Source organism: Oligoflexus tunisiensis (genome assembly GCF_001748245.1).
Classification (GTDB): domain Bacteria; phylum Bdellovibrionota_B; class Oligoflexia; order Oligoflexales; family Oligoflexaceae; genus Oligoflexus; species Oligoflexus tunisiensis.
Genome location: NZ_BDFO01000001.1, coordinates 3,280,509 through 3,338,179, shown reverse-complemented (window position 1 = coordinate 3,338,179; position 57,671 = coordinate 3,280,509). Strand labels below are relative to the sequence as shown.

Genomic DNA, 57,671 nt, shown 5'->3' with positions numbered 1-57,671 from the left:
ATTTCTGGCCATACATGCCGTGGAGTTGATCGCCCGCGACTGTCCGAAGCACTTTCACGTCTGGCATCTCTTTATCAAGCCCGAGGAATTATCAACCATGGCTGCTCTCGCGGGACTTCAGGTCAAAGCCTTTCAAGGCCTGCGCCCCCGTTTTCTGCAATGGCCGTTCTGGGCTTCGCTTTTGAGGCGGCGGGTGCATCCGGACTTTGCGTTTCAGTTTACGGAAAGTCTGCGCCTCGGCTATATGGGTTATGCCGTCAAGGGCATTCGGGGTGTCACGCACTGAGACGGCAGGCGCAGGATAAAGCGGAACGCAACGGAATCAGGCTTCGTGACGTCCTCAAGAACGATGCGAATGCCACCACCAGCCTGTTCCAGCATCGCGCGCACGGCATCCAGGCCCACGCCGCGGCCTGAAATCTCTGTCACGGCGTCCCGGGTGGAAAAGCCTGGATGGAAAATGAACTCTGCGATCTTTTGGGGGGGCATCACTTCATGCGCCGCGATCAGGCCGTTGACGCGTGCCTTCTGTTCGATGGCGGTCAGGTTCAAGCCGCGACCATCATCCTGCACATGGATTTCGAGTCCCTCATGCGCGTCCTTTAAAATGCACCAGATATGGCCTTCCAATGGCTTCTGCGCCTTCTGCCGGTCCGCCGGGTTTTCAATGCCGTGATCGAGGGCATTGCGTAAAAGATGAAGGAAAGCATGGTGGATCAGTTCAGCACCCTCCGGCTGCAGCTGAAAGCCAGGATCTTCAATATGCACCACCGGCGCTTTCCTGCCGAGTTCTGCTGCCAATGGCGGAAGACTTTCCAATTGGGGGGCCAGAACATTCTGGAACGTCTGCGTGCGGGAACTCTGCACAAGATCATAGAGCGCCTGCAGACCCTGACGCTGATGAGATGGCAAGTGATCCAGGGCCGCCACGGCAGCCTTCCACTGATCGCGCGGCAGGGATACATAATGATGGCTCTGACTTTGATGATCCAGCTTGTGCTCGGCGATCGTGCGATAGTCCTGCACCAATCGCTTCAACGGTTCCAGGGGTTCCGGTCCTGACGCCTGGCCCTGCATAATCTGGCTTTCGCAATCATGGGCTGCCTGGGCCAGGGTTAAAAGCCCAAACGTGCGCGCATTGCCTTTCAAGGTATGCAAAAGCCGCAGAAGGAGGATCGGGGACGCCTCACGCACTGTGATCATTTGCTCCATAAGATTCGCCGACGAATCCAGGGCGTTGCCGCGCCGCTCCCGCGGAATATTCACCAGCTCAGCCAGCAGCGTGAATTCCTGCTGGCCGCGGGCGGCATCGCGCCGCAACTTATTCAGTTCCGTGACATCCCGAATGCAGACCAGGATGTGACTGACCCGGCCGCGGCTGTCGATGATGGGATTCCAGTCCAGCTCAAGCTGCCGGGTGGCCTGTCCCCGTCCTTCAATCAGGGTCCTTGGAAAAAGATGATAGTTGATCGCAAAGGAGACTTCATCTTCATGGATGATGCAGCAAACGACCGATAGCACCTGCTCCACCTGATCCTGAGTGAGCTGCGTGCGTTCCAGGATTTGGCGGAGATTCCGGAGTTCATCCGGGTTCCTGCCATCCATCAGGCGATAGAGGAAAGTCGAACATTCGTCGCCGATCCGGCCGTCGGCATCTTCAATGATCAGAACCCCCTGCTGAATGTTTTCCAGGATGGATTGGATCTTCCGATTTTTATGCATGACTTCGGCGCGACTCTCCCGCAAGGATTTCATCACCCGCAGACGGGACATGAGAGCCAGCCAATCGATGCCAAGGATCGTGGCGATGATCATGCCGAAGAGGAGATTGTCGTAGGAAACCTTGTACAGGAGGGACGCCGCGATCAGCAGGCCGTTGTAGAGGACATACAGACAGAAGATGATATTCGTATCCAGATAGAAAGCAATCAGCGCCACCACACAGATGTAGCCCAACTGATAAGCGACATTCAGGTCATTGCGGCAAACCAGAAAGAAAAGATGCCCCGAGAAAAGAAAACAGAGTCCGTAAATGAAAGCCTGGATCCATGGACGGGTTTGCGGAAAGCGCGGCAGGAGCAGGCCAAACAACGCGATCGTCGACAGGACAAGGCGTTCCCAAAAAGGGTCGACGGTCTGAGGTCCCAGGACCAGTGGGTATATATAGGAAAAGGGCAGGTACATGATGGAGCAAAAAATCGCGGCCTGCCTCACCAGTTTGGTGAGTTCCTGTTCGCCCAGCTGATTGCGCAAAAAACCCGGCGGCTGCATGCTTGTCCTTGGTTTGCCATGTCCCTGGTTTCATCGGACGAATCGGGGCTTAAATAAAGTGGAAGTCGAGGCGGGAGCGCATCCTTTCCAGAGCACGCTCCAGGTCCGCGTGGGCTTCGGGCAGCTCTTCGCCCCAGTACTGACAGGCCTTGCGGTGAAGCATGTGGCAAAAACTTTCGGTCGAAGGCAGATCACTGAAGGCTTGGATTTTTCGCAAAAAGGGCGAAGCATGGATGGCATCCCAAAGCCTTTCCTCCAGCCACGCGAGTGACCATTCCAGAGACTCATCCTCCAGATCTTCCGCAAAGGGAACATGCCCATGACGCAGAAGACTGCGAAGATAGGCGGTCAGCCACACCACATCATCCGCTGCGATCAGCCCCCCGAGGAGCGGCGGCAGCGCCTCCCTTTGATGCCCGATCCGGATGAGCACGTCCGCAGGGGCCAGGCCGGTGATCAGGGAGAGAAAGATGCAGATCAAAGGCCACTTCTCGGGCCCCGGATGCAGAAGCAGGTCCTGGTAGAGCTCTGTGATAAAGGCTTCGAATTCCTCGATGGGATAATAAAAGTGCTCCGCAAATCCCAGTTCAGGTGCACATTCCCTTTGCCTCCTGCGCAGGTTTTTGACAATCTGCTCGAGGGGGCATTCGACAAACTCCTTGCGGCGGTGCAGACGATAGGCCTGCAGAGTTTGGAAGATATCCTTTTCCAGTTGATCGAATAGATCGCTTTCGAAGCGGTAGACGGGAAAATAAAAGCCGGGGGCGCCGGTCGGCTGCGAAAGGGCCTGGGAACGTCGGCTGAAATGATCCGTGGATTTGCCTATTTTATAGACACCACTCTTCAAGCCGTCGCAGCTGGCCACATAAACCTGACCTTTGTGCGCGGTTGTCCATTCCGGCAGAAATCCCTTTCTTCGGTTGCGCAGCACCTGGAAAGGGCTGCGAGGATCCGCGCGATCTTTGAGATAGCGGCGGTTTTGATCAGCCATCGCCTGCCTCCCTGTGGCTCCAGCTGGACCACGTTTATCACAAGGATTTTGACTTGTCACCTTGCGAGGAAGGGTATCCGTGTCTGGGAAAAATTGGCCGCATCAGCTGAAACTTGTTTCGTATAACGCGCAGGATCTATTTTTGAATCCTGCCTATGACATTTCGAAAAGCGATTTGGAGGAACTGTCCGAGCAGCAGTGGCAGCTCCTGGCCCAGGATGAAACGCGTTTGAAATCCCTGGCTCAGCTGCGTGGCATGGCCCAGATGATCGCGGATGAAGACCCGGATATCATCGGCATGTGTGAAGTCGGCGGCCACGGGTCCCTCCTGCGTTTCAATGAATGGTTCCTGCACGATGCCTATGACGTCCTCCTGATTCCCTCCTCTTCGCATCGCGGCATTGAAAACGGTTTTCTGGTGAAAAAGGGCCTGCCGCTGAAGGTGGAGCTGCTCACGCATCAGCACTGGCGTGTGCCCTTCACCTATCCGCATGAAGATGATCCCGTGAAATTTCATATCGCTGCGCAGGCTGCGGGTTACATGGACCTTGGCAAGCCCGAGGAGCGGCGTCTTTCCCGGGATATTCCCGCCCTCTTCGTGCGCAATGAGAAGCAGGAGCTTCTCCTCATTATCCTGATGGTCCATTTGAAATCGGGCTTTGACATGGAAGGCATCGATCCCGGCGGCCAGGTGCGGCGGGCGGCGGAAGTGAAGGCTCTGATCGAGATTTACGCGAATCTGCAGCAAGAGCACGGCGCCCCGGTCATGATCATGGGCGACTTCAACGGCAATGCGTCCCGTGATGAAACCGCACCGGAGTTTATTCCCATCTATAAGCACACGGATCTGGAGGACGTGCTGAGGCTGGTGGGTCGTCCCAAACATGAGCGCCTCACCCATGTGACCTTCATCAATCGAAAACTGCACGCCCAGCAGCTCGACTATATCTTTCTGCCGAAATCCCTGCGGGTGCAGCTCGATCATGATCAGACCTATGTCTACCGTTATCGCTTTGAAAACGAGGACCAGGAGATCATGCTGCCGACCAGTTTTTTCGATCGGCGCCAGCTGCCCTCCGATCATTATCCGATCGTTTGCGTGCTGCACGGCCCGCTTGATCTTCCTTAACACACGAGGAGTCCACGCATGAGCCATCTCTTTGAACCCTTTCCTTTGCGCAGCATCACCATGCGCAATCGCATCGGAGTTTCACCGATGTGCCAGTACAGTTGTCATGAAGGTTTTGCGAACGACTGGCACATGGTGCATCTCGGCAGTCGGGCGGTCGGCGGTGCCGGGCTGGTGGTTGTGGAGGCCACGGCCGTAACTCCTGAAGGCCGCATCACCGACCGGGATCTTGGGCTGTGGTCGGATGCTCATATCGAACCGCTCGCGCGTTGTGTCCGCTTCATCCGCGAACAGGGTTCCGTGCCGGGAATTCAGATTGCGCACGCCGGGCGCAAGGCCAGTCGCAAAGCTCCATGGTTCGGTGATCAGGAGTTGACAGTCGCGGAAGGCCGCTGGACCACGATCGGGCCGAGTCCTCTGGCTTTCAGCGACAGCTATCCCGCACCGGAGGCCATGAGCGTGGAGCAGATTCAGCTCATGGTCCAGGCTTTCGCGAAAACTGCGGAGCGGGCTCTTGCGGCCGGTTTTCAGTCTCTTGAAGTGCATGCGGCGCACGGTTATCTTCTCAATAGTTTTCTCTCGCCACTCAGCAATTTACGGCAGGACGCCTATGGGGGCAGTTTCGACAACCGCTGTCGTATGCTGCTGGAAACTGTGCGCGCCGTGCGTGGTGTTTGGCCGGAGTCCTTGCCACTCTCCGTGCGACTTTCCTGTTCCGATTGGGTGGAGGATGGCTGGACGCTCGAGGATTCCATTGCGCTGGCGCTCCTGCTCAAGGATGAGGCCGTCGACATCATCGATTGCAGCTCCGGTGGCGTTTCTGCCGAGGCCCGTATTCCCGTCGGCGCCAACTACCAGGTGCCCTTTGCGGATGCCATCCGCCGGCGAACCGGGATGGCGACCGGCGCGGTCGGCATGATCACGCAGTCGATGCAGGCCGATGCGATCATTCGCAGTGGACAGGCGGATCTCGTGTTCATTGCGCGGGAATTTCTGCGCGATCCCTACTGGCCCCTCCGCGCGCAGAAGGAGCTGCATGCGAAAACGGAAGGACTGGTTCCGGTCCAGTATGCGCGCGCATTTCCCAGGCAGCACTGAATGCGTCCGGAGCGACCCACTGTTGGCGCTGATGGATCAGCTCTCAGCGTCAAATCCCGCAGAGAATCATCTGCGCTCTTAAAATGATTCGATTTTTTCAAGCGGTCCGAATTTTGCTCGCGATGATGATGGTGGATCAGACCGGGTATCATCTCAAACGCGGCGATTCTCTTTACGGCCGCGTTCGCCTGGGGATCCACCCGCGAATGTATTCAAGGCGCTTGCGTCGGCATCGCCGCGGTATTCATGCTGGCCATGGCCTGCGGCCAACACCTCCTTGGCCTTGGGTTTCTGTCCAGCGGCGTGAGCCTTAAGATCGCCTGCATCGGCAGCATGATCTTGCCCTGGCCATCACCGCCCTCGGTCCAGGTGCCGTTGACTCCTTCCCTCTGTTCGCCGTTCCGGGCGCACTGAGTTTTGACATCCGCAGCTCAGAAACGCGGATGCGCGAATGTCCCGCCTGACTGCGGGCCCCTGCCGGGGCCCTTCACCGCACCACGTTATGCATGAGCTGGAGCAAAAAATTACACCCACGATGCCTTCGTCACTTTCCATGGATCCACGATGAGACTACGATGTTGCGTGTCGGGATGCCCGCTGGCGCGATGCAATTAACTTCCCACGCTTAACAAAAGGGTGAGTAGCCATGGCTCTATGCAAGGATTTTCGGACGCTAAGTCCTGTGACGCCCCATACGACCGAAGGTTGCGAGGAATGTTTGAAATCGGGAGATGACTGGATGCACCTCAGACTATGCCTGGCGTGTGGGCATGTCGGATGCTGTGATGATTCCCCAAACAAGCATGCGACGCAACATTATCACCAAACGAAGCACCCGGTGATTCAATCCTTCGAGCCAGGGGAAACCTGGCTCTGGTGTTATGCTCATAATCAGATGGCGGATTTCAATACGGCCTTTGGTTCGTCATCAAGGGTCCTGACTGATGACCCCCATCAGTCTTTTAGTTCGTCGCTGTAACAATAACGTTCTGGGCGGCAGCCGCCTCGCTGCCGTCCTTCGTATTGAGTCCTTCCAGGGGCGCGCCCAGCGCGGCAAAGCTCGCTGCGATCCAGCCCTGCAAACGGGTCAAGTCCGTGGTCGTATCGCCTTCGCCACAGAGTCCTGTTGGCGATTTCTGGCTGGCTGTGGATGTGGCTCCGACAGCCTTGAGGCATTGCGTGGCCTCGTCCACGATATAGCCGGGACCACCGGAATCACCATAACAGGTTCCTTTGCCGTTGATCACCGTATCGAACGATGGATTGTTCGCAGCGACCGATTCGACTTTGACCGAGACCCAGTTGAGAGTGCCGGCGACCTGTCCTGTTTCCGAGAGCGTGCCATAACCCGCATAAATCACGTCCCGACCGGCAAACAGTTCCTCGGGTTTGGCAATCGGCACCGGAACCAGCTCAGCCGGCACGGGTTTCTGCAGTGTTACGACCGCCGCATCATAACGGAACTGATTATCATAGGAGGGATGCACGATCCATTTGGCAACCGGAATGACAAGGTCAGGCTTGGTGGAATCGATTCCAAAGCGCATCTCGGCAGTCGTGACGCCAGGCTCAAAACAATGAGCGGCTGTTGTCAGCTGCGTGGGGCCGACCAGAGTTGCCGTGCAATCCGTATCGGGAAAATAAATCTGTGCTGTGGACCTGGCCAGCAACGTCTTTGTCTTGACAGCCGTTCCACCCACTATTCCCAGAACTTCATTGGCACAGGTCGCCGGTTTCACTTCGGGGTCCGTTCCCGGTTTCTTATCCGTGGAATCCATGGAATTTGGTGTCGGATTCTCATCATTGTCCGCGATGGTATTCCCATCGTCTTCGACTGGATTGATGTCAGTGCCTTGCTGCGTTCCTGCCGTGGGGACACTCCGGTGGCCCGTCGGACTTTGGTTCTGGCACGCAAGAAAGAGCAGACATGTTCCCAGAAAAAGTATGCGATAGCTTGCATGGGACGCGCTCATACATTCCTCTCAGCTCGAGGTCGAGCTATGGGTTACGTTAACAAGTGTGCTTAAAAATTGCCCTATGCATTTCCTATGCCCAGCGGATTTACGAGTTTTTTCGGGGGGCAGTCGAATCACGTTCTGGTCTCTGTTGCTGCCAGGTCTTCAGGAAACGGGCGCAAGGGCCTGGTTCTGCGGGTTAAATCGGGTATGTAGGGGGGCGCGACAGATTCTGAATGAAATATTTACACAATTCTTACCGTGAGGCTGCCCGGAGACTATAATGAGGGGAGCCATTCCATTTTGCGTTCTCCACGGAAGGATACGTTCATGAAGGCCATTCCAAGTGTTCTGCTCCTCACAGCCCTGTCCATCAGTTGCGCCGAGAAGAAAGATGAGTCGGAGTCCACTGTCATCAGCGCCACGCTTCCCGACGGGACTGAGGTTCAACTGGATCAAAGTCGCCTCTATGCGGAGAGTACCTGCGAGGTGGACAACGTTATCAACGGCACCTATCGAAAAACCTGGTATTCGATCAGCGACGATAAACTCACGATTTGGAGTCTGGTCTTTCTGAATGATGCCTGTGATGTGACCCAGGATTATGTGGTCTTTGAGTCACCCATCAGCTTGTCGTTGGCGGGTTTTGATGGCAGCACGGCCACGGTCGACGTCGATGACGATCAGACGCCCGACTTCGATATTCTGGTCTCCGACACGCAGCTTTCTGTTCAGCCTCGATTCGAAGACGCTGAGGATCAGACCTATGACAAGTCCGAAGCCGTCTTTTCGATCGACCGTATTTTTGATTTTTCCCTGGAAATGGAGCCGCCGACCGTAACAACCGACAACCTCGAGGTTAATTTTACTGTGGATTTGCTGACCGATGATTTTCTCGTTGCGGACGCGAGTTATCTGAAATCGGTCTATGCCAGTATCAGCTGCGTCCTGGCCAATGGCGTCACTGTGCGGCCCACACTTCCAGGTCAAACCAGGGAAAACAAATTGGATGGAGCAGGATCGTATACTGCTTCCGTTGCCCTGATCCTGAATCAGAAAGGCCTCGCTGCGAAATCCTGTGAGGTCTACCTGGACCGTATTTATGAAAAAACGGCCAACGGCTCCCTCGGGGTTGAAATCAAGTCCGCTCAGGTTACGATCGAATAGTAAAGAAAAATTGGGTTTAACCCTATCGCCCGAAACAGGCTAATGTTCCTCAGGCGCTGACTGCTGTTGTCTGAATCCTGTTGACGGAGTTTGGGGAGAGACCATGTTGCTCAAATCAAGAATGCTGTCTTATGGACTTTTTATTGTCCTTGGTGTGGGAGCCTGTCATGAGCCGGACGCGAAAAGCCCTGGAAACGGCAGAAGTTCTGAACCTATAGCCGACCAGGAGAGCGGAAATCTGCAGAATGATGGCGCACGCGAGGTCACCCTCGTTCCTGAAATGTCGCAGCCGGGACTCTACACGTTTGATAATTTCCCTGACGGCTGGAACATTGAGAAAATCGGCCGCTTGAAGGAAGGCATCGCCAATGAACGCGTATTACACGACCCGATGGGTGTACGGTCGGGAAAAGTCCTGGAGGTTCTTTATCCCAAAGGGACGGCCAGTCCCTCCTACTCCAAAAGCGTAGGTTTAAAGCCCGGTGGAACACAGTTTGTCGTCGATACCGGCCATCCCGCAGACGGCATCAAACTGAGCTATTGGTATCGCTTCGGCGAAGGATTTGATTGCGTCAAGGGTGGAAAACTTCCTGGAGTTGCCAGCACCGGCGAGCTGATTTCAGGGGGAGAAACCCCGACAGGGACCAATGGCTTCAGCGTGCGTCTGATGTGGCGCGAGAATTGTAAGGGTGAAGTTTACGCTTATTTTTCACAGGCGGGCAATGAGCATCTGGCGAACGACCCGCAGGCTCAACTTGAGAAAAATTCAACGACCGGCAAAGTCTATGGATGGTCTCTCGGTCGCGGTACCTTCTCATTTCCGCAAGGGCGCTGGGCCTTCGTCGAAATCGAAGTCAAAGCCAATCGTGTTGGTCAGAACGATGGCATGGTGCGCGTTGCCATTGATGCCCAGGAGGTCTACAAGCGTTCTGATTTCTCCATGCGGACCACCGACCAGCTCAAGTTGAGCCGTCTCTTTTTCTCGACATTCTTTGGCGGGAGCAGTCCAGGCTCCGCAACCAGAAAAGACGAGCGTGTGTATTTTGCGGATCTGCAGCTGACGGCCATGGAAGACCGGCCAGTTCCTGTCGGCGACTCTGAAATTGAGTGGACTTGTGTGGATTGCCGACCTTAACACTGACCTCTTGTAAAGTTTCGAATAGCTCCTGACCTTGCGAAAAGTCCCGGTCAGGATCCAACCCAATGATGTGACAAACAGAAAAACCCGAGGCTGCTCTGATCCGATAAGGTAGGACTTTCAGCGATCACGTTCACTCGTCCATACAGCCGCGCCACTGAATGCCAGGCAAATCTTTAGAGGCGGAAGATCGATCTTACCTTTGCGAAGCTTTCGAAAAGGACGGGAACCGAACATGACGAGTCCAAAGCCAGCCTTCCCTCTGGACAATGCCCCAGACCAGGACGACAAACTCTCCTCACGAATTCCAGGATTTCACAACCTTCCCATCGAGGAACGACGTGGGATCATTCTGCGCGCCATGCGCATGGAAACTGATGCAGGTCTGAACATTGGCGGATTTGGCGATCTGAGTGCCGAGCTTATCAATGTCTTCATTGAAAACGGGGTCGGCACGTATTCCCTGCCTTTGGGCATCGCCACCAATTTCACGATAAACGGAGAGGATGTGCTCATCCCGATGGCGGTCGAGGAAACGAGCGTCGTCGCGGCGGCCAGTCATGGCGCAAAGATGATCCGGGCTGGCGGCGGATTTCGGACCTCCAGCACAGACCCGATCGGCACGGGCCAGATTCAGTTATACCCTGATCCTGGCGTTGACTTTCACTCCCTGCTTGAGCGGGAGCGCGGCGAACTTCTCGCTTGGGCCAATCAAGGTCAGGATCGCCTCCTTGCACGAGGTGGCGGCGCTCGGAATCTCTCATGGCGCTTCATCGAGCCCTTGCAGTCACTCGTTATCCACATCGATGTGGACACTCGCGATGCCATGGGTGCCAACCTTATCAACACAGTATGTGAGCGGCTCGCCCGGAATATTCAGCAGCTGATACCCTGCCGCATGGGGCTGCGTATCCTCACAAATCTATGCGATAAAAGGATCGCCAAGGCGCACTGCAAGGTTCCAAAGGACAGCCTGGGCTATGGCGACTACAGCGGCCCCGATGTGGTCGAGCGTATTGAGAAGGCTTATCTCTTCGCAGCACACGATATCTACCGCGCAGCCACGCATAATAAGGGTGTGATGAATGGCATCGATCCCGTGGTCATCGCCACTGGCAATGACTGGAGAGCGGCTGAGGCCGGCGCGCATGCTTACGCCTGCCGCAATGGTATTTATCAGCCCATGACGCGCTGGTGGAAAAATGAAGAGGGCGACCTCGAAGGAGAAATCGAACTCCCCATGGCGCTGGGAACTGTCGGTGGTGTCACGACACTCCATCCAGGGTCCAAAGCAGCTCTGCGTCTCCTCGGCAATCCTTGCGCCCAACGTCTCGCCGAGATTGTGGTTGCGGTTGGCCTCGGGCAAAACCTCTCCGCACTTCGCGCGCTCACCTGCGAAGGGATACAAAGCGGACATATGAGATTGCACCAGGGAAATCTGGAATTATCAGCGGGACAAAAACCTTGAAAACCATGCAAAATCAACTGTCAGCGCTGGTTCGAAAGGCTCACACGCTTACCGTTTTTGGACGGCCGTATCATCCTTATTTTCTGGCGAGTGACATGGCCACGTGCGCCATGATTATATTTATTGCCGTTCAGGATCGCATCGCCATCACGTTCCCAACCACGCTGGCTGCCATTCTCGTCGCTATCGCAAGCCATAGAATTTACTTACGTTTCAAAGCTCGTATAACGGGGAGTGCGTCCCGCTCGCTTCTGCAGGATACCGTTCTGGTAGTGCTCCCATCCTATGTGATGGCCCATCTGCTCCTCGGCAACAGTGTGAGCGATGCGCTGGATGTCGCTGCTTTCTTCTTTCCTTTGTACTTTGGGATCGTAAGGATCGGCTGCTTCTTGGGAGGATGCTGTTACGGGGTACCGAACGCACGCTTCGGATTTATATACCCTCCCGTGGTTTTCGACCGGAAGGAATGTGGTTGCAGGAAGTTCTCCAGTGGTGAACGCACAGATGCTCCAGTCATCCCTATTCAATTGATTGAGTCGGCCTTTCACCTTTCGGTCTTTGCCTACCTCTATTTTGTGGCGACGCCGGAACGGGGCAAGTTCCTGCCTTTGTACTTCATCCTTTACGGCTCTTTTCGATTCATCATAGATTTCTGGCGTCGGTCTTCCGCAAGACCCAGGCGAGGCCCATTCTCCGAGGCTCAGCTTGTGGCCCTGGTTATAGGCATATTAAGCGCTTTTAGCATGGCGGTGTGAAGACATGAAAGAACAAAAATCAAGTGATACGGCAGAATCAGCGGCGGCGACGCGCGCACTTGAAACCTTGCGTGCGCCCGACCAAAGACTCATCGAGGACCCCTACGCTTTCCTCTTCCTGGGAGTCCTGAATAAGTGTCTGATTACCTTGGGTCGCTCACAGCACATTCGTTCGTGGACGACCTCGTTCTATGAGCGAAAATTCCCAGGGGTCATGGGAGAATTCGTTTTTAGAACAGCTGCCATCGACAGGATCCTTCTGCAGGCCGCCCAGAAGGGCGGGATTCAGGTGGTGCTTTGTGGTGCAGGATATGACAGCCGATCGTTGCGTTTTCCCAAAGACCTGCCTATCCGCTGGTTCGAACTCGATCATCCCGCAACGCAAGCGAAAAAACAGATTACTCTTCAGAAGGCAGGGCTCCAAAGCCCTAGTACGATGATACCATTGGACTTTGAAAGCGACTTTCTTCAGCAGAATGATCTTTTACTCCGGCATGGCTTGGATCAGTCCGTCCCTACGTTTTTCCTCATGGAGGGAGTCAGTTATTATCTGCAAGAGGAATCATTCGCAAGGTTTCTCACATGGATTGCATCTCAGCTCATCGACCATATGGAAGTCATTTTCAATTTCCTTGACAAAGGTTTCCTCGAAAATCCTGCGAGCTTTCCAGGCGGTAAGCGCATAGACGCACATGTGAAAAAGGTTGGGGAGCCCTTTCTGTTTGGATTGGCGCCAAAGGAGATCGATAAATGGCTCGGCGACGTTGGCTTTAAACTTATCAAAAAGCAGACTGTTGCCGATTATGCGGCCCCACTCATGAAGAACAAGCAAAAGGTCTATGTATATTCAAGTATGTTCCTTCTTGCCCGCGCGATCAATAAGCAAGGCAGTGAGTCCTAAAGAACGGGCTATTCCTGCAAAAGAAAAAACGGATTCATCAGCATGGTCTCAAACAGGGCCGAGACACGCTCCTGGCTGGAAGCAAAGTCATCCGCACCCTCAAGGAAAAACTTCAGCCAAGCCTCCTGTTCTGCGCGGGGTGCATCGTAACTCATAACCTGCAGCCAAAGCTCCGACAGCTTGGACTTCATGATCTCATCAGGCTGCTTCCATTCGCACAGATCCGGTATCAAACCTATGAGCTTTGCTTGCAACGTATAGGTTACGTCCCCGTCGTTGCCTTTGACAACGACCTGCTTCCCGTTGGCCGGCAGCTGGAGGCAGATGCGACCGATGGCCTTGGAAAAAACTGCGATCTGGTTATACCAGAGCATGGCGTTGAAAGGATTCGGCCCGCCGCCCCGAAACGCGCTGACGTCGCTGCTGTTATCAAAGTAGCCGAGCAGCGTGCGCACCTCATAGATACCCGGACCCCCCATCTCCTCGATACGGAATTGCGGTTTACCGTTCGCCGCCGCTGCCAGAAATCGGTTCTCAATCAAACGATTGATCGCCTCATAGCCTTCAAACTCCCCTGTGCGTCGACTCCAGCGTTCGGATTCAGCCGAATGCAGACGCTGGCCTTCGTCCTGGCGCGTTCCACATCCAAACAGCAGGCAGACCGTGAAAGTGGACAACCATCTTTTCATGTCGATTCCTTAACTCATTGTTCCAGAATTTGGCTCAGCCATTCATAAAGTTTCTGGCGCTCGGTGGGAACCATGATGCGACCCGGCGGCATCTTGGGCCCCAATGTTGTGCCGGTGATCCGCTTGCGCAAAATCTCCAGACTGGCTTTACGGTCGAGTTGCACACCATTTTTCTTGTGAGGAAAACTGAAGACGCCTGACCCGATATCGACCCATTGCGAAAGGTCCAGACCGCCCGAGGAAAATCCTGAATTGTGGCAGCTTTTGCAGTTACCCTGCACGATGGAAGCCACAACGCAGGGAGGCCGATTGGCTGGAGTGTTGGCCGGCACGTCATAGCAGGTTCCTGGCACGGGATCGAAGGTCGCGAACGATTGACTTAAAACCAGACGCTTCACGAGATTCTTGAAACCGACGCCGCTGTTCGAGGCACGCATATAATCGTCCGTCAGCTCATTCAGCCAGGCTCCATCATACGCAAGGGCTGGCCCGACGAAGTGCTCCGCCATGCGGCGAACAAAGCACTGCTGCACATCCTTGGCCGTTTTCGCGAATTCGAAAAAGTCACTCAGCCGATCCCCCTTCCAGCCGGGATGGGGAACGCCGGGCTCCACATAGTAGCCGACGACCCACTCATCGCTTTCATTCTTCCAGGAACGGTAATACGACTGGAGGCGTTCGCCTTCCAGTTCAATGAAGTCGTCAAACATGAAGGGTTCGATTCCCTCAAAATCAGTGCCCTGCATCCCGTAATTGCGAAACAGGCCCGCGAGGGGATCCATTTTGTAATGACAGGAGAGACAGGCGGGATCACTGGCGTGGCGGCCGCTGGAATGCTGCGAAGGCTCCACGGCTATGGGACCGAGTTCATCGCAAAAGTAGGTGCGCAGCATGTAGGCGGATCGTTTGCGATTGAAGTTGGTGGACGTATTGCGCAACTTTTCCCAGAATCCTTCCCGCGTGAAAGCCTGGGTCAAGGGAGGCAGTGTGGACGGCGTCGTGAAGACGATCAGGTCCTTCACGCTTTCTACCGTCCCGCCCAGGGGAATCTGATCAAAAAATGACTGCCAGGCGCCCCGGATCGCGACCAGCGGCGCATGAAGGTCGACGGTGGTGGTATCACTCCGGCTGCAAAGAGTTGGACGCATGGAGTATCCCCAGGGATCCTCGACCAGAAGGGCGAGCCATTCACTGCGAATCAATTCCTCAAGACGTGGATCGAAACCCGCGTAGGTAAATCCCAATTGATCGCTGAAGATCTGATAAAGGTCATAGAGCTGTTCGCAGGTTTTCAGCTTGTCCCCCTGAGCCAGGGTCTCCAGGGCGCTATCGACAGTGCGGAGCATGACCTCCAGAATTTTGGCTCGCTGTTCATGCTCCGGAAGAGGACCAAAAATGGACTGCGGCGCTGTCATGGCCGCAAGAACCAGGGACGGATGCGCCACGAACATTTCCAACTCGCGATTGTCCAAAACGCTGCGAGCTGAAGCCAGGGCCTGCGGCACAGCAAACGCGATAGGATGGTAACGGTATCCCGCGGCTTCGGGATCGACCGACTTGATCGTATCAACACTTCGTCCAAAAAAGTGCAGGAAAGCCGCGAGGCTCGCGTCGCCAAACGTAGGCTTGTTCATGAACGTATCGACGATCTGTTCCCGCTCCATCTGCAGGAGCTGGTCCAGCTGATCGCCTTCACCGAGGCCGCCCTCCTGCCCCAAAGCCTTGGCCACCTTATGAATCCAGCGGCTCTTTTCCCAGGGGTCTTCCACCGTCTGACTCCAGGCCGGCAGGCTGAACAGGAGCGCGGAGCTTGCCATGAACCGGATCAGGAGCGCTCGGTAACTCATGCATCCATCCTTTGCATCAAGCATTCTTGAGAAGTTTGGTCAACACAGGGGCCGTCCGGGCACTGCCAGGGCCGGCCCGGAAATAGGACTCTTCCTTCACACCCGACAGATAAAAGAGGGTGTTCACGACCGAGGGAAAGGTCAGATAATCCTCGAGAACAAAAGTTTCAGGAAGACCAGGCCTTGGCAGGAGGCGATCGAAATCGAGCGGCCGCCCCATGATGCTCATCAGCGCAGGATCCTGATTCAAATGCGCCTTGGACACATTGGCGAAATTACCATCGGCACCCAGCTCCTGCAGATCGCTGCCGCCAACGATGAGGCCGCCCTGGATCCGTTTCCCAGCCAAGAGCACCGTGTTTGTCAGAGGATTATGATCGGTGCCGGTGGCGTCGATTTTCTGCCCCTGCTGGCGCATGGTCCGGGAAAACTCGGAGCTGATCATCACCGTGGTGACATCCAAAAGGCTTCGGCCGCTCGTTGCATCGAGCGGTGTTTTCGTGAGCCAGTCGAAAATCAAAGCCAATTCGTCAACGATCACCTGATATTTGCTCAACTGATCCTGAGCGCTCCCCCCATCATGGGTGTCGATATCAGGATCATGATCCACCATGATCGTCATGCAGTTGGTGACGCCCCGCGTGAAATACTGGAACGCGACACCCAGAGAAGCCTCCAGACCTGACAAATCCGGATCGTCCTTGACCGACTTCAAGGCTTCGGCAAGTTGCGGAGCCCTCTGCAATCCGCCCAGGAGTTTACTGGATCCCTGGGAAAAAAGCCCGCTCCCTGAGCCATTGGCCGCGAGGCGCTGCTGGATAAAGGCCGATGTTCGGCTGGACAGATCGAGGGCAGGGCCCTGCCTCAGGTCCTGAGCCAGAGCCAGACCCGCACCGGCACTGAGAACGACACTGCCCGAAAAATTCTGCGGAGGCTCATTCGCATCGCCTTCAAACCCACCGATATGAACAGAATCCAGAGGCGCGCCGCGGGTATGCCCCACGATCGGTACGAAAGACGAACCGTTTCCGCTCTGACCGTTGAACAGAAAATACATGTTCTGTCCGTGCCCAACGAGTCCATTGGCCAGCATGATGACGCCGTTGAGTATGGAAAAATGCTGACGCCAGGGTTCAAGCTTCTGAACCAGAGGCGTGACCAGCGTTGTGCCGCCGTTGGTTCCCGTCCAACGCGAAGGAGTGGGATCGTTCAGGACCGGAATGCCACTCGCTGCATTCTTGTAGAGATAGTTTTGAATCTTTCCGGCGTCGGTCATTTGCAACGGTCTTGCATCAAACAGGTAGCTGGCATCCACACCACCTGAGATGATGAAGTTAAGAAAAAAGTGAGGTTCATTTTCCCTTCTACCCTGGGCGAGCAAAGGCATGGGAGAATACGACAGCAAAGGCAATGCACCAGCCAGAAGGCGGCAAAAACCCCTTCGACTGCAATCATGCTTCGAAAGCATGTGACTCCTCTCGATAAAATCGTACTACGAGCTTAACCAGTATGAATGATCATGACAAGATTTTCATAGATGATAGGAATGAAGAGAGTTAGCCGAGTTGAATGCTCACTTTATAAGCAAGAGTCGGAAACAGCGTGCCCTGGTAACCTCCCCAGTTTCACTCTGAATTTGATTTCGTTATGACTAGGGGATCTGTCACTTCAAGGAGGTTACCATGTCCTGCTGGATAGACGACGGCATCAGAAAATCTCTCACGCTCGCAGCCTTTGATAAAGATCCCCTCCCCATTCCTACTCAGATTATTTCCAATGGTGAATTCAATCCCCTGCCGCGAACCGAGGATCAGAAAAGAGTCGCCGCGCTGATTCGCGAAAAGGCCGACAGCCATTCCCGAAAAATGGGCTTGGATCGCCGGAGCTTTTTGCGTTCCAGCTCGGGCATGGCCCTGGCTTTTGTCGTGATGAATTCCGTTTACGGCGAGCTGTTTCGCACCGATATCGCGGAAGCGCATGACCTGGATCAGGCGGAGGCAAGGCGTCTGCGTTTGAAAGATCAATTCATCTTTGATGTTCAGCTGCATTTTGTGAGCGATGATTATGATGAACCTGGCATTTTGCAGCTTCGGCAGTATGCAGCCCAGTTTTTGAATCCCGCCATCAAAGGCGAGAAGACCACCTTTGAGATGCTGCGCTTCGAGAATTTTCTGAAGGAAATTTATCTCGACAGCGATACCAAAATCGGACTGCTGAGCAGTGCCCCCTCTGATAACAAGGACAACTGGTTCATCTCGAACGACGAGCTGGCTCGCGCGCGGAGTATTGTGAATGCCACCGCCGGATCCAAACGTCTCTATGGGCACTTTATTATCACACCAGGACAGCCGGGCTGGCTGGACGAGATCGATCGGGCGATCGCCGAAATTCATCCCGACAGCTGGAAGGGCTATACCATCGGGGATCCGTTCCGTGATTCAGCCTTTCCCTGGCGTCTGGATGATGAGGCTCTGATGTATCCCGCCTATGAAAAGATGGTGAAGGCCGGCATTCGGAACATCTGTATTCATAAGGGCCTCCTGCCGCTCGACTATCAGCAAGCCTTTCCCAAAACCTGGCCCTTCGCCCGGGTGGACGATGTGGGGCCGGCCGCTCGCGATTGGCCGCAGCTCAATTTCATTATTTATCATTCCGGCTTGAAACCCATGAGTCAGCTGCCGGAATTTCATCTGCAGGAGTTCGAACGAACCGGCAGGATCGATTGGGTCACGGACCTGGCCGAAATACCCCAGAAATACGGTGTATCCAACGTCTATGGTGAGCTGGGAACCGCGTTTGCCACCTCGGCGGTCACGCACCCCCGGCACGCGGCTGGGCTCGTGGGAACGCTGATCAAGGGCATGGGAGCGGATCATGTGCTGTGGGGCACGGATTCGGTCTGGTATGGGTCACCGCAGTGGCAGATTGAAGCCTTCCGCCGCATCGAGATGCCACAGGACCTTCATGAAAAATTTGGGTTTCCCATGCTGGGATCGGAAACCGGTCCGATCAAACAGCAGATCCTTGGGGGCAACGCGGCCCGGCTTTATGGAATCCAGGGGGATTCGCCGGCCCAGGATGAACTCGCGCGGGCCAAGGCCGCTTACGAACGCGCCGGGCGGCAGCCGAGTCTTTTGTCTTATGGTTATGTCACCCCTTGAAGCCTTTACTTCAGAGGAGGAGGTCCTCTGAAACCGGCCTCATGGCGCAAGCGGATGGCCGCTGAGGAAACCTTATGATCGGCATCTTTTTCCAGATTGGGAACTCGCCCCAGGACGTCAGGAGCCAGCTGTCCGATGGCATAAAGACTTTCCAGACGAACGGAAGGGTTCGATGAACTGAGCAGGGCCTCCAGGGTGCCACTGGCTTCCGAAAGCTTCAGGATCCGGGCCGACTGGATCGCAGCAATCTGCACAGTGGAGTCCTGATCCTTAAGGTTCGTCATCAAGAGATTGGAAAGCTGGGGGTTCTTTTCCAGTTTCCCTATGGTTCGGGCCGCCGCGGCTCGGACCAGGGGGGACGGGTCTTTGAATCCCAGCTGGAGCCCTTGCAATGTCGCCTGTTCATCGGCATGACGCAGGACGGAAACCATCCGGGCGCGGACCGCAGCCGCGGGCTCTTTCGCCATAAGGTCCAGCATGGCATCGGCATATTCCCCTGAGCTTTGTGAAATCGCCGCCACCAGAGCCTCACGGACCTCAGGTTTGGCATTATCGTTCATCAGCCTATAAAGGAGGACAGATGCCGCCCGGGGATGGGCCAGCCTTGCATCAATAAATTTCAGGGAACGACTGCGCGTGATCCTTGGCCGCAGTTCCATGAGGGCCTGGTAGTCCTTGTTGTTCTCTTTTTTGAAGGCCTCCATGTCCGCCATGATCCGGGTTTGCCAAGGGGTCTTGCCAGCCGACGGATCGTCAGGGGCCGGTGGAGTCGCTTGACCGGCATAACCTCCACGCGCATAAAATTTATGATCCTGCGGCTCGCCAGTCTGGTTGGCCTTCAAAACCTTTTGGCACAATATGACGAAGAGTATTCCTAATGCACCAGGTACGAGGACGCGCTGTATATGAGACATGGGATTCTCCAAAAATTCTGCTTTTATTCGCTCGTTTTTGTTAACAGGTTTTCCGTTTTCCACCAATCCGCGATGGGCTTACGCTGCGTATTGGATCCACAGTGCAGTTCCCCTTCAGCCAGGTGGTAAGTTTCCCAGTCATCCACAAAGTGAACAACGACGTCCTTGGGCATGGAATCGGCGAATTTCTTGATAAAGGGATCTCCGGCCTGATTCGTGGTTGAGGCGCGGATGAAAGGATCCGGAACAAAAAGGTTCGGGACGTTGTTGCTGTCATTCGCAATCAGAAAATTGACCATACCCGGAACGAGGGCCACATACGTTCCATCATTACACGAATCATTTTCAAACAGGGACGGCACTTTTATGATGTCTGTGTCGTCCAGACCCAGCTCTTTCTTAAAGGTTTCCGTCAGGCCATCCAGTATGGTGGCCTGCAGATTCTCATTCAGAGTTCGGAGGGCATTGTCAGCCAAAATAGCTCCAACAGTGGCATAGCGATAGCGTTGCGTATACTTCGGCAAGGCCGTCGTAGCCGGGACGCTTTCCAGAAGTTTATAGGCCTCCGTGACATCAGCGAGCAGGAGCTTAAAACCTTTGGGGGACGATGAGTATGGAACAAAACTTGAAATTTCATCGACGTGCCCGACACACAGCCAGGCCGTGTCGATGGCAAAAGGCTTCTGGATCGTTTGGGAAGCCAGGAAATCAGCCAGGATAGGATTCAAACCTTCCCCTCGTTTTCCATTGGATCCGTAGTATATTCGTCCAAACGGATAGTTGACGCCATCCACTTTAATGGGTGGACTCGTCTCAAGGTTTCCAAATGAATCAAAAGTCGTCGCCTGGCTGGGGTTCCCCCAGGCTTTAATAACTCCCTCCGGTTTGGAGATATTCGAGGCCAGAGGCTTCAAACCACGATCCCGGATGGAGTCGATGATGATATCCTGACGTTTTCCCTTTTCATCCACACTGGTGGCGAATTCAATTTCATCCTGAACCCAAACGTCCTGGTCATAGGTCGTACTGGAAAGAGCTGTGAACTGGTCACCCAGGACCTCTTTCAGTTTGGTGATAAAGGCCTCATTGCCAGGTATTTCCAGGGCAAAAACCCGTTCCGAAGGCTGGAGATGATGGTTCATAATGAGCGGCGCCGCTTGCAGAAGGATTTGACCCGTTCCGAGGACTTTATCGTCCTTGTCAAGCTGTTCGACAATGATTTTGCCGGCGGCATTGAAGCCACCGAAGTCAAATTTCAGCGCGATTGACGCCGTATCTTCGATCACGTAGCTCGGATCGCCACCTTTCCCGAGCACCAATTCATCATCGTGCCATACGCGAATGAGATTGCCTCCGTCGGGCAGTTTCAAACGGATTTTGCCGTCCTCCCCAATCAGCTGCCGCTGTTCTTCCGGCATTTCCCATTCCAAAAGATCGTTTTCCTTGCTGGAAAGAGGCGCGGAAAAATCTTCCGACAGGCCATTGTCACGATCAAGATTGGCGAGACCGATGAGTTTGACCGAGAAATCGATGTATTGCGGTGGAGGAGGCGTGGGTGGAACCGGATCCTGATCTGAATTCTGATCCGCGGTCTGTTCGGGATTGTTCTGCAGCTTCTTTTTGGAGTCGCATGCCGTGAGCACTGCCAATAGGCATATCAACAGAATTGGAATAGGTGGTGTGGCCATTTTATGTTCCTTTTTCACCTTCTTAAGGGAAGATAATTGGCCACAATGCAAAGCTTAAACCAATTCTTACATTTGGTAAGGTTCAGTGTTTATTATTAAAAAACATGCCTCAGGTCAAAGTGGGGTGTACGGGAAGATCACAGTGTCGAGCTACGATCCAGTTCCCACAAAAGGATCCGCATGCAGGCGATTCATGCTGACACCAGCGAGGAAGATGTGTTTTTTCAGAATGCGCACAAGCCCGGGATCACCACAGAGGTAAACGCGCTTATGCTTTGGATCCGCCAGCTCCGCCATCACTATGTCTTTCAATTCACCAACCCTGACCGGGGACGTAGCCGGACCATTGCGGACGCAGCGCACATAGTTCACATTCGGGTACGATTTGATCAGTGTGCTCAGCTCATCGACCAGATAGAGCCGTTCCTCAGAAAGGGCTCCATGATAGATCGAGATCGGGCCCGTATGCCCCTGTAAACAGGCATCGAGTGCGATCGCATACAGAGGAGCGATGCCGGTGCCTGTTCCCACGAGTATCAGAGGCTCATCGGGCTGGCCGGGATAGTAGGTGCAATCCCCCTTCGGCCCTTCCAGCCAGAGTTCATCTCCGGGCTGAGCCTGGGTATGAAACCAGCTGCTCAGCTGCCCCTGGGGCACGAGACGCACATGGATCTCGATCGTATCATCCTGAGTCGCCTGAGATGCAATGGAATAGCTCCTGGCCACTCCATCATAACGTTTCAAAGTCACAAACTGCCCCGGAATAAATTCCAGCGCGGCAGGCCTCGACAATTGAACCAAAACCACATCAGGGCCGATCGGTCTGATCTCCTGGATGTGGACCGGCCCTTGAAAAGGCGCAGAGTGAGCGGGTTCACAGCTTATGTTTTGATCGGGTCGACAAATGCAGGAAAGAAAGTGCCCGGTCTTCTTCAGCGATTCTTTCAGTCCCGCCTGCGCGGCTGCCGGCACCACGCCTTCGGTCGCGCGCATCAGACAGGACTGGCAGGCTCCCGCCCGACAGGATGAGGAAACCGGAACACCCGAACGTTCCAGTGCCTCCAGTACCGTATCGCCACGAGAAAAGGGTGCGGCACGTCCCTGATACTTTATCTTAAGGTCCATGAACCCCTCTCAGTTGGGTCGATTGAGAACGTCGCCGCGGACGCTGTTGGCAATGCTGGCAATTTGGGCAATGTCGTCGGCATTCACGCCGTGCTCGGCGAGGGACGCGCCCAGCAGTTCAACCACGGCATCCACATGGCTGTCGTTGAGCCCACGCGCCACCAGTTGGCGGTGACCGTCACGCATATCCTTGCCGGAATAGGAGACCGGGCCCCCAAAGACCATGGTCAAAAATGCTTTTTGCTTGGCGATCTGACCGTCCATGTCCACATCATCAAAATAATCCATGACGCGCTCATCGGTCAAAACTTTGCGATAGAAGGTCTCAACAACGGCATCCACTGCATTTTGTCCACCCAGCTTTTCATACAAAGAAACCATAGAAGTGCAGGCTCCACTTTAGGATTGAAATAAGATGTATTTCTAATATATCTTCATATCTCCTGCTGGCAACCAATATTTTTTTGGAGCACGCACATGCAGCTTTCATTGCACGCGGATTATGCCTGTCGCGTTCTGATTCATCTCGCAGTCGGTCAGGAGACACGCTCTTCGATCGAAGAAATTGCCAGAGCCTTCGCCATTTCCCAGAATCATCTGGTGAAAGTCGTTCATCGCCTGGGGCAGCTCGGTTTTATTGAAACGACGCGCGGACGCAATGGGGGCATTCGTCTGGCCATGCCGCCTGAAAAAATTTCCATGGGCGCCGTCATCCGCCGGATGGAACCGCACTTTGAAGTTGTGGAATGTTTGAATTCCTCAACCAACACCTGCCCGATCGTAGGCCTCTGTGGCCTGCAGCCCGCTTTGCAGCGGGCCCGTGATGCTTTTCTGCAGGTCCTGGATGATGTGACGTTGGCTGATGTCACGCGCAAGAAAAAGGATTTGGCAAGGGCTTTGGGGCTTCAAATCCGGGAGGGAACAGAAGGAGTCACCACTTCTTCCGCGCCCGCGGATGCGCGAAGTGCAGCCGATGATCACAGCTTTCCGACACCACCGTGTCCTCCACATCTATAAATCCTATCGTCTGCCAGGCCTTGTCCCCGAACCGGCTGCCTTCGCTGGCCACGGAAATTCTGAAGCGCAGGCCGTCCGGATAATTCGCAAGAGTCAGCTCATCCCGAAAATCGCTTTCATCAATCCGCGGCATGCCCTCAGCGGCATCGATCTTCAACCAGATGGGGGTGACGGCCGCCTCGCCCGGCTTGAGACCAAGCTCACTGATGGGATAGAGTTCACGAATCAAAGCGGTCTGCAGATTGCTGCCTTCCGCCAGAGGGAAGTCACGCGCAACGACCAGGCCTTCAAGACCTTTCATGAACGCCGTGAAGGTCGGCGAAATGCGAATGATGTCGTTGGTGTTGACGGAATCGAGATAGTGTTTCTTGCGGGTGCCACCCAAATCTTCGATGGTGAAGAAATTGGCTGTTTTCACCAGCTCATCATGAAAGGCATCGGCCGTAGGAAAAATCTTGCCGGCAAAACCGAAAGCCCGATTGCCCTCTGCCTTGGTGTTGGTCAAAGCCGTCGAGGCCCGCGCGATGATCAGAGCCTGCGTGCCCTGACGGAAGGCGCCGGTGTAGGGATTGGGCTCGGTGATGTTCCAGGTCCCTTTCAGGCAGATGCCGTTCGGATGCACCAGTTTTTCGAAATAAGGCAGAAGGTCACTTTGGTTTGAGAGCGTCCGTTTGGAATTTTCGAGGAGCATATCCTTCAAACCGACAAAGAATTTGCTAACTTTCACCTCGTTCTGGGGCAGCACGGCATAAGGGTCCGCACTCACCTGCTCCCAGACGTCGTGGAAGCGTGATCCTTCATAGGGTGTTTCGGCCCCGGCGACCTGGGACATCCAGGCGGCACCCGTCAGGCCAAGGGTCGCCAGCATGCGACCTGCTTTCATGTATGTCATGTTCCAATCCTCCTTGTGTGTGTTGCGCATCGTACCTGTTCCCTTATAAAAGCAGGCTCATCCGCTGTCAGCTTAAAATTGCGCGCTATTGAATTTCTTCCAACTGATATGCACGTCGATCAGCCTACCCAGGCCCGGTGACAGTTGAAAAAAGTGTTCCACTTCTGTATGTTTGCTGAATTTTCCACGCGGAGGGCTACAACGATGTCGATCGAAGCTGATCTTTTGGAACGCGCGTCCGGGCGCTGTGAGCTCTGTTCCGCCACCACCGACCTTGCGCCCTATGATGTGACGCCGAACCAGGGTCCCAGTCTCGACACCCACGTCCTGCTCTGTGCGACCTGCCGTGATCACATCACCAGGCCGGCAACCCTGGATAATAAACATTGGTATGGTTTGAACGAAAGCATCTGGAGCGAGCACAATGCGGTGAAGGTTCTGGCCTGGCGCGTGCTCAAGGGATTGGGGGATAATTCCTGGGCTCAGGATCTTTTAGGGCAGATGTATCTCGATGATGAGCTGCAAAGCTGGGCGGAAGCGGGTTTGTCGCGTGAATCGGATGAAGCGAAGCCCCAGGTCGTTGATAGCAACGGCACCGTGCTCCACGATGGGGATACGGTGACCCTGATCAAGGACCTGGACGTGAAGGGCGCGAATTTTACCGCCAAACGCGGCACAACCGTGAAGAACATTGTCCTGACCGATGACCCGAAATACATTGAAGGTCGCGTCAACGGCACACGCATTGTGCTGGTAGCGGCGTATTTGAAGAAAGCCTGAAGCTCAGGCTTTCATCCTCCACAAATTGCCGACAGGGCATTGGGTGCAGCGCCGGCGTCTTCCCCAGCCGGCTCCTCCACCGCCTGAAGTGGCTCTGCCGTGCCAGCCGGCGTACCGGTGTTGAGTTCCCGCAGTTTCTTCATGAAATAGGCGAGATCCACCTGCCCCACATGACTCCGCGTTTCGTCCTGTTCCGTCGTCAGAGCAAGTTCCGCTTCCTGTAAAAGACGGCGGAAAGTTTTCTGCGGCGTGCCATCCGTATTGCGTTTATCCGCGGCGGCTTTCAATTGAAACAGCGCGGCGAGTCCTGCGACATAAGGCGTCGCCATGCTCGTGCCATCGAGGGATTTGTAGCTGTTATCCAGATAAGTGGAATAGATCGCGGAACCGGGCGCGGTAATATCCGGACTGGTTCGCTTGGTGGCGGGATCCACCACGCTCGGGTCCACGCCTTTGGTCAAGGCCGAAGGAAAGTTGCTATAGGACGCGAGCGTCGCATCCGGATCGGACGCGCCCACGCAGATGGTGCCGTTATAGGAACAGGGCAGCACCGTGTACTCCTCGATCGTCTGGCTCAGAACAAAGAGCGTTTGCTGCTTACAGTTGCCACCGAGCGGGCAGTTTTCATTACCGGCGGCCACCACCACGATGATTCCGGCATCGATCGCATCGCGCAGGATTTGACTCTCGGTGCCGTTGCTCGACACGAGGTTTTGAAAGTCGACGCCACCGCCCAGGCTCATCGAAATCACGTGAGCGCCTTCGGCCATGGCATAGCGAATGCCTTTATTGATGGCATCCGTGGAGCCGCCTCCATTTTTGCCCAGCACCTTGATCGGCATGATGCGAACACGGCCCGGGGCCAGCATTTCACCGACACCGACCATGCCGGATTCCTCGACGTTTTTCGCGGCAATGATGCCGGCGCAGTGGGTGCCGTGGCCGTCATCGTCCGAAGGGTCGCTATCGTTGTTGGCGAAATCGTAGCCTTTGACTTCACCGTTCACCTTATAAATGTTGTCCGTCAGAGCAGGGTGGTCCATGGCAACGCCGGTGTCGATCACCGCCACCACCACCTGTTCGCGGGCATTGTCGAGTTCCTGAGCGACCGCGACGGCCTCATCGAGACTCGTTTGTCCATAGGCCCACTGTTTGGGCGAGGCTTCGCTGCTTTGCCGTGCACTCACGCGGCCGGTCTTGGCCACGCGAAAGGAGTCCTCGACGAAATCAAAGGCCTTGTTATCGGCAAGGCGGAGGGACGAAGCCATGGCCTCCTGAACAGCGGGAAGTTTCAGAAGGGAGCTGGCGAAATTCACACCGGGAGCCAGATTTCCACCGAGTTCCAGAAAGCGCACGCCATCATCGACCCCAGCGGCCTTCGGCACGGCCGTCACCGATTTGATATTGATTTGCTCGCTGAGTGAGGCGCTTTCCAGGGCCTTGTTAATCTCATCCATGATGCGCGTGTTCAGGGTGTCCGTGTCGTCTGTCAAATTCAATCCTGTCTGCAGCTGACCCAGCAAGGTCTGCGTTAATCCCACGGTCAAGGATGCGGAATTGACACTTGCGGACAGGAGGGAACAGGCAATGGCTGTGGCCACGGCCCCGGATTTTCCTCCGCAAGTGGAGCAGAGAACAGACAGCCCGAGGATTCCGACACGGGTTGCGTATAACCGCCAGCGTGAGCGCATAAGATCAGGTCTCCATGGTTGTTGGCAGGGGACGTAATGATCTTAGCGAAACGGGCGCGTCCGTCCAAGAGAAGATGTCTGGTGTGTGGATCCTTAGAGCTTGACTCCATTGCATTCAACCGTCGAGGCACCGGCTTTCTGAAATTGCAGCGCACCGCAGACAAGCTTTTGGCCACTCAGGCTCAGGCGGCTCTGGCCGGAAACATCCGTTAAGAGTTTCAGAAGGCTGCCGGTCTCTTTGAAATTGAGAGAGGTCGACGCATCGCCCCTGGCATAATAAAAGAGCGCACTGACTGTGGCGTTGAGATCGAGAGTTAATTCCGCCTGGCCCGCAGCATCGATACAAACGCCTTTGAGCGTTGTGATCTCCTGGGCGGTCAAATCAATCTTCGCCTGACCGCGAACTACTAAATAAAGGATGCTATTCGGAGTCAGTTGACTCAAATCAACATCACCCTGCGTGACGGTGACAACGGATTGCGCATCACCCCCAACCGCCAGGAGACATTCCTTGTACTCGGCACTGTCCGTGGCAATAGGCTGGCTCTCCACTGTCGGTAAAGCCTCGGGGTCTGCCTTGTTTTCCTGGGGAGTTGCGGCCGGTGCAGTCTCTGACTTGGCGTCACCATTGGAAGGGCTGTCCGACTCGGAGCGGCCCGAGAAATTGGAATTGGAACAGGCCATCAATAGAAAACACAGAAGGCAAGCCACTGCATTTTTCATGCAAACTCCATGGATCATATGTGTAGAAGATTCTTGATCTCTTTTCGGAAAAATGCCCTTAATTCTTAAGAATCAGCCCTTTTCCCTGTAAATTTCCTGCCTTGCGCCCTCAGGAATCAGGAAAAAGCTCGCGCTGTTTCCATTCTCCCGGCCTGCGAAATCGGGAGACATCCAGCTCAGGAAGCCCGTGATCCAAACCAAACTTCCGCTGAAACATGCGGAACATCGTCTGAATCTGCTGAGCATAGGGTCCTTCGCCTGTTTGCCTGGTGCCCCAGCGGTTGTCATACAGCGATCCATTCCGCGTATCCTCGATCAGGGTCCGCACATGCTGAGCCCGAAGAGGATAATGATGATCCACCCAATCGAGGAAAATCGGTTTCACCGCCAGGGGCAAACGCAGGAGCACATAACCCGCGCTCTTCGCCCCCGCGGCAGCAGCCGCTTCCAGGATCTTCGGCAATTCCTTATCCGTGAGACCCGGAACTATCGGCGCCACGTTCACGCCCACAGGGATGCCGGCCGCACTCAGGCGACGGATGGCTTCCAGCTTGAGTTCAGGGGGTGGCGTACGCGGCTCCATTTTGCTGGCCAGCTCGCGATCCACGGTGGTGAGGGAAATGAAGACCTCAACCAGATTCATTTCCGCCATCGGAGCCAGAATATCGAGATCCCGCAGGATCAAAACGTTTTTCGTAATGATGGAAACCGGATTCCGAAATTCCTGCAGAACCTCAAGGCAGCCTCGCGTGAGACGATAACGCCGTTCCACCGGCTGATAGCAATCCGTAACGCCCGACATGGCGATGGGCTCGGGTTGCCAGGAGGCTTTCATCAAGGCCTCACGCAAAAGCCGAGGCGCTTCGGCCTTCATCATGATTTTGGTTTCAAAATCCAGCCCGGCATTGAATCCCAGGGTTTCATGCGTGGGGCGGGCATAGCAGTAAGCGCAGCCATGCTCACAGCCGCGGTAGGGGTTGATGCTATAGGTAAAACAAATATCGGGGCTCGAATTTTTCGTCAGGATCGTTTTCGCATGATCCACGAGCACCTGGGTCGTGGCCGCCTTTTCCGGGTCGTCCCAGGGTTCCGGCGGAATGTCCTTCTCGATCCGCGTGGATTCAAAACGATTCGGGGGATCCATTTGCGCGCCGCGGGATTTGCGGCTCTTATCATCAGAGGCTGTGATCCTCGTCATAGTCATCCTTGAAGAGTAAAGCGGTGTGGCCGCTGCAGGCCTCATCCGCGCGGAAGCCGGCAAACGGAGCCAGACCTTCGACGATGGGCAGAATCTGTTTGATTCTGTAGTGTTCATGATCCACCGGCGCTTTCACAAAGCCCAGTGGCTGCGGCCCCTCGCTGGTCATCACATACCGCACCACGCGCACGGTTCGGGGCAAAAGTCGGGCCGCCTTGATATGCGGAGGCGTGGTGCGCGTATAGGCTTCCAGTGGTTTACGGATCCGCTTGCGATACACGAGCTCATCATCCAGCTGACCGGCCTGCATGGCCCGAATCACCGCCTTGATATGCGTGACCATCTGCGCCGGCGGAGTTCGCTGAAAGAGCATCGCGAGAAGCTCACGCTGCAGGCGTCTGGCCAAAGGCGTCCAGTCGCTACGCACGGCCTCCATGCCCTTGATTTCCAGTCTTTCGCTGCGTTCATCCTTTTGCAGGCCGGCATAATTTTTCGCGCGGCTCCCACCGCCCTGCCGATCCGCTGGCAGGAAAAAATACCGAAAATACTCCTCGAATTCCAGCTCCATATGCGAATCCACCTGGTATTCGGCCCAGAGCGCCTGCGCCAGGGCTTCGTTGGCCTCCTGGCTCAGCTTTTGCCCCAGGGCCAGGCGTTCCGCGAGCGGCATCGTGGAAAGTTCCGGCACGGCCACAAACAGGGAATCCGTGTCTCCATAAAGGACCTGAAAGCCGCGCTTCGTAAAATACGTCTGCATCCAGAGCAGCAGCTTCTGACCCAGGGTGGTGATGCCGTCCGCCAGCTGCCCGTCCGCGAAACGGCAGGCATCCGTGGCGAGCACTCCGTAAAAGGAATTCATGATGATCTTATACGAATAGGCTGCCGCCGCCTGACCGCGTTCCCTGGCGGCAGCGCGGTGCTGGAAGAATTCGTGCAAAATCCCGGGCAGGATCGCCGGTTCACGAGCAAACACGGCTCCATTCGGGGCCGTTATCCCCTCCCCTTCTTTCATGCCCTGGATAAAGGCGACCGGATCGATATTGAACGTGCGCATCACCGAGGGATAAAGGCTCTTGAAATCGAAGACCAGAACATGTTCATGCAAACCCACGACCGGATTCAAAATCAATCCGCCGGTTCCACCCTCCTCCTCGCTGCCATCAATCCCGCGCGTCGGGGCCACCATTCCTCTTTGATGAAGGGCGCCCATATACAGCGTTTCAAATGCGGCGACGCTGCCCCAGGCTTTTTCCAGTGGCAAATGCGTGAGGACACTGCGCGTCAGGGTCAGATCCAGAAGTCCCTGTCTGATCAGGATATCGCGCACAAGACGGGAATCCTCCAGGACATACTGACAAAACGCGGGCCGATCCGAGCGCCAGGCCTGTTCGATCTTCTGCGCGGCATCCTCCCATTCCTCAATCGCCAGGGTTTTGCCGCGGCCGAGGAGTTCCTGAGCCACCGTATTCAAGCGCAGATCCTCGAAATTCGTCAGCGTATGCCGCACCATCTGCAAGGCATCCAGCACCTGCCGGCCGCGGATCACCATGCGGCCTTTGCCAAAATACTGGCTCTGTTTACCAAATGAATGTTCCTTGGTGCGGCCCAGATTGAATTCAATCCCATGCTTTTTCGAAAGCTTCTCCAGAACGGTGAGATCAAAATCAATGACATTCCAGCCGGTGATGATATCGGGGTCCAGCGCCAGCACGCGCTCGCGGAAGCGCTGCAAAAGCTGCTTTTCATCGGGCAGCGCGTGGGTATCGGGAGGATCATCCGCCCGAGGCGGTCCGATCAGCAGCACCTCCTCCGTCCGCTGGGAACTCTGCAGTTGCCAGCTGACCAGGGAAAGCCCAAGGAGCCGTGAGGCCTGGGCATCCGTTTCAATATCCAAAGCCAGCACCCTGAGGTCGGGTGAGCCTTCCACCGCTGACATTGTCGGGTTGATATAGAAGCGGTTGACGTGCCGGGACGGCTGCCAAAGACCTTCGAGCCGGACCATGCCGTGAATCCCGGTGCGGATGCGATAGAACTGGGGATAATCAAGGTCCGCTTCGTAGGTCCGGATGCCGCGATGGTCGAGGTCCTTTTCCAGGAGCCGTAAATCCCGTACGGTCGGCAAGGTCAGGCGCTGCACCGGCTCGCCATCCATGGTGGTCCAATCGGTGGACTGTCTTTGGGCGCGGTGCTTCTGCCACAAGGCGTCCAGACCCGACGCGTCCGACGTGCGGATATAGAAGCAAGGCGGCACGCGATCATCGAGCAGACCGAAGGTTTCGCCGTTTTCCAGGCGGCCTGCGGCGTAGATGACGCTTTTGCCTTGCAAGAGGCCATGGAAGATATCGACGGGATAGGCACGCACGCTGGGGCTCCTTTGCTGACCAGGATTACCATACACTTGTCCTGGCCTCCTCGACAATGTCCTGCTTGGATTTTGCATCTGGCATGCCACCACGGCTGATTACGAGAAGATCTCAACTTGCTATGATTTGATATCACTTCACTGGACGGAGCAAAAACTTGACTGAAACACATATAGCCGACGTCTCTGATACGGCCCTTTGGGTCGCAGCATTCCGTGCCCTGGAGAGCGAGCGCCCTGATGCACTCTTTCATGACCCTCTCGCAGCGGTGCTCACCGGAGAGCGCGGGAGAGTCATAGCCCGGGATATGCCCTATCCAAAGATACTCGCCTGGATGATGGCGGTAAGGACGGTGGCTATTGACCGCCTTATCTTCGAAGCGATCGGTGCTGGCGTCGATACTGTGATCAACATCGGCGCTGGCCTGGATACACGTCCCTATCGTCTCGATCTTCCCAAGGATCTGCAGTGGATTGAGATCGATTTTCCCCATATGGTTGACATGAAAAACATTAAGCTTTCGCAGGAGGTCCCGCGCTGCCGATTGTCTCGAATCGGGCTTGATGTTTCGAATCGCCTGGCGGCCCAGCGCTTGTATGGTGAGATTGGCTCGCAAACCAGGTCGGCCTTGGTTATCACGGAAGGTGTGATCCCTTATTTATCCAACGAGCATGCGGGTCAGTTGGCTGAAGACCTCCGCAAGATACCGAGCTTTCGTTTCTGGATTCAGGACTATCGCCGCAGCAATAAGGTTATGCGGCAACCGAAGAAATTAAAAAAGAAGCTTAAAAATGCGCCTTTTCAGTTCCATCATCCGGACCCGCTCGGCTTCTTCAGTGGATTTGGCTGGAAGGTGCGCACGGACATTAAGGCCATGGACGAAGCGGAAAGACTTGGCCGACCGTTTCCTATCGCGTTCCCCTGGACTATCCTGATGCGACTGATCCCGAAAACTCGTCGGGATGCGGCCCGACAGGTACTGGGTTATGTGCTGTTTGAGGCGGTATAACCTTTTATTAAGGCCGCAACCGATAATTCGAATGCACCTGAGGCACCGTCCGCTTGATAAACATCCGTCGCGGTGCCTCCATGCCCAAAAGCAACTGACTCACATCGCCAATGATCGGCCGCCCCGCATAGTAACCATGCCCCAATCCCCCCAGACCAAAAATGGGCTGATCCACTTCACTCACATCAATCGTATCAATCCCATCCATCAGCGTGCAGCTCCCCAGACGGGCATTGCCATTCACCCGTGTGGACGCCGCCAGAGCATTATCGCTCGGCGAGCAGTACACCGTCGTGCGCACCGCAATCTGACGAATCGCGGGCAAAAGACTTTTGAACTCCTGGGTGGAAAAATCCGGAGCATTCAATACCAATTCCTGGATCGTTCCCACCGGCAGCTTGTCTGCGGCCCGAGCCAGGGCCGGCAAAACCACCTGATGCCCCATGCTGTGCACCACGACATGAACCCGTTTCCCGGCGGCAGCCACCATGGTGAGAAGCTCTTCGAACGCCTGAATACTGCCTGCGGCATTTCGCTTGTTTTCCTGATAGGTCCGATAAAGATAAGGTCCTTCGATCCAACGCTGCACCGCACCGGCGGGCCACGAAAAGAGCACGAGTTGCCCCTGATATTTCCCGTCAAAACCAATCTGTGCCGCACGATAGACAGCTTCCTCAAAGCGAACATTGAACCCATGCACAAATATGAGAATTTCGTCGGGCTCAGGACTTTTCAAAGCCAGAGCAAAAGCATCCGCATTCAAACCCTGATGCTGCGCCATCTGAAAATTAATCTGCGTATCCGCATTGGGATCGGTTCCGCTGCTGAGCGAACCCACCGGCCGGTTGATGGGCACCTGGACGCGACACAGTCCAAAGTGCAGATCGCTTCCCTTGGCCACTCCATACACCGCATTCGAACAAGCCCCCGTCGCCCCGCGCGCCGCCCGGTTGGTGACATAAAGGACATTGTAGGGCTGACTTTCGACATAGGAGACCGGAAAGCGCGCATTAAGCTCATTGCGCAACACCTGGTAGCGTGCATCGCGGTCCGCAGTCTGGCAGGAACTGACGGTGATCAGAGTCAGAATTAAAATGAATATCCTGGTCGGCATGATGATCCTTTTCGTCTGGCAAACCTAGGCAGTGTAAACTGAGTTCAAGTCTGACGTCAACTCCACCATGACTTTCAACTCTACGCTCGCGATTCACGCGCGCGGGAAATTCCCGTGCACGGTTCCGCGCGGACGATGGAAAATCGGTCTGGATTTTTAAAGGGGCTCAGAGGGAGACGATCAAGGGGATGAAGTGTGGGAAAACGCAAGCCGTGTGACCGCGGGGGAAGCCCATCGATCACACGGCGCGTCTTTTGACTCAAAAGTAACCGTTATTCCGCACAGGTTTTCTTGATTTCCGTACTGACGATCCCACTCAGGTTGGCAGCACCTTCATAAGGATCCTTGAACGGAAGATCAATTTCCTGGTTGGCGGCCGCCTGTGGCACCATCAGTTTCAAATCATAGTACACCTGATAAACGCCATAGGCGTTACGGGTTGGCGTCAGGGTGAATTCACAGTTCTTCACGGTCCGGCCGCTGATGTTTTTCACACGCACGGTCAGGGTACTGCCGCTCTGAACCACATTGGTCAAAACCGAGAACTTGGCTGGACTGTTGGGCGCGCCCAAATCTTCAGGTGCAGGCTTTTGAGCCGGAGCACCATCAAAAGGATTCGCGCGGCCGGTCAATTTCTTGGCCATATCGAGAATCAAGTTGGTCTGAAGTGAGACGCTGGTGTAGTAGTTGCCACCGGTACAGCGGCGGTTGGCGTCCATCAAGGCGGTTGACGTAATCCCAGCGGTATACCATTCACCATTCTTTTGAACATACAAAGGACCACCGGAATCGCCACTACACGCCGCGGTTCTTCCATTCTGCACAGCCAAGGCACCGGAACCGGTTCGGCCCACATACTGGCTGTCTACCGTCCGCAAGGTTCCAAACGAGTTCGCCGTATTGTTGCTGCCATAGCCTGCCTGGCGAACGCGATCACCAGGAGTCAGGGGAATACTGGATGGCAGGAGTTTGACCGGCTTATAGCCCGCCGGAATTTCCTGCGCGAGTTTCAGCATGGCCACATCATTGTGAGGGCCCGTGTAACCCGGGTTGATGGAGGCAGACGCGATGCGGACGATTTTGCGGCTGCTGCTGTTGAATTGCGTACCGAAGAGTACATAGCCGCCCTGCACGGAATTGTCGTAGCAGTGCGCGGCGGTCAAAATCAGATCGCGAGCGATAATGGTTCCCGTACAGCCGTTAAGCCCGACCGTGGAAACTTTCTCAGGACCGGTATCCGCAGCCGTCACATTACGCCCTCCGACTATATCGAGTTCGCTATCTTGTTTGGTACCGCAGGCACCAAGAGCGAGTGTCAGGGGGAGAGCGAGCGTGACCATCTGGGCGAGTTCAAGTTTCTTCATGGACAGATCCTCTTTCAAGGGTTGGCTTTTTGGCCTTGAGCAAGGCTTGTGCCGCGTTAACGAATCGAAATTGCGCTGAGCGGCGGCTTGAATATCATGCAGTTAAGCCCCACCCCGCATTTTCCTATCCCTGGAATTCAGACAGCTCTGTCACGAATTCCGACAATTTTTCGTCCCGGGTTTGCATACATTCCTGCGCCCTCTCAGAAAAAAACATGGGGCATCAGGAAGATTACGAATTGTTGTTTGCCACTCAGAACTATATGAAGCCTTGCATCATGCGTTGCGCCGCCCCAAGAACAAAGGACTTGTTATGAACGCATCTTCGAAAGTGATTGGTCTCTTCGTCCTCGCCTCTGCCGCCCCCGCTCTCGCGGATCAAAATCTTCAGTTTCACGGGTATTTCCGCACCACCCTGGGCCTCTCTGAAGGCACCCACCAGCCTGCATTCCAGGCGCCAGGCGCCAGCGCCAAGTATCGTCTGGGCAATGAACCCGACACCACCCTGGAACTGGCCTGGGACTATCGCTATTCGGGAGAAGGCAACACCGATACCGGTCGTTATATCCAGGGTTTCTTTATGCTGGCCGGGTATCAGCCGGTAGGCGGCAGCTCGGACATGGGGACCCCGGACGCAGCTCAATTCTATGTTAAGTTCGCTCGGTACCTTGGACCCTTCGATCTTTGGGTGGGGCGCCGCTACTACCAAAGGATGGATATCCACATCAATGATCACTTTTGGCTAAACGTCGGCCAGGGAGCCCATGTGGGCGCGGGCATGGAGGACCTCGAGCTGGGATCAGCGCGTTTGGATCTCGCACTTTTCAACTATGAGGATCCGGATGTCGTTTCCCGCGTGAACCCGGCGGAAACCGGAACCCTGCACTCCCGGCTCGTCGATTTGCGTGTGCGTAAGATCCCGTTGGGCGATACGCTTCAACTCAACACCTGGCTGGGCTATGCGCAACGTCCCGAAGATAAGATCCTCGGTTATCGCAGCGAGGATGGAGCTGGTGTTGGCGCCTGGTTCGACATGAAATTTGGGGATTCGACCGATACGCTGGCGGTAATGCATCGCCGGGGTTTGAGTGTGGTTCAAGGGGATTTCAACAGCCGGCCCATCCGCGAGAACCTGGCTCAGGCTCGCGATCTGAATGAAGCTTCGATGCTGGAAGTGAACAACAACCTGACGATTCAAAGCGACGTTTACGCCTTGCAGTTTGCCCTTATCCATCGGCAGGAGAAAACCGGGATCGACGGCGTGAAAGGCGACGGCATCACCTGGCAGAGTGCCGGCGTGCGTCCTGTCTATTATTTCAGCGATATCACCAGCGCCGCCCTCGAAGTCGGCTACGATCAGGTGGATAATGAAATCACCGACCTCAACGGGTCCGTGCTGAAGGAAACCATCGCCCTGCAGCTGCATCCCCAGCCCAAATTTTACGCCCGCCCCACTCTGAGCTTTTTCGTAACCAATGCCAGCTGGTCCGAGGATTTCAAAGGATTGACCGCGTCTTCCGTCTATGCCGATCAAACCTCAGGCTGGAGCGCAGGCTTCCAAACCGACGTCTTTTGGTAACGGAACGCTTTACTGTTTTCGTTCCGCAGGATATCACTCCTCACAGAAAGATGGGTGTTATAAGCATTTTCGCTAGTGAATCTTGGATACAGGAGATCCTCATGAAACAGGTTCCATTTGCCATTCTCGCCCTGGCCGTTTCGTTCCACGCAGGCTGCACAAAAAAGAAGGCGGGCTCGGATATTGTGATCGGCAGCGCCATCTATAAGTATGATGATACCTTTATGTCCGGAGTCAGATCGGCGATGAGCACCGCCGCCGAAGGCAAGGCGAAGATCGAGTTTGTCGATAGCGCCAACCAGCAGCCGGTCCAGTCGGAAAAGGTCGATCTCTTTATTGCAAAAAAAGTCAGCGCTCTGGCCATCAATCCGGTCGACCGCACGGCGGCCGGTGTTCTGATCGACAAGGCGAAGGCCGCCAACATTCCAATCGTGTTCTTCAACCGCGAGCCCATGCCCGAGGATCTTAAGAAATGGGATAAGGCTTACTATGTCGGCGCCAAGGCCGAGGAATCGGGCACGCTTTCCGGTCAGATCGTGGTCGATTATTGGAAGGCCAACCCCACAGCCGATAAAAACAAGGACGGTATCGTTCAGTATGTGATGCTCACCGGTGAACCCGGGCATCAGGATGCCGAACTGCGCACCAAATTTTCGATCAAGGCGATTGAAGACGCAGGACTGAAAACCGAGAAACTGGCTCAGGATACCGCGATGTGGGACCGGGTGCGCGGCCAGGAGAAGATGGCAGCTTTCCTCGGAGCCCACGGCGATAAGATCGAACTCGTCCTGGCCAATAACGATGATATGGCCCTCGGCGCCATTGAAGCGCTCAAGGCTGTCGGCTATTTCAAGGATAAAAAGTATATGCCCGTGGTCGGTGTGGATGCCACAGCCGCGGCGCTGCAAGCCCTTGAGAACGGCACCATGCTGGGCACCGTCCTGAATGATGCGCAGAACCAGGGCAAGGCAACCTTCGCGCTGGCTCATGCCCTGGCCCAGGGCAAGACTCCGGACAAGGCGACCATCGGTTATGAGCTGACCGATGGCAAGTATGTTTGGATCCCCTATCAAAAGATCACGAAGGAGAATCGCCAGGTCGCCATGTAACCCGCACGACGAGGCTCATCATCATGAGTGGATATGTTTTGGAAATGAAGGGCATCACCAAGGTTTTTCCCGGGGTGAAAAGCCTGGATGATGTGACATTGAGTGTGCGGCCCGGCAGCGTGCATGCGCTGATGGGAGAAAATGGGGCTGGCAAGTCCACTCTGATGAAGTGCCTCTTCGGTCTTTACCAGCCGGATCGCGGGACTATCGTACTGGACGGCCACCCGGTGGTGCTGAAGGAACCGAAAAACGCCCTGGACCTGGGCGTTTCCATGATCCATCAGGAATTGCATCCTATTCCGGATCGGAGCGTCATGGAAAATGTCTGGCTCGGGCGTTTTCCCCTCAAAAAGCTGGGACCCCTTTCCTGGGTTTCCGACGCGGACATGTATGAGGCCACGGCCAAACTCTTCCGTGACCTGGATATGGATATTGATCCGCGCGTGCGGATCGGCGCGCTGTCGGTCTCCAAAATTCAGCTCATTGAAATTGCCAAGGCCGTGTCCTATCAGTCCAAGGTCATCATCATGGACGAACCCACGTCCTCGCTCACAGGACCCGAGGCGGAGCGGCTCTTTGCGATCATCAAGGATCTGAAAAAGCGCGGGGTCGCGGTCATCTATATTTCGCACAAGATGGAGGAAATCCTGCGCATCTCCGATGAGGTCACCATCCTGCGCGATGGCCGCAAGGTCGGGACCTGGCCGGCCGCGGAGCTGACCATCGATAAGATGATTACCAGCATGGTGGGCCGGACTCTGGATCAGCGTTTTCCTCCCAAGGTGAATGCCCCGGCTGATGTTTTTTTCGAAGTTCAGAATCTCAGTTCGCCCCCGGCCGGGCGCCTGCAGGATGTCTCGTTTGCCGTAAAGAAAGGCGAAATCCTTGGGATCGGCGGGCTGGTGGGCTCGCAGCGGACGGAGCTATTGGAAACGATCTTCGGCCTCAGGCCGAAAGCCACCGGACAATATCTCTGTCGCGGCCGCGAGATTTTTATCCATTCGCCGCAGGATGCCATCGCTCATGGCCTGGCGCTGCTGACTGAGGAGCGCCGGGTGACCGGCATTTTCCCCGTCTGGTCGGTGCTGGAAAATACGGTGATTGCGCATCAGCGGAGCTACCGGGGGCCTCTTGGTCTGATTCGGGAAGCGCGGCGCATTGAGGATACGGAACGCAGCATCAAGGACCTGCGCATCAAGACCCCGTCGCGGGCCGCAGCGATTAAAAATCTTTCGGGTGGCAATCAGCAGAAGGTGCTTCTGGCCCGCTGGCTCCTGACGAAGCCCGAGCTTTTGCTGCTCGATGAGCCGACCCGCGGCATTGATGTGGGAGCCAAGGCGGAAATCTATGGCATGATCATGGAACTCGCCAAACAAGGCAAGAGTGTGATTGTAATTTCCTCGGAAATGGCCGAGCTGATCGGTCTATCCGATCGCATCCTCGTGATGTGTGAAGGCCGCGTGGCGGGCATCATCCCGGGTCACGAGGCGACTGAAGAAAAAATCCTGCGACTGGCGACACAATTCAAGGAACCTGGTTGATGATGAACACGTTTCAAAAAAGAGTGCTGAGCTTTCTGATCGATAACGCCATCTATGTGGTGCTGGCGCTGCTGGTGGCCGGCATTTCCATTCAGGACCCGAATTTTCTTTCCTTCGGCAGCTTGCGCAACATTCTGCTGAGTTCATCAACCAAGCTCATCCTTGCTCTCGGCAGCGCCATGGTGCTGATCAGCGGCGGCGTGGATCTTTCCGCAGGTCGTGTGGTGGGTCTCGCGGCTGTACTGGCGGCCTCACTGCTGCAGATTCAGGACTATCCGCGGCGCTTTTATCCCGAATTGGAGCAATGGCCCCTTTTGGTGCCCATTCTTCTGGCTGTGATCATCGGGGCGGGGATTGGGGCCCTCAATGGTCTGGCCGTCGCCCGTCTGAGAATCCCGCCTTTTATTGCCACCCTGGGCAGCATGGTGATCGTCTATGGCGTGAACCTGATTTACTTTGATCAGGAGCCCAACAACTCGCAGCCGATCGGCGGCCTGCGGCCCGATTTTACGGAACTCGGTTCGGGCTCCTTCCTGACTATGCCCATTATCGTGATCATCGCCGCGCTGGTTCTGGGCTGGGCCTGGATTCTGTTCAATAAAACCCTGACCGGCAAGAGCATGTATGCGATCGGCGGCAACCGCGAGGCGGCGCGCGTGTCCGGTATCAATGTGAACGGCACCCTGGTTCGGATCTATGCCATGGCCAGCGGGCTTGCGGCTCTTGCAGGTGTGCTGGAAGCGGCGCGCTCCGGTGGAGCCAAGAGCAACTATGGTGAGATGTATGAACTCGATGCCATTGCCGCCTGCGTCGTCGGTGGTGTCTCGACCAGTGGCGGCATCGGCACGGTGCCGGGTGTCCTGGCCGGTGTGCTGATCTTTTCTGTGATCAATTATGGTCTGACCTTTATCGGCATGAACCCCAACCTTCAGTTTATTGTGAAGGGACTCATCATTATCACGGCCGTTGCCATCGACGTTCGCAAGTACTGGCAAAGGAGCTAGAAGGGCTCGCCCCGAGGCCCCTTGCGGGGCTGTGGCCTTGGTCGCCAAGAGAAGGCTCCTCCCGCCGCCACGGCCCTCTCCTCCCGCCGCCGCTTGCGGGGTCGTGGTCTTTAACGCCCATATGGCAGCTTGCCTCCCCCTCCCAAAACAGGCGAATCTAAGCTTTTGGTGGGAGGCTCCGTGCCCTTTTCTACGCAGAAATTCATTCTCTTTGATGTTCAAACCACGGGCACCAATCCCGAGACCAGCGATATTATTGAAGCCGGTTGGGGTGTCTATCAAGCCTCCGCGGATCCTATGACCGTGGACTGGCAGGTGCGCCTCGTGGAGCTGAGGGAATCCGGGGCCCTGAGCCGGCGCATTCAAAAACTGACCGGCCTGGCCGCGAGCACCTGGGAGGCGGAGCCGGCGATATCCTATGAAGCCCTGAGTGCGGAACTCAGCGCCTTTCTGCGCGAGCATGAAGGTCTGCCGATCCTCGTGCATTATGCCCGCTTCAAGCGCCCATTTCTTTTCAAAGCCCTCGCGGATGCCGGGCTGAAGGAATCCGATGCACTCTGGACGAGCATCCACGAACGCATGGCCTGCACCTATGATCTGGCCCGCAGGATGATGCCGCATTTGAAATCCTATAGTCTGCGGGCTGTCGCAGGCTATGCGGGTTATTCGCTCGGGGACAAGAAACGGTCGCGGGATCACCTGATCGCCACCGCTTACATCTGGAAATACATGGTCGAGGAAGGCTCGCAGGCGGAGAAGCCGGCCACGACTCTGCCTTTAAAGGATCCAGCGATTCGGCAAAAGCGTCTGGCTCTGCCCGATGCGCCCGGGGTTTACTATTTCCTGGATCAGGCGGAACGCATACTTTATGTCGGCAAGGCGAGCAGTTTGAAGCATCGCCTGAATTCCTATTTCCGTGGGCAAAAAACCAAGGGCAGTCGTCTCAATGAAATGCTGACGCGAGCCGTGGATTTTCAGTATCGGGTGGTGAGCACCGAGCTGGAGGCTCTGTTTCTGGAGAGTGATGAGATCAAACGCATCGATCCTCCTTACAATCGCCTCTTGAAAACCGATGAACGGCGCGTGCACAGTTTTCGTTTGAATGACTGGCTTCTGCCATCCGAAATGGAACGCCCACTTTGGGGCTGGCAACCTTGGGGGCCGTTTCTATCGATATGGAATTTTCAGTGGCTGCTTTCCCTCTCAGGGGCCGCCATGAAACCGGAAGCCCAGCCGACCAAACGCTGGGTGGATGCTTTCTTCACGGCTGATCTCTGGGATGAGGCCAAACTCTTAATCTTCGGCAACAGGCAGCCCGATTGGGAAGCCTGGCGTCTTTGGGCCCAGAACCTTTGGGAAGCCTCGCGAGAGGAGCAGGAAAGCGAGGATCTGGAGGAAGAGGATGATGCGGAAGAGGACGCGCTGGAGGAAGCGGAAGAGGCCACCCCGGAACAGGCGGCGGCTCTTATGCAGAGTACAATGCTGCATGCCCTTCGGCAGAGGCATAGAGCGCGCTGGCTTCTGCGTCTGATGGAATGTGAAATTCTCTGGCAGTTTCGTGATGAGGCGTCGCCGTTTTATCGCCTGAGCATGCGGAATGGTGTGCCTTCGATGCTGACATCGAAGGATGAACCCGCAGTGCCTGAAAACTGGCGCAAGAGCCGCGAGGAACGGCTTCAGAGTGTCGATCTTCCGATGCATGACCGCCTGACGATACTTTACAGCGAGCTGCGCAAAGGTCTGCGGCGCGGGGATCAGATTCGGATATGTATCCGGCCCGGTCTCGTGTTCAATCAGGATGAGTTGAGCGCCTGGCTCCTCTAACAGGATCACTATGAGTCGACTCCCCATCGGTGTGCGTGAATTTGCTGTGCCCTTGCGCAGAGAAGGCAGTCTGACGTCCGGATCCGGCCCGGGCCTTCTGCCCCTGGATTTCGGTCAGGAGATTCACGTGCAGATTCAGGGACGTCTGCGGGAGGCGGATGCTCAATACCAGGCGGAGTATCCCTTGCATCACTCCTTTAAGGAAGGGTCGGTGCATCTGCATATCCGCGGACGCTGTGATGGTTTTTTTAATCATGAAACGCCGCTGCTTGAGGAGATTAAATCCACCCATCGCCTGGAGTCCCTGCAAAAGGAACTCAAGGAGGCGCATGAGCATCCTTATCTGCTGCAGATCCAGATCTACGGTTATTTTCATTGGCTGAAAAGTGGCCAGGTGCCGGAGCTGAGACTCCGGCTGGTCTGCATGCAAAGCCTGCGGGAGGAGCTGCTGCCGGTCCCTTTCGATGCCGATCACATGCAGGCCTGGGTCAAGGCGCGCGGTGAACAGATCGTGGCCGAATACAAGCGTTTGCGCAGCATTCAGAAAAATCGGCAGAAGCTGGCGCGGAAAATTTTCTTTCCCTTTCGCGAGCCCCGTGCCTCCCAGTTGCAGTTGATGGAAGGCGTCAAAAGCGCTTTGGAAAACGATCAGCATCTTCTGCTCCAGGCGCCCACAGGACTCGGCAAGACCGCAGGTGTGCTGGTCCCGGCTCTGACCTTTGCCCTGGAGCGCGGCGCGCCTGTGGTCTATATCGCGCCGAAAAACAGTCAATTTCAGGCGGCCATTGATCTCGTCAGCATCTTTCAACAGCAGCGTATGGGTCTTAAGGTTCTGGTCCTGACCTCCAGGGCCAAGGCGTGCCGGCAGACTGAAGTCAACTGCCATGAAAGTCTTTGTCCTTTCGCGAAGGATTATCACAGCAAGGTGGAAGCCCATGCGCTGGCGCCGCGGGATAAAAAGAAAAATCTTTGGGACCGCCGCTACTTTCAAAAGCTCAGCCAGAGTTTTGAGATCTGCCCTTATGAAATATCCATGGAACGCATTCGCGAAGCCGACCTTGTGATCTGTGATTACAACTATATCTTTTCCCCTTACGCCAACTTCCTGAGCCGCTATGGGGATCCGATTCTTCCCCTACCCGATCCCGTGCTCGTCATCGACGAGGCGCACAATCTTCATGAGCGTGTGCGTGATGCTTACTCCGTGGAAATTCGTCTCTCGACCCTCCAGCATCCTGCGCTGCCACCGGCTCTGGTTCGCAAGGCTACGGCACTTTTCGCAGCTGTGCGCCCGGTGCAGAGTGAGTCCCTTATCGAGATCGATGGCAAGGCTGTGAAAAATCTACTGGCGGAAAGTTTGAAAGGCATGGTGGAACGCTGGGGGGAGCATGGTCTGCCGACGGCCGAGGATCCTCTGTTTGAATTCCACATGGCTCTCACCGCACTGGATCAAATGCTGGAACAGCCGCGGGATGCGGTGCCGATTCTTTATAAACAGGAAGGCGGTGACACCATCATCAAGGCCCTGTGCCTCGATCCGTCCGGTTTCATCCGCCCCATGCTGGATCATTTCAGTGGGGTCATCGCGTTCTCTGCGACCTTGAAACCATTTGCCTTCTATCGCGACATCTGCGGTTTTGATGCCGAGGAAACCGTCTGTGTGGAATTGAGTTCGCCGTTTCCGCGTGAGCACAAAAAGATTCTGATCATCCCCCAGGTGCAAACCAGCCTGCGGGAACGCGAACGGCATTACGCACGCATCGCTCAGATCATTCAAAAGGTGGTGGCCGTCAAACCCGGGCCGAGTCTGGTCTTTTTTTCAAGCTATGGTTTTCTGCGGCGGGTTCAGACTGAGCTGAAGGCCCTGGAACCGGACTGGACTCTTTTCACCCAGAACAATGCCATGGGAACCGAAGCCCTGCATGAGCTTTGGCAAGTCCTGCGGGATCATCAGGGTGTGCTTCTGATCCTGGCCGTGCAAGGCGGTTCACTGGCGGAGGGAATCGACTTCAAAGGACGCGGCATTCACAACGTCTTCATCGTCGGGCCAGCCCTGCCCACGGCGAATTTCGAACGGCATCTGATGCAGGATTACCTGGAGAAAAAATACCGCCGAGGCCGCCCCTATACCTACACCTACCCCGCCATGACGCGCTCCATACAGGCCGCCGGCCGCATCGTCCGCGATGCCGGAGAGCGCGGTGTCATCGTGCTCATGGATCCGCGGTTTCTGGAGACGGATTATCAGGAGACCATGCCGACCGACTGGTTCCACGCCAGTGCGAGGGAGCTGGTGTCCAATCAAATCATTCATGACGTACACATGTTCTGGAAGGCTGCGAAAGACTGAAAAATAGGACTTGAAACCTGGTCCATCTGCCACAATATTGCTTGGGCACCCAAATAATTGTGGAGGGGACCATGACTCACCATTCCGGCTTATCCGTTCTGAATTCAGTACGCCGCATAGTTCAGGCCCTCCGCATTTCCTCACGTCATTCTGAATCCCAGCTGGGGCTCAGCAGCGCCCAACTTTTTGTTCTGCAGAAATTATCCGAGTCGAAGACCGCCGTTTCCATGTCCGAACTTGCCGCCATGACCTTGACCCACATCAGCTCGGTCTCCGTTGTGGTTTCGCGTCTTGCGGACAACGGCCTCGTGATCAAAAAGCCATCGCCCCAGGATGGTCGCAGGATGGAAGTCCAGGTGAGTGAAAAAGGTCGCGACCTTTTACGCATCCAGCCGCGAACGGCTCAGGAAGAATTGATTGCCGCTGTGGAACGGCTGCCCGAAGGGGAGCGCGATCAGCTGGCCAGGCTGCTCCATCGTCTGGTGGAAGAAGCCGGATTTTCAGGCACCGAGAGTGCCATGTTTTTTGAAGAGGGAGACAGGAATAGTGAAGAACGTGACAACCCGAGGTGATTTTGCTGTCAATCGACGGCTGGTGATCCTTATTCTCCTTGCGATCCCCATCGGAGCCATGAGCAGCGTTCTGGGCTGGCTTCTACTTCGCCTTATCGGCCTAGTCACCAATCTTTTCTTCTTCCACACCTGGAGTTTTGAGACGCGAAGCCCCGCTCTGACTTATGGTGCGTGGACCATCCTCGTCCCGGTGGTCGGTGGGCTCATCATTGGCCTCATGGCGCGTTATGGATCCGAGCGCATTCGCGGCCATGGAATCCCGGAAGCTCTGGAGGCGATACTTTTCGGCAAGAGCATTATGAAGCCCAAGGTCGCCATCCTCAAACCTTTGTCATCAGCCATTTCCATTGGTTCTGGTGGTCCTTTCGGTGCGGAAGGTCCCATTATCATGACGGGAGGAGCCTTTGGATCCATTCTCGGCCAGATTTTTTCCCTGACCTCGGCGGAGCGAAAAACCCTGCTTGTCGCCGGGGCCTCGGCGGGCATGACCGTCATTTTTGGAACGCCCATGGCTGCTGTTCTCCTGGCGGTTGAACTCCTGCTCTTTGAATGGCGCCCGCGCAGTCTCATCCCTGTGGCCACGGCCTGTCTTGTGGCTTCGGCTCTGCGTCCCTGGGTGATGGACGACCCTCTGCCTTTATTCCCGCTCCCGCCCCTCACAATGCTGACCACGAGTGAACTGGCGGCCGCTGTCCCCGTAGGCATCGCCGCGGGTTTGGTATCGTGGATGCTGAGTACGGTCCTTTATCGATTGGAGGATGCGTTTCATAGCCTGCCCTTTCACTGGAGCTGGTGGCCCGCTCTCGGCGGTCTGGTGGTGGGCATTGGCGGCTACTTCGAGCCGCGGGTTCTGGGTGTTGGTTATGAAGTGATCGAAAGTTTTTTGCGCGGTGAGGGAACCCCTGCCACCGCTGCAACCTTTCTTGGAATCAAGGCGCTGGTCTGGGCGGTGGCGCTCGCATCCGGCACCTCAGGTGGGGTCCTGGCTCCGCTCCTCATGATGGGCGCCGGCATGGGTGTCGTCTGCGCGCCCTTGCTGCCAGGACCCGCATCCCTGTGGCCCTTGGTCGGCATGACCGGAATCATGGGGGGCATGATGCGCTCGCCTTTAACGGCTGTGGTGTTTGCTCTTGAGCTGACGGAGAGTATTCATGCTCTGCCCATACTTTTGGTGGCCAGCTTCAGTGCCTATGGTTTTACCGTTCTGGTGATGAAGCGTTCCATCCTGACGGAAAAAGTGGCTCGCCGTGGCTTTGACCTTTTCCGTGAATACACCGTGGATCCCTTGGAGCAATTGCGCGCCAAGGACGTGATGACCCGTGATCCCGAAACGGTTTCGGCGCTAAGTTCACTGAAGCAACTCAGCGCCATGTTCCGTGAAAGTCACCGCAAGCATCGGGGCTATCCCATCGTCGATGACACCGGGCAGCTTTGCGGAATTGTCACCGCCTCGGATCTTCTCAATATTCAGCCCGAGGATTGGGAAGACAAGGCCACGGATCTCGCGCCGAAACGGAGTCTGATCGTCGCCTTTCCCGATGAATCCTGCAAGACGGTCGCCGAAAGGATGTCCGTTGAAGGAGTCGGTCGCGTGATGGTGGTGGATACGAAGGATGCGGGAAAACTGCTGGGTATCATCACGCGGAGTGATCTGCTCAAAGCCCGCCATCGCCACATTACGGAAGAGCAGAGTCGGGAGTCGGTTTTCAAACGCAAAGCAAAGGAGGCCCTGCGTAGGAAGCATGAGAAAAAAACTTGAAAACCTGGGCCAGACTATCAAAGCCTGGCTGCATCAGGAAAACGCCAGCAGAACCCGCCAGTTCTTTCAGATCAGCGCCCTGATCGTCGGTGGCATCATTGCCATGCTGCTCGGGGCGATCGTGGTCGGCATCATTCTGATTGCGAGCCCTTTTCTGACTGTTTTGATTCTGCTGTTTCTGGCCATCTACGGCATCGTCGCGGCTTTGAAAAGTTGAATGGCGCGGGAGCAAGTTGGTGGTGCAACCGAAGGGTGATTTCGAAGTTCCTTCCTCTGAGGATTTCACCTCCGTTGCGGTCGGCTATCGATTAGTGTACTCAGAGAGGGCCGTTGCCCACATGGCGGTGATTTTGATTGGGCGATTTAGTCCGCTTCCTGGAAGAAGGATCTTTCTTCCGGAAAATTTTTGCGTCACTGCAACAGCCAAGTGCGTTCACTTCTTCTTGATTGTGCCATATACCAAGATCGAAATTCTTCAAGAGCATCCTCTTGCCGTAAACTGCAATCCCACCCATCGTTTTTGCAAATTCTGATGAGGTTTATTAGCTGGTTTTCGCAATCCTTTTCGAGGAAGATCACGTCTGTCTTTTCTTTGCTGTCATCTTTGTAAAATGTCGCCGTAGTTTCAGCGACAAATGAATTGGCTTCAACGTAATAGGAAGCTTTATCTGGAATACACTCCCAGTAGTCATCCTTTGAGATAGAAGAAATATACTTAACTCCGATTTGAGGAAGATGATTGAGCGATATTTTTCGCTACAAAGTTATCCTGAATGCATCTTTCAACCTTATTAGTTGGGGAGCAAGATCAGCTTCGACGGAAACGTGTCAGTAAAAAAACCTTCAAAAGGCTGTCCAGTTGCCATAAAATCTCCACGTCCATGTATTAGTATCAAGCCTACATGAGAAACTTTGCTGCTATCTGATCATATTAAAGGCGTTTCGTGGAAGAATCGACTATCTTTCAGGATTAAAGGCCTATCCCAAAACCTTGTCAGCCAATACTGAGAGGAGTTAGAAATGGAGCTCGCGACGCACAAGTGCGCTATCGTAGCGAATGAAGTATCGCAAGGTTTGGGAAGGTCCTTATGGAAGCCGCTGCCCCTCACAAAATTTTTCTGTGCACTCGACCGTACACTTGTCTTCGATACATTTGAACTCTGGATCCGGAAGCTTGTGGCAGGTACCAATAACGGGACTCACGTATTTTCCTATTTCCCGCTCCAGCCCAGCGTATTTCTCCTTCAGGACAGCCACTTCTGGGAAGCGTACTGATTCACTTGAAAAGACTTCAAAATATGTTGGATTGCAACCGCTACTTCCTACCCAAACCAGCCTACAACTCTCATTGGAAGAGCAGGAGTTATCTTGAGAGATCAATTTCAACTCTGATCTGATGGCTGTCATTTCAACCGAAAGTCTTTGGGTTTCCACTTCAGCTTCTGCCCTTATCTTGGCTTCAGCGTCCTTTTCTGGGTCGCCTGAAACTTCTTCATCATTAAAACTGCAGCTGAACAAAGCTATGGACCAAAGCAAGATAAGGATTTTGCAGTGCATTTATCCGCTTCCTAAATAAGATATTTACGGGCATCCCTGATGGCCTCTCCTTTATCGGCAAACGTGTAATCTATGATCTGGAGTTATTCCGGTTTAGTGTATTCAAACGTATACCAAGGCTAATTTAGAAACAATTAGGTAGTAAAATTAATTACTTATGATACATCCAAAACTCCTGAATACCTGAGGGCTATGATTGCGAAAGACAACTGCCTCACGCGAGCCCATGTCTTCTTTTGGTCGTAACCTTTGTCCGCATGAAAATGCTGTCGTCGTCGAACCTTTGTTCTTGGACGATGGAGTGGTATCGAATCGATTGTCCTGAACGTCAGTATGCTGTCATGGATATTAGCCGCAGAAAGAGCAAAGCCAATAGGCACGCCATTGCCTTTTTCCCTTCCAAGCGGAGCCTTTATATTCGTGGCATCGATGGATTGATGATTCCATTTGATGCCCCTCAGATCTTCATATTCTTCCAAAGCCAGCACCCAGAGTTTGGAAAAGATACCCTGTCAGACCCACTTCTGAAAATATCGGTGGACAGTGCTGCTTGAGCCAAAACAAGGAGGCATGGCATTCCACTGGCAACCGGTTCTGAGTTTGTAGAATATACCATCAGCGATTCGGCGAAGTCTGCGGATGGGTGGTCTTCCGCCTTTAGGACTAACTACAACCGTTGGGACAAGAGACTCCATACGAGTCCAAAGCTCGTCAGGCATATGATACTTCTTCATGTTAAGCGCCATCCTTGACTGCACGTGAATAAGCTTCAATTCAAACCTTAAGATGCGACAGCCCAGGCTCAAAAGTGGCCACGTGATTGGGATCGGGAATGGTTAAGAAAGCTTTACTGAACTTTGGCCAGCTGAAATTTCAGAATCCTGACGCTATTCTTCGGTAATGGCATAGGGTCATTTCCTCGAGGTATAGCCATAAGTTGTGGATGAGTTTGAAGGAAGGCAAATAGGCCGTAAGCGCCTCAGCATCCCACGGTTAGACAGCCCTCCCGCCTGATCGTTCCTGCTTCTATCACCCGCAGCTGGTGATCTAAAAACAGAACATTCCCCAGGAATGCACGCTGAAATAAGCATCTGAAATCATTAGGAATCGTTCGTCTGATCGAAAAACCCCAGCATATTGCTGAAATTTGAGCTGAGTGTGGTCGTTTTTTAACCATAAAATGGCCTATTTAAATTTAGGCTGTTAAAAAACTAGATAATTTAAAAAATGACTAAATTTATTTTGACTTTTACCGATAAAGACCATAATCTAGCTAAGCTAAAGATGGGGGGTGCCAATGAGTGATGTAATCAAGAAGCCGCTAGGCGAAGCAAAAAATGAATTCAGTGAACTCGTGAAGCTTGTGGAATGCGAAGGAGTTGAAATCGTGATCATGCGGCACGGAAAAGCGTGTGCGCGACTCATTCCGGTCGAAAAGCAGGAAAAACCTAAGCTGGCTGGATTCATGCGGGACTTGGTGTCGTATCCCGCTGGAGCTGATCTTGAGCTGAACGATGATGCCTGGGGAGAAATTGAAGCCGATGGCGAAAAAATCAGGAAATAAAGCGCTGCTGCTGGATACGCATATTCTCCTGTGGCTTTCGCAAGGTGATCCGCGGCTTACGGAGTCAGCACAGAGCGAGATCGAAAAGGCAAGCCGCCGCAGGGAGATTTGTCTCAGCGTCATCACCTTATGGGAAATAGGATACCTCGTCGGGAAAGAGAGGATAAAGCTGTCGGTGGAACTTCCAACTTTTTGGGATCAAGCCCTGACACGTCTGAGAGCCGCCCAGCTTGATATCACTGCTAGCGATGTTATTGCTTATCATTCCTTGCCCGTCGATTTTCACAACGACCCTGGTGATCGATTCCTGGTTGCACAGGCACGGACCAGAGGCCTTCGAATGATGACAGCAGACGGGAGGATTCTGGCCATACGGGACCAGTTGGAACCAGCATATGTGGTTGCCGTTTCAGCTCAAAGCCTCTGATTTGTGCGAATACCAGAGCAACGTTGCATTGATTTTCGTGTGACAATGTTCGTTGTGCACGATCTTATTCTGCAACTTCCCTTCATGTTTGTCACCGAAACGAAGGTTAATCCCACAATCAAAAAGGAGGCCCTGGGATGTCAGGAGATCAGGTCCCGCATCATTTCCAACTGAACCAGCTGCTCCGCAAAACCCACCGTTTTCAGAAAGTCCAAAGTCTCCACGGCCCGTGCATCAATATTCACCCATGAGTAAGTCTTCTGCCCGGGGCTGCGTGCGATCAGCTCACGCAGAAGGCGCGAGCCCAGGCCCTGCCGTCGTCTGTCGCTCCGAACCCACAGTTGTGCGATGCCGCCGCGTCCGGCACTGATCACACCATAGCCAAGGCATGTTCCGCGTTCCAGACAGGCCACCAGCCGAAACAGATCCGGACGGCGCTTGATCGTGTTCCATGAATTCTGCCAGGACGGTGCGAAGGCCTGCTCGGCATCGGCGAGGCAGGCGTCTTCCAAAAGTGCGATCTGTTCCTTGGCGACATCCACCACGGACACATCCATGTCGGCCGCCTCCAGCTGCGCCGGGCCTCTCAGCATCAGACAGTCCAGGCGCCGGATCGTGCGAAAACCCAGGCTTTCATAAAGTTTGATCGCCTTCTCATTGCTGGTGATCACCTCCAGAAGATAGCTCTCAAAACCCTGCGCCTCCAGGACAGAAAAGCAGCTCTCCATGATGGCCCGGCTTATGCCCCGGCCTCGCCAGGCGGGAATTACACCCGTTCCGGCATCGTAAGCGGTGCGTTTGCCTTGCCATTGATCCTGCCCATTCAGTGTGAAACCCACCAGCCGATGGCCCGCAAAGGCTCCCATGCTGAGCCCATAATCCACGGCCCGCAGTTCATTGACTTCCTTGAAGGCGGGCAGGGGCATGCGAATATCCACAATATAATCGGAAAAAGCGTCCAGAAAGCCCTGATGGATTTCATGAATCGGCGTCGATTCCAGCGTGCGATACTCCAGACTCATCTGAACTCCATTCTGATATGGTTGACTTGCCCAGTGCAGGTCCCGGCCTACAATGCAGACGTAAACATGCAACAGGTTCCCGCGGCCTGCAAGGCGGAACCAAGGCCCTGCCTCGAAAGGATGCGTGGCACAGCTTTTGTAAAAGAAAGCCCTCGTTTCGATATTACTTACTCATAAAGGAATACCTCATGAACCGGACCACCTTGGGAAAAGCCTTGATCCTCAGCGGCTTCATTACAGGAGCTTCGGCAGCCTTTGCGCAAGGCACGATGCCGGAAACCTCACCGAGCGCATCCAACCTGGCGACCAAACCCGGCCAGAATCCCGGTCAAACACCGGTGCAACAGCTCTCGGATTCCCAGATCACCACCGTCCTCATGGTGGCCAATAACGCCGAAATTCGCCAAGGAAAATCGGCCCAAAAAACCGCAAAAACCAAGGACGTGGTGGACTTCGCCAAACAGATGGTCACCGACCACAGCAAGTCCCTGGAAGAGGTGCAGCAGTTGAATGCCAGCATGAAAGTCAAGGAACAGTCGAGCGCTCTGCGGGATCAATTGGAAGCGGCAGCCAAAAGTAGCGACAGTCGCCTGAAAGGGAAAAAAGGCGCTGACTTTGAAAAGGCCTATATCAATGAGCAGGTCACCATGCATCAGACGGTGCTGGATACCATTGATACCCAGCTCGTCCCCAACGCCAAGGCCGAGGAACTGAAAACACTGCTCACAAAAACGCGCAGCACCGTCGCCGCGCACCTGCATCATGCCCAGGAACTGCAAAATTCCAAGGCGGCCATGTAAACAAGGGGTCTCCCCCTTTTTTACCAGGCTCGGCCTTGGTTTGTATATTGCAACCCAGGCTGAACGATTCAGCCTGGTGAGGGGAGATTATGCAAGGAACACGCGCGTTATGGATCAGTTTAGCGGCCGTCATCATTCTGTCTTTTGCCGTCCTCGGCTACTACGGTTATGAGATCTATCGTCAGGCGCCACCCGTGCCGGAGCAGGTGGTGACCGCCAGCGGCCAGGTGGTACTGACCGGCGATGATATTCGGAGAGGCCAAGAGGTCTGGCAATCCACAGGTGGCCAGGAGCTTGGTTCCATCTGGGGGCATGGTTCCTATCATGCTCCGGATTGGTCCGCGGACTGGCTGCATCGGGAGGCGGTTTTTATTTTGAATCATTGGGCGCAGGCGTCCTTCGGGGGAGTCAGCTTCGATGCGCTCAAGCCCGATGACAAGGTTCTGCTGAATGAACGCCTGAAGCGTGAACTGCGGACCAACACCTACAATCCGGAAACCGGAGCCATCACCATCTCGGACGATCGCAGGGCGGCTTTGCAGGCCAACTCCGAGTATTATTCCCGTATTTTTACCGGCGACCCGTCGATGGCTCAGCTGCGCGAAGCCTATGCGATGAAAGAGGCCACTATCCTGCAACCGGACCGCATGGCCGCGCTGAATGCCTTCTTTTTCTGGACGTCATGGGCTGCCGTCACCCAGCGTCCCGATCATACGATTACCTACACCAACAATTGGCCCGCCGATAAGCTGGTCGGCAATGAACCGGCGGCCTCGCTTCTGCTTTGGACCGGTTTCAGCGTGATCCTTCTGCTGGCCGGCATCGGGGCACTTTCCGCTTATTATGCCAGCCACAACAATGAAACCATCGATCCGGCGAAACTGCCCAAGCAGGACCCCCTGATGGCCCTCTCCCCCACCCCTTCCATGCAGGCCACCTTAAAATATTTCTGGGTCGTGATCGCGATGATCGTGGTGCAGATTGTTCTCGGTATTGTCACAGCGCATTACGGTGTGGAAGGCACCGCACTTTACGGAATTCCCCTGGCCGAAATTCTTCCCTATTCCGTGACCCGCACCTGGCATTTGCAGCTGGGCATTTTCTGGATTGCCTCCTCATGGCTGGCCACGGGGCTTTTTGTAGCGCCTGCGGTTTCCGGTCATGAACCCAAGGGGCAAAAGTTGGGCGTCAACTTCCTCTTTCTCTGTCTTCTCATCATCGTGGTGGGATCGCTGGCCGGTCAATGGTTCGGTGTCATGCAGAAAATGGATCATGCCACCAACTTCTGGCTAGGCCATCAGGGTTACGAATATGTGGACCTCGGCCGCTTCTGGCAAATCTTTCTCTCGGTTGGCCTTTTCCTTTGGCTCTTCCTCATGTCACGTGCGATCTGGCCCGCCTTCCGTCAGGACAAGGAAGGCCGGCATCTTCTGGCCCTCTTTCTGATTTCATCGGCAGCCATTGCCCTCTTTTATCTGGCCGGTCTGATGTGGGGCCGCCACAGCAATCTCGCTGTGATTGAATACTGGCGCTGGTGGGTCGTGCATCTATGGGTCGAAGGCTTCTTTGAAGTCTTTGCCACCGTCGTGATCGCCTTTCTCTTTGTGCGGATGAATCTGCTCGGGGTGCGGATGGCCACGCAGACTGTTCTGTTTTCGACCATTATTTTCCTGGCCGGCGGCATCCTCGGAACCTTTCATCACCTTTATTTTTCCGGCACACCGACCGCCGTGCTGGCGATCGGAGCTACATTCAGCGCGCTGGAAGTCGTGCCTCTGGTGCTCATTGGCTTCGAAGCCTGGCATAACCTGCGCCTCGGTCGGGCGGCACCCTGGGTGCGAGCCTATCGCTGGCCCATCTATTGTTTCATCTCGGTCGCCTTCTGGAACCTGGTGGGCGCCGGCATTTTCGGATTCCTGATCAATCCACCGATCGCGCTTTATTACATGCAAGGTTTGAATACCACCGCGGTGCATGGCCACTCGGCTCTTTTCGGAGTGTACGGCATGCTCGGCATTGGCTTGATGCTCTTCGTCCTCAAGGGCCTCGCCGGTCGCCAAATCTGGAAAAACGGGCTGATCAAATATTCGCTCTGGTCGATCAATATCGGACTGGGCCTCATGGTTCTGCTCAGTCCGCTGCCCATTGGATTTCTGCAGACCCTGGCGGCCTTCGACCAAGGCTACTGGTATGCCCGCTCCGCTGAGTTCATGCAGGCTCCTCTGCTCGATACGCTGCGCTGGTTGCGGGTGATCGGGGATACCATTTTTGCGATTGGCATTCTCGGGCTGGCCATCTTTGTGGTCGGATTGAAAACCGGCTGGTCCACGGAACGCGGCATGTCCGATCTGCCCAGGGAATCCGGAGGGGTGATACGGCCCACGCACGCCTGAGCGGATTTGGGGCTTCAAAAATTTGCGCTGATTAGCGTAAACTCCAGCCCAGGACCGATGGCCTGAGCCCATCAGAAAGGGCGGAATGACATGAGTTTGAAAACACCTTTTTCCGTGCTGGATCTCGCCATGTATGCGGAAGGTAAAACGATCGCCGATGCCTTCGCTGCAACACGGGATCTGGCGCAGCATGCAGAAAAGTGGGGCTACTCCCGTTATTGGCTGGCCGAACATCACAATCTCGAGGGCATAGCCAGCTCAGCCACGGCTGTGCTCATCGGCTTTGTCGCCGCGCATACGCAAACCATTCGCGTCGGTTCCGGTGGCATCATGCTGCCCAATCACGCGCCTTTGATGGTCGCCGAGCAGTTCGGAACGCTGGAGACGCTTTATCCTGGACGCATTGATCTTGGACTCGGCCGTGCGCCTGGAACGGATCAGACCACCATGCGGGCGTTACGCAAGGAGGCCGCAGCGTTTCCCGTGGATTTCGCCGATCTGATCGAGGAGCTGCTCTTTTATTTCGCACCGGCGCAGCCCGGACAAAGAGTGAAGGCCATTCCCGGTGCCGGCCTGGAAATTCCGCTTTGGATCCTCGGCTCCAGTCATTACAGTGCGCGACTGGCGGCTGCACTCGGCCGTCCGTATGCCTTTGCGGGGCACTTCGCCCCCCAGGAAATGATTCCAGCGATCCGTTTGTATCAAGCGGAATTTCGTCCGTCCCGTTATCTTAAGAAGCCCAAAGTGATGGTCGGCGTGGCTGCGGTCGCCGCGGATACCGATGAGCGGGCTCATTATCTGGCCACGAGTCTTTATCGAAGACTTTTGAGTCTGATCCGTGGCAACCTCAAACCTTCGCCGCCACCCGTGGAAAGCATGCAGGGCCTTTGGACGCCACAGGAGGAGCAGGCGGTCCGGCAGATGACATCCACCATGGTGATCGGTGGTCCCCGAAAAGTTGCTGAAGGATTGCAGCAATTGATCGCGCGCACGGGGGCCGACGAACTCATCATCACGTCTGACCTCTACGCGCATGAGGATCGATTGCGCTCGTTCGAGCTACTGTCGCAACTGATCCAGCCGGACTAGGACGCAATAAGGGTGAAAGGCTCAGGCCCGACAAGGCCTCAGGACGCAGGCATTACGGCCGCTCTGGAGCCTTCAAGCGTTGACATCAAATGCAGGACTTTCTATGATGAAACGCTCATGGTGGGGGTTTGTCATGCGACCATTTTTCCATGTCTTCATTTTCCTACTCCTCATGAAGCCCTTGCACGGGGCTGATCGTGTGACCCTGAGCCTGTGGGAGCAGGACCCGCCTTCTGTGGGTCAGGAAATTGACAAATGGATCACCGTCTTTCAAAAAAATAATCCCAAAATCCGCATCATCCGCCAACATTATGAGAATGAGACGCTGCGAACCAAATTCCTGCGTTCGGCGGCCACGGGTGATGGCGCTGATATCGTCTATGGTCCCAATGATGTTGCGGGTGTTTTTTCACGAGCCGGCGTCGTTCAACCCGTCGAAGCCTTCCTGGGAAAAATGAAATTCACCGAAACATCCTTGCGCATGACCGCGGTGGACGGCAAAACCTGGGGCATGCCTTTGAGTGAAGGCGCGCATTTGCTGCTCTACTATCGCAAATCCCAGGTCAAGAAACCCCCGCAAACGACCAAGGAACTTATTGAATTGGCCCAGGCTTATCAGGATCCCAAAGCCAGGCGCTATGGACTGGCGTTTTATATGACCGAACCCTTCTGGTTCATTCCGTTCATGGGAGGCTTCGGCGGCTGGCCCCTGGTCGAGAAAAAAGAGACCTATGAAGTCACGATCAACACCGACGCCACCCGCAAGGGTCTGCAGTATCTGATCGATCTCCGCGACAAATGGAAAATCACGCCTTCGGAATGTGACTTCGATTGTGCGAAAAGTCTTTTCCTTTCCAAGCGCGCGCTCTTTCATATCAGTGGCGATTGGGAATTGAACAACCTTCATGACAGAATCGGCGACGATCTTGCCATCGCGCCCTTGCCCGTTCTCAGCGAAACAGGGCAGCGTTTGACGCCCATGATGGGCGGCCGTTTTCTTTACATCAATGCCACAGCCAAAGGCCCACGTTTGGAGGCCATTCGCAAATTTATGGAATTTCTGGCTTCCGCGACGATCCAAAAAAGAATCGCGCAGCAGCTCGCGAGCATTCCAGCCACCGTGGAAGCCCGACAGGATCCGGCTCTCAAGACTCTTCCCCTGCTGAAGCAAAGCATGGAAGCGGCTCACTTCGCGCGCCCCATGCCCCCGCAGGTGGAAATGCGAGCCGCCTGGGATGGCATGCGTATCATGATCCAAAGAGCACTGGCTGGCACAGAATCCGTTGACGAAGCAGCAAAAACAGGGCAAAAAGCGGCGGATGAAGCGCTGGCCGCCCTGCGGGTCCCCAGCTCTCAAGCCAAAAAATAAATGACCGATCCAACCTGTGGGCCCCGTAATGGAGTATTCATGAATTTAACCAAATCCTATGTCATCCTCCTGCTTGTGTTGAGCTGCTTCAGCGAACGCATGCGGGCTCAGGAATCCAGCGAGGTGGAACAGGGCGATCCGCGCGTGGTGCAGCAGGATACGGTGATTCCAACCGAATCCAATGCCGCGGGTCAGCCACTGGGTGAACATATGCAGAATGCGCAGGAGATTCCGGGTCAGCCTCAGGAAGACCTGCAGCAGCCCGGTCAACCGCGCCCGATGCCAGGGCAGCCCCTGCCGCAGGAACTGCCACCCGACCAGCCCCCCATGCGCGGCCAGGGTCAACCATTACCCGATGGTCAGCCTTTGCCTCAGGGACAGCTGCCGCCTCAGGATCAACCCGGCATGCAGGATCAGCCTTCGCAGGGACAGCCTCCTCCCCGCAAGCCCAAGGTTTTTCCGCGTAAAACTTCGGTGCCAAAACCGACTCCCGTGCCGACACCGGCTTTCACACCTGCGCCGCCACCGCCGCCTCCACCCGAACCGGAGCCTGTGGCACCAAGAAAGCCTGCAGGTCCAAAAACCGTGCAGCAGAAAATCTATGAAGCGGACATGCAGACGCGCTGGAGCGCTGCGGCCGATGAAATTGCCCAATTGAGGTCTCAGGTCAGCAAGCTGGAAGGCAAAAAGCAGAAGGCGTTCCGTGAATCCCTGCGGACAGCCTCGGGCAATCGTTCCATCGCCCGAACCAAACTGAATCAGCTGGTGGCCGGGTCCAGTGCCGATTGGGATAAGCGCAAGACTTTGGTGGAGCGGGCGTTTAATGACCTCGATAATTCCATCAAGCGGGCCCGGGCGCATTTGGCGGAAGTCGAATCATCAGATTGATTCGGCGCCTCTCGCCTCCACGCGTCGTCTTCCTCAATGGAACCATGCCCCGTCATCTCCCTCGATGGAACCATGCCCCGTCATCTCCCTCGATGGAACCATGCCCCGTCATCTCCCTCGATGGAACCATGCCCCGTCATCTCCCTCGATGGAATCCACTATTGACGGTCGTATAAAGAAAGAGACAAGGCGGGAGAGAGGCGAGCAGCGGAGTTGGCTTCAGGCCAATGAGTAGCGCAGGCGACCGACCAACGCAGCATCTTTCTTTATACGACCGTCAATAGCGTTCGTTGTAATAGGACTGATCCTTCCAGCCAAGCTGCAGCGATTCCACATGCAGCCAGGCCACCTCAGTCCTTTCATTCTGCCCCGCAGG

Annotated in this window: 50 protein-coding genes (1 of these 50 only partly in view); 30 read left to right on the top strand and 20 right to left on the bottom strand. The window is 55.1% G+C overall.

Going from position 1 to position 57,671, the window contains the following annotated elements; all coding sequences use genetic code 11:
- A protein-coding gene (ubiG, locus tag OLTU_RS14000; RefSeq protein WP_176736613.1) for a bifunctional 2-polyprenyl-6-hydroxyphenol methylase/3-demethylubiquinol 3-O-methyltransferase UbiG crosses the window boundary here: on the top strand, nt 1–286 show its 3' portion. 491 nt of this gene lie to the left of the window's left edge; the window shows 286 of its 777 coding nt (coding positions 492–777); its start codon lies off the left edge, out of view; its stop codon occupies nt 284–286.
- On the opposite strand, the gene OLTU_RS13995 is transcribed toward ubiG, so the two are convergent.
- Both OLTU_RS13995 and OLTU_RS13990 read right to left on the bottom strand, forming a co-directional pair.
- On the bottom strand, nt 250–2,271 hold the full coding sequence (locus OLTU_RS13995; RefSeq protein ID WP_141733386.1) for an ATP-binding protein: 2,022 nt from the start codon (nt 2,269–2,271) through the stop codon (nt 250–252). The genes ubiG and OLTU_RS13995 overlap by 37 nt on opposite strands.
- 49 nt (nt 2,272–2,320) lie before the next feature.
- Entirely contained in the window at nt 2,321–3,262 is a 942-nt protein-coding gene (locus OLTU_RS13990; RefSeq protein ID WP_141733385.1) for a GIY-YIG nuclease family protein, read from the bottom strand.
- Between the two features lie 79 nt (nt 3,263–3,341).
- Between OLTU_RS13990 and OLTU_RS13985 the strand changes: the two genes are divergently transcribed.
- The 3 genes from OLTU_RS13985 to OLTU_RS33195 all read left to right on the top strand — a co-directional run bounded on the left by OLTU_RS13985 (nt 3,342) and on the right by OLTU_RS33195 (nt 6,468).
- Nucleotides 3,342–4,391, top strand: coding sequence for an endonuclease/exonuclease/phosphatase family protein (locus OLTU_RS13985; protein WP_141733384.1), 1,050 nt, complete (start codon nt 3,342–3,344; stop codon nt 4,389–4,391).
- An 18-nt stretch (nt 4,392–4,409) separates the two neighbouring features.
- Nucleotides 4,410–5,489 carry an NADH:flavin oxidoreductase/NADH oxidase gene (locus OLTU_RS13980; protein ID WP_141733383.1) on the top strand — a complete coding sequence of 360 codons (1,080 nt, stop codon included), beginning with the start codon at nt 4,410–4,412 and terminating at the stop codon, nt 5,487–5,489.
- Between the two features lie 646 nt (nt 5,490–6,135).
- The gene (locus OLTU_RS33195) at nt 6,136–6,468 is read left to right on the top strand and encodes a UBP-type zinc finger domain-containing protein (RefSeq protein ID WP_141733382.1); all 333 of its coding nucleotides are present in this window, start codon (nt 6,136–6,138) and stop codon (nt 6,466–6,468) included.
- On the opposite strand, the gene OLTU_RS13970 is transcribed toward OLTU_RS33195, so the two are convergent.
- On the bottom strand, nt 6,452–7,462 hold the full coding sequence (locus OLTU_RS13970) for a S1 family peptidase (protein WP_141733381.1): 1,011 nt from the start codon (nt 7,460–7,462) through the stop codon (nt 6,452–6,454). The genes OLTU_RS33195 and OLTU_RS13970 overlap by 17 nt on opposite strands.
- 312 nt (nt 7,463–7,774) lie before the next feature.
- On the opposite strand from OLTU_RS13970, the gene OLTU_RS13965 reads away from it, so the two are divergent.
- The 5 genes from OLTU_RS13965 (at nt 7,775) to OLTU_RS13945 (ending at nt 12,873) form a co-directional block, all read left to right on the top strand.
- On the top strand, nt 7,775–8,611 hold the full coding sequence (locus OLTU_RS13965) for a hypothetical protein (RefSeq protein WP_141733380.1): 837 nt from the start codon (nt 7,775–7,777) through the stop codon (nt 8,609–8,611).
- A 103-nt stretch (nt 8,612–8,714) separates the two neighbouring features.
- A complete protein-coding gene (locus OLTU_RS13960) occupies nt 8,715–9,746 on the top strand; it encodes a polysaccharide lyase (RefSeq protein WP_141733379.1) in 1,032 nt (343 codons plus the stop codon).
- A 238-nt stretch (nt 9,747–9,984) separates the two neighbouring features.
- Entirely contained in the window at nt 9,985–11,217 is a 1,233-nt protein-coding gene (locus OLTU_RS13955) for a hydroxymethylglutaryl-CoA reductase, degradative (protein ID WP_141733378.1), read from the top strand.
- 5 nt (nt 11,218–11,222) lie between these two features.
- Nucleotides 11,223–11,972, top strand: coding sequence for a prolipoprotein diacylglyceryl transferase family protein (locus OLTU_RS13950; RefSeq protein WP_245676865.1), 750 nt, complete (start codon nt 11,223–11,225; stop codon nt 11,970–11,972).
- A 4-nt stretch (nt 11,973–11,976) separates the two neighbouring features.
- Entirely contained in the window at nt 11,977–12,873 is an 897-nt protein-coding gene (locus OLTU_RS13945) for a class I SAM-dependent methyltransferase (protein WP_141733376.1), read from the top strand.
- 8 nt (nt 12,874–12,881) lie between these two features.
- Here OLTU_RS13945 and OLTU_RS13940 read toward each other — a convergent pair whose 3' ends face one another.
- From OLTU_RS13940 to OLTU_RS13930, 3 genes are read right to left on the bottom strand one after another with little or no spacing between them, the layout of a single operon-like run.
- Complete coding sequence (locus OLTU_RS13940; RefSeq protein ID WP_141733375.1) at nt 12,882–13,562, bottom strand: hypothetical protein; 681 nt, start codon at nt 13,560–13,562, stop codon at nt 12,882–12,884.
- A gap of 14 nt (nt 13,563–13,576) precedes the next feature.
- On the bottom strand, nt 13,577–15,409 hold the full coding sequence (locus OLTU_RS13935; RefSeq protein ID WP_141733374.1) for a hypothetical protein: 1,833 nt from the start codon (nt 15,407–15,409) through the stop codon (nt 13,577–13,579).
- Between the two features lie 16 nt (nt 15,410–15,425).
- Entirely contained in the window at nt 15,426–16,877 is a 1,452-nt protein-coding gene (locus OLTU_RS13930) for a DUF1501 domain-containing protein (protein ID WP_141733373.1), read from the bottom strand.
- 214 nt (nt 16,878–17,091) lie between these two features.
- On the opposite strand from OLTU_RS13930, the gene OLTU_RS13925 reads away from it, so the two are divergent.
- Nucleotides 17,092–18,570 (top strand): amidohydrolase family protein, encoded by a 1,479-nt coding sequence (locus tag OLTU_RS13925; protein ID WP_141733372.1) that lies wholly within the window; start codon nt 17,092–17,094, stop codon nt 18,568–18,570.
- A 5-nt stretch (nt 18,571–18,575) separates the two neighbouring features.
- Here the strand turns inward: OLTU_RS13925 and OLTU_RS13920 are convergent, their stop codons facing one another.
- From OLTU_RS13920 to OLTU_RS13905, 4 genes are all read right to left on the bottom strand, one after another.
- Nucleotides 18,576–19,484: a HEAT repeat domain-containing protein gene (locus OLTU_RS13920; protein WP_141733371.1), complete on the bottom strand. Its 909-nt coding sequence runs from the start codon at nt 19,482–19,484 to the stop codon at nt 18,576–18,578.
- Between the two features lie 23 nt (nt 19,485–19,507).
- Complete coding sequence (locus tag OLTU_RS13915) at nt 19,508–21,172, bottom strand: protein-arginine deiminase family protein (RefSeq protein WP_141733370.1); 1,665 nt, start codon at nt 21,170–21,172, stop codon at nt 19,508–19,510.
- Nucleotides 21,173–21,322: 150 nt separating this feature from the next.
- Nucleotides 21,323–22,297: an FAD-binding oxidoreductase gene (locus OLTU_RS13910; RefSeq protein WP_141733369.1), complete on the bottom strand. Its 975-nt coding sequence runs from the start codon at nt 22,295–22,297 to the stop codon at nt 21,323–21,325.
- A 9-nt stretch (nt 22,298–22,306) separates the two neighbouring features.
- Entirely contained in the window at nt 22,307–22,678 is a 372-nt protein-coding gene (locus OLTU_RS13905) for a group I truncated hemoglobin (RefSeq protein WP_141733368.1), read from the bottom strand.
- A gap of 96 nt (nt 22,679–22,774) precedes the next feature.
- Here OLTU_RS13905 and OLTU_RS13900 point away from each other — a divergent pair, with 96 nt between their 5' ends.
- Nucleotides 22,775–23,314 (top strand): RrF2 family transcriptional regulator, encoded by a 540-nt coding sequence (locus OLTU_RS13900; RefSeq protein ID WP_141733367.1) that lies wholly within the window; start codon nt 22,775–22,777, stop codon nt 23,312–23,314.
- On the opposite strand, the gene OLTU_RS13895 is transcribed toward OLTU_RS13900, so the two are convergent.
- Nucleotides 23,229–24,206: a hypothetical protein gene (locus tag OLTU_RS13895; RefSeq protein ID WP_141733366.1), complete on the bottom strand. Its 978-nt coding sequence runs from the start codon at nt 24,204–24,206 to the stop codon at nt 23,229–23,231. The genes OLTU_RS13900 and OLTU_RS13895 overlap by 86 nt on opposite strands.
- Nucleotides 24,207–24,410: 204 nt before the next feature.
- Here OLTU_RS13895 and OLTU_RS32660 point away from each other — a divergent pair, with 204 nt between their 5' ends.
- Nucleotides 24,411–24,986, top strand: a complete 576-nt coding sequence (locus OLTU_RS32660) for a PhnA domain-containing protein (RefSeq protein ID WP_141733365.1) — start codon at nt 24,411–24,413, stop codon at nt 24,984–24,986.
- Nucleotides 24,987–24,997: 11 nt separating this feature from the next.
- Here the strand turns inward: OLTU_RS32660 and OLTU_RS13885 are convergent, their stop codons facing one another.
- The 4 genes from OLTU_RS13885 to OLTU_RS13870 form a co-directional block, all read right to left on the bottom strand.
- The gene (locus OLTU_RS13885; protein ID WP_176736612.1) at nt 24,998–26,587 is read right to left on the bottom strand and encodes a S8 family serine peptidase; all 1,590 of its coding nucleotides are present in this window, start codon (nt 26,585–26,587) and stop codon (nt 24,998–25,000) included.
- 183 nt (nt 26,588–26,770) lie between these two features.
- On the bottom strand, nt 26,771–27,400 hold the full coding sequence (locus OLTU_RS13880) for a hypothetical protein (RefSeq protein ID WP_141733363.1): 630 nt from the start codon (nt 27,398–27,400) through the stop codon (nt 26,771–26,773).
- Between the two features lie 109 nt (nt 27,401–27,509).
- The gene (locus OLTU_RS13875; RefSeq protein WP_141733362.1) at nt 27,510–28,598 is read right to left on the bottom strand and encodes a PA0069 family radical SAM protein; all 1,089 of its coding nucleotides are present in this window, start codon (nt 28,596–28,598) and stop codon (nt 27,510–27,512) included.
- Entirely contained in the window at nt 28,576–30,960 is a 2,385-nt protein-coding gene (locus OLTU_RS13870; protein WP_176736611.1) for a DNA polymerase II, read from the bottom strand. Before OLTU_RS13870 ends, OLTU_RS13875 begins: the two co-directional genes overlap by 23 nt.
- A 158-nt stretch (nt 30,961–31,118) precedes the next feature.
- On the opposite strand from OLTU_RS13870, the gene OLTU_RS13865 reads away from it, so the two are divergent.
- A complete protein-coding gene (locus OLTU_RS13865) occupies nt 31,119–31,970 on the top strand; it encodes a class I SAM-dependent methyltransferase (protein WP_141733360.1) in 852 nt (283 codons plus the stop codon).
- Nucleotides 31,971–31,977: 7 nt separating this feature from the next.
- On the opposite strand, the gene OLTU_RS13860 is transcribed toward OLTU_RS13865, so the two are convergent.
- Together OLTU_RS13860 and OLTU_RS13855 are read right to left on the bottom strand one after the other, a co-directional pair.
- Nucleotides 31,978–33,084, bottom strand: a complete 1,107-nt coding sequence (locus tag OLTU_RS13860; protein WP_141733359.1) for an alpha/beta hydrolase — start codon at nt 33,082–33,084, stop codon at nt 31,978–31,980.
- A 272-nt stretch (nt 33,085–33,356) separates the two neighbouring features.
- The gene (locus tag OLTU_RS13855; RefSeq protein WP_141733358.1) at nt 33,357–34,448 is read right to left on the bottom strand and encodes a S1 family peptidase; all 1,092 of its coding nucleotides are present in this window, start codon (nt 34,446–34,448) and stop codon (nt 33,357–33,359) included.
- 313 nt (nt 34,449–34,761) lie between these two features.
- Between OLTU_RS13855 and OLTU_RS13850 the strand changes: the two genes are divergently transcribed.
- The 9 genes from OLTU_RS13850 to OLTU_RS13810 all read left to right on the top strand — a co-directional run bounded on the left by OLTU_RS13850 (nt 34,762) and on the right by OLTU_RS13810 (nt 46,403).
- Nucleotides 34,762–36,027 (top strand): carbohydrate porin, encoded by a 1,266-nt coding sequence (locus OLTU_RS13850; protein WP_141733357.1) that lies wholly within the window; start codon nt 34,762–34,764, stop codon nt 36,025–36,027.
- Nucleotides 36,028–36,128: 101 nt separating this feature from the next.
- The gene (locus OLTU_RS13845) at nt 36,129–37,136 is read left to right on the top strand and encodes a galactose ABC transporter substrate-binding protein (protein ID WP_141733356.1); all 1,008 of its coding nucleotides are present in this window, start codon (nt 36,129–36,131) and stop codon (nt 37,134–37,136) included.
- 23 nt (nt 37,137–37,159) lie between these two features.
- The gene (locus OLTU_RS13840) at nt 37,160–38,677 is read left to right on the top strand and encodes a sugar ABC transporter ATP-binding protein (protein WP_141733355.1); all 1,518 of its coding nucleotides are present in this window, start codon (nt 37,160–37,162) and stop codon (nt 38,675–38,677) included.
- A gap of 2 nt (nt 38,678–38,679) precedes the next feature.
- Nucleotides 38,680–39,681: a galactose/methyl galactoside ABC transporter permease MglC gene (gene mglC, locus OLTU_RS13835; RefSeq protein WP_141736791.1), complete on the top strand. Its 1,002-nt coding sequence runs from the start codon at nt 38,680–38,682 to the stop codon at nt 39,679–39,681.
- Nucleotides 39,682–39,861: 180 nt separating this feature from the next.
- Entirely contained in the window at nt 39,862–41,505 is a 1,644-nt protein-coding gene (locus OLTU_RS13830; protein ID WP_141733354.1) for a GIY-YIG nuclease family protein, read from the top strand.
- Nucleotides 41,506–41,515: 10 nt separating this feature from the next.
- On the top strand, nt 41,516–43,855 hold the full coding sequence (locus OLTU_RS13825; protein WP_141733353.1) for an ATP-dependent DNA helicase: 2,340 nt from the start codon (nt 41,516–41,518) through the stop codon (nt 43,853–43,855).
- Nucleotides 43,856–43,926: 71 nt separating this feature from the next.
- Nucleotides 43,927–44,427, top strand: a complete 501-nt coding sequence (locus OLTU_RS13820; protein ID WP_218110031.1) for a MarR family winged helix-turn-helix transcriptional regulator — start codon at nt 43,927–43,929, stop codon at nt 44,425–44,427.
- Nucleotides 44,402–46,186, top strand: coding sequence for a chloride channel protein (locus OLTU_RS13815; RefSeq protein WP_218110030.1), 1,785 nt, complete (start codon nt 44,402–44,404; stop codon nt 46,184–46,186). The genes OLTU_RS13820 and OLTU_RS13815 overlap by 26 nt, the downstream gene beginning before the upstream one ends.
- A complete protein-coding gene (locus tag OLTU_RS13810) occupies nt 46,170–46,403 on the top strand; it encodes a hypothetical protein (protein WP_141733352.1) in 234 nt (77 codons plus the stop codon). The genes OLTU_RS13815 and OLTU_RS13810 overlap by 17 nt, the downstream gene beginning before the upstream one ends.
- 869 nt (nt 46,404–47,272) lie before the next feature.
- Here OLTU_RS13810 and OLTU_RS13805 read toward each other — a convergent pair.
- Nucleotides 47,273–47,743 carry a hypothetical protein gene (locus OLTU_RS13805; protein ID WP_141733351.1) on the bottom strand — a complete coding sequence of 157 codons (471 nt, stop codon included), beginning with the start codon at nt 47,741–47,743 and terminating at the stop codon, nt 47,273–47,275.
- A 296-nt stretch (nt 47,744–48,039) separates the two neighbouring features.
- Here OLTU_RS13805 and OLTU_RS32335 point away from each other — a divergent pair, with 296 nt between their 5' ends.
- Nucleotides 48,040–48,297, top strand: a complete 258-nt coding sequence (locus tag OLTU_RS32335) for a hypothetical protein (RefSeq protein WP_218110029.1) — start codon at nt 48,040–48,042, stop codon at nt 48,295–48,297.
- Here the strand turns inward: OLTU_RS32335 and OLTU_RS33190 are convergent.
- Nucleotides 48,256–48,438, bottom strand: coding sequence for a transposase (locus tag OLTU_RS33190; RefSeq protein ID WP_369696382.1), 183 nt, complete (start codon nt 48,436–48,438; stop codon nt 48,256–48,258). The genes OLTU_RS32335 and OLTU_RS33190 overlap by 42 nt on opposite strands.
- A gap of 602 nt (nt 48,439–49,040) precedes the next feature.
- Here OLTU_RS33190 and OLTU_RS13795 point away from each other — a divergent pair.
- Nucleotides 49,041–49,307 (top strand): type II toxin-antitoxin system Phd/YefM family antitoxin, encoded by a 267-nt coding sequence (locus OLTU_RS13795; RefSeq protein ID WP_141733349.1) that lies wholly within the window; start codon nt 49,041–49,043, stop codon nt 49,305–49,307.
- On the top strand, nt 49,285–49,734 hold the full coding sequence (locus OLTU_RS13790) for a type II toxin-antitoxin system VapC family toxin (RefSeq protein WP_176736609.1): 450 nt from the start codon (nt 49,285–49,287) through the stop codon (nt 49,732–49,734). Before OLTU_RS13795 ends, OLTU_RS13790 begins: the two co-directional genes overlap by 23 nt.
- 140 nt (nt 49,735–49,874) lie before the next feature.
- Here the strand turns inward: OLTU_RS13790 and OLTU_RS13785 are convergent, their stop codons facing one another.
- Nucleotides 49,875–50,756 carry a GNAT family N-acetyltransferase gene (locus OLTU_RS13785; RefSeq protein WP_141733347.1) on the bottom strand — a complete coding sequence of 294 codons (882 nt, stop codon included), beginning with the start codon at nt 50,754–50,756 and terminating at the stop codon, nt 49,875–49,877.
- Between the two features lie 188 nt (nt 50,757–50,944).
- Between OLTU_RS13785 and OLTU_RS13780 the strand changes: the two genes are divergently transcribed.
- The 5 genes from OLTU_RS13780 (at nt 50,945) to OLTU_RS13760 (ending at nt 57,295) form a co-directional block, all read left to right on the top strand.
- Nucleotides 50,945–51,556 (top strand): DUF4142 domain-containing protein, encoded by a 612-nt coding sequence (locus OLTU_RS13780; RefSeq protein ID WP_176736608.1) that lies wholly within the window; start codon nt 50,945–50,947, stop codon nt 51,554–51,556.
- Nucleotides 51,557–51,645: 89 nt separating this feature from the next.
- Complete coding sequence (locus OLTU_RS13775; protein ID WP_141733345.1) at nt 51,646–53,949, top strand: nitric-oxide reductase large subunit; 2,304 nt, start codon at nt 51,646–51,648, stop codon at nt 53,947–53,949.
- A 90-nt stretch (nt 53,950–54,039) separates the two neighbouring features.
- Nucleotides 54,040–55,038 (top strand): LLM class flavin-dependent oxidoreductase, encoded by a 999-nt coding sequence (locus OLTU_RS13770; protein WP_141733344.1) that lies wholly within the window; start codon nt 54,040–54,042, stop codon nt 55,036–55,038.
- A 172-nt stretch (nt 55,039–55,210) separates the two neighbouring features.
- A complete protein-coding gene (locus OLTU_RS13765) occupies nt 55,211–56,407 on the top strand; it encodes an extracellular solute-binding protein (protein ID WP_218110028.1) in 1,197 nt (398 codons plus the stop codon).
- Between the two features lie 39 nt (nt 56,408–56,446).
- A complete protein-coding gene (locus OLTU_RS13760) occupies nt 56,447–57,295 on the top strand; it encodes a hypothetical protein (protein WP_141733342.1) in 849 nt (282 codons plus the stop codon).
- Nucleotides 57,296–57,671: the final 376 nt, after the last annotated feature.

Coding starts and splice junctions, on each gene's coding strand:
- OLTU_RS13995 (WP_141733386.1), bottom strand. CDS start 2,271: ATGCAGCCGCCGGGTTTTTTGCGCAATCAGCTGGGCGAACAGGAACTC.
- OLTU_RS13990 (WP_141733385.1), bottom strand. CDS start 3,262: ATGGCTGATCAAAACCGCCGCTATCTCAAAGATCGCGCGGATCCTCGC.
- OLTU_RS13980 (WP_141733383.1), top strand. CDS start 4,410: ATGAGCCATCTCTTTGAACCCTTTCCTTTGCGCAGCATCACCATGCGC.
- OLTU_RS33195 (WP_141733382.1), top strand. CDS start 6,136: ATGGCTCTATGCAAGGATTTTCGGACGCTAAGTCCTGTGACGCCCCAT.
- OLTU_RS13970 (WP_141733381.1), bottom strand. CDS start 7,462: ATGAGCGCGTCCCATGCAAGCTATCGCATACTTTTTCTGGGAACATGT.
- OLTU_RS13965 (WP_141733380.1), top strand. CDS start 7,775: ATGAAGGCCATTCCAAGTGTTCTGCTCCTCACAGCCCTGTCCATCAGT.
- OLTU_RS13960 (WP_141733379.1), top strand. CDS start 8,715: ATGTTGCTCAAATCAAGAATGCTGTCTTATGGACTTTTTATTGTCCTT.
- OLTU_RS13955 (WP_141733378.1), top strand. CDS start 9,985: ATGACGAGTCCAAAGCCAGCCTTCCCTCTGGACAATGCCCCAGACCAG.
- OLTU_RS13950 (WP_245676865.1), top strand. CDS start 11,223: ATGCAAAATCAACTGTCAGCGCTGGTTCGAAAGGCTCACACGCTTACC.
- OLTU_RS13945 (WP_141733376.1), top strand. CDS start 11,977: ATGAAAGAACAAAAATCAAGTGATACGGCAGAATCAGCGGCGGCGACG.
- OLTU_RS13940 (WP_141733375.1), bottom strand. CDS start 13,562: ATGAAAAGATGGTTGTCCACTTTCACGGTCTGCCTGCTGTTTGGATGT.
- OLTU_RS13935 (WP_141733374.1), bottom strand. CDS start 15,409: ATGAGTTACCGAGCGCTCCTGATCCGGTTCATGGCAAGCTCCGCGCTC.
- OLTU_RS13930 (WP_141733373.1), bottom strand. CDS start 16,877: ATGCTTTCGAAGCATGATTGCAGTCGAAGGGGTTTTTGCCGCCTTCTG.
- OLTU_RS13925 (WP_141733372.1), top strand. CDS start 17,092: ATGTCCTGCTGGATAGACGACGGCATCAGAAAATCTCTCACGCTCGCA.
- OLTU_RS13920 (WP_141733371.1), bottom strand. CDS start 19,484: ATGTCTCATATACAGCGCGTCCTCGTACCTGGTGCATTAGGAATACTC.
- OLTU_RS13915 (WP_141733370.1), bottom strand. CDS start 21,172: ATGGCCACACCACCTATTCCAATTCTGTTGATATGCCTATTGGCAGTG.
- OLTU_RS13910 (WP_141733369.1), bottom strand. CDS start 22,297: ATGGACCTTAAGATAAAGTATCAGGGACGTGCCGCACCCTTTTCTCGT.
- OLTU_RS13905 (WP_141733368.1), bottom strand. CDS start 22,678: ATGGTTTCTTTGTATGAAAAGCTGGGTGGACAAAATGCAGTGGATGCC.
- OLTU_RS13900 (WP_141733367.1), top strand. CDS start 22,775: ATGCAGCTTTCATTGCACGCGGATTATGCCTGTCGCGTTCTGATTCAT.
- OLTU_RS13895 (WP_141733366.1), bottom strand. CDS start 24,206: ATGACATACATGAAAGCAGGTCGCATGCTGGCGACCCTTGGCCTGACG.
- OLTU_RS32660 (WP_141733365.1), top strand. CDS start 24,411: ATGTCGATCGAAGCTGATCTTTTGGAACGCGCGTCCGGGCGCTGTGAG.
- OLTU_RS13880 (WP_141733363.1), bottom strand. CDS start 27,400: ATGAAAAATGCAGTGGCTTGCCTTCTGTGTTTTCTATTGATGGCCTGT.
- OLTU_RS13875 (WP_141733362.1), bottom strand. CDS start 28,598: ATGACGAGGATCACAGCCTCTGATGATAAGAGCCGCAAATCCCGCGGC.
- OLTU_RS13860 (WP_141733359.1), bottom strand. CDS start 33,084: ATGCCGACCAGGATATTCATTTTAATTCTGACTCTGATCACCGTCAGT.
- OLTU_RS13855 (WP_141733358.1), bottom strand. CDS start 34,448: ATGAAGAAACTTGAACTCGCCCAGATGGTCACGCTCGCTCTCCCCCTG.
- OLTU_RS13850 (WP_141733357.1), top strand. CDS start 34,762: ATGAACGCATCTTCGAAAGTGATTGGTCTCTTCGTCCTCGCCTCTGCC.
- OLTU_RS13845 (WP_141733356.1), top strand. CDS start 36,129: ATGAAACAGGTTCCATTTGCCATTCTCGCCCTGGCCGTTTCGTTCCAC.
- OLTU_RS13840 (WP_141733355.1), top strand. CDS start 37,160: ATGAGTGGATATGTTTTGGAAATGAAGGGCATCACCAAGGTTTTTCCC.
- mglC (WP_141736791.1), top strand. CDS start 38,680: ATGAACACGTTTCAAAAAAGAGTGCTGAGCTTTCTGATCGATAACGCC.
- OLTU_RS13825 (WP_141733353.1), top strand. CDS start 41,516: ATGAGTCGACTCCCCATCGGTGTGCGTGAATTTGCTGTGCCCTTGCGC.
- OLTU_RS13820 (WP_218110031.1), top strand. CDS start 43,927: ATGACTCACCATTCCGGCTTATCCGTTCTGAATTCAGTACGCCGCATA.
- OLTU_RS13810 (WP_141733352.1), top strand. CDS start 46,170: ATGAGAAAAAAACTTGAAAACCTGGGCCAGACTATCAAAGCCTGGCTG.
- OLTU_RS13805 (WP_141733351.1), bottom strand. CDS start 47,743: ATGCACTGCAAAATCCTTATCTTGCTTTGGTCCATAGCTTTGTTCAGC.
- OLTU_RS32335 (WP_218110029.1), top strand. CDS start 48,040: ATGGAGTGGTATCGAATCGATTGTCCTGAACGTCAGTATGCTGTCATG.
- OLTU_RS33190 (WP_369696382.1), bottom strand. CDS start 48,438: ATGGAGTCTCTTGTCCCAACGGTTGTAGTTAGTCCTAAAGGCGGAAGA.
- OLTU_RS13795 (WP_141733349.1), top strand. CDS start 49,041: ATGAGTGATGTAATCAAGAAGCCGCTAGGCGAAGCAAAAAATGAATTC.
- OLTU_RS13790 (WP_176736609.1), top strand. CDS start 49,285: ATGGCGAAAAAATCAGGAAATAAAGCGCTGCTGCTGGATACGCATATT.
- OLTU_RS13785 (WP_141733347.1), bottom strand. CDS start 50,756: ATGAGTCTGGAGTATCGCACGCTGGAATCGACGCCGATTCATGAAATC.
- OLTU_RS13780 (WP_176736608.1), top strand. CDS start 50,945: ATGAACCGGACCACCTTGGGAAAAGCCTTGATCCTCAGCGGCTTCATT.
- OLTU_RS13775 (WP_141733345.1), top strand. CDS start 51,646: ATGCAAGGAACACGCGCGTTATGGATCAGTTTAGCGGCCGTCATCATT.
- OLTU_RS13770 (WP_141733344.1), top strand. CDS start 54,040: ATGAGTTTGAAAACACCTTTTTCCGTGCTGGATCTCGCCATGTATGCG.
- OLTU_RS13765 (WP_218110028.1), top strand. CDS start 55,211: ATGAAGCCCTTGCACGGGGCTGATCGTGTGACCCTGAGCCTGTGGGAG.
- OLTU_RS13760 (WP_141733342.1), top strand. CDS start 56,447: ATGAATTTAACCAAATCCTATGTCATCCTCCTGCTTGTGTTGAGCTGC.